The sequence below is a fragment of the Dactylosporangium sp. NPDC005572 genome, from assembly GCF_040605515.1.
Classification (GTDB): Bacteria; Actinomycetota; Actinomycetes; order Mycobacteriales; family Micromonosporaceae; genus Dactylosporangium.
Genome location: NZ_JBEXCY010000008.1, coordinates 57672 through 114484, shown reverse-complemented (window position 1 = coordinate 114484; position 56813 = coordinate 57672). Strand labels below are relative to the sequence as shown.

The window sequence follows — 56813 nt, the reverse complement described above, 5'->3', positions numbered from 1 at the left end:
TGTCGGGAGCGTTGGAGTTGCGGACCTCGACGAAACCGTCGACGAACCGCGCCTCGACGCACTGTCCGTTGTTGCCGCTTCGGGTGGGCTTGTGCCAGCGTTCGTTGAGCGCAGCCATCTGCGCACTCCTTTTGGTCAGGCCGTCTCAGTGATCGCGATCTCGATCATCTTGATCGACTCATACGGACTGAGCGCGGCGGCTCGCAGACTCTCGAAAACGTCGTGGTACCGCTGGACGTCGCCGGCCTCCTGGTAGATGTCACCGGCCATCGCCTCGGCATACACGACGCTTGGTGCATCTTGGAACTTGAGGACCGCAAACGACCCGTTCATGCCGGCGTATGCCCCTCCGCTGAAGGGCAGGACCTGGATCGTCACGTTCCTCGCCCGGCCCATGTCGGCCAGGTGCTTCAGCTGCGACCGCATGATGTCGGGTCCGCCGATGAGGCGACGGATCACGCTCTCATCGAGGACCGCGATGAACTGCAATGGATTCTCGGGGCGGCTGAGCAGGCCCTGCCGCTCCCGGCGGGCGTTCACGTGCGCCTCGACGGCGTCCTCGGACTCGCCGGGCGATGCGGCCGCAAGCAGTGCTCGGGTGTACTCCTCGGTCTGGAGCATGCCGGGGACCACGAGCGCCTCGTAGTCGCGCATCTCGACCGCGTTGGACTCCAGCCCGATGTATCGGGAGTAGCTGGCCGGGAGGTCGCCGTAGCGGGCGAACCAGCCTCGGGTCTTGCCTTCCCGCGCGAGGGCGATCAATGTCTCGATGTGAGCTTGATCGTCAACCTCGTAAATCTCGAGAAGACGCTCCAGCGTGCTGCGCCGTATCCCGACCTTGCCGCCTTCCATGCGGCTGATCGTGCTGGGTGAGCAGTCCAGTTGCAGCCCGACGTCCTCCGTGGTGAGTCGCGCCTTCTCGCGCAGCACCCGCAGTTGTTTGCCCAACTGAAAGCGCGGGAACGTGGGGCTCTGAGCGCTGGACACCGCTCACCTCCATTACTCAGGACGAGTGTGTCCGTTACCGGGTTGGCGCGCAAGCCGCGCCCGCGTAGAGCGATTGGCTTGCTCTACTCAACTTCGGCACAGCGTATTGCCCACCGAAACCTGCACGTGCATTCTGAGAGGGTCAGATCGCTCCTCAGCCGGAGGGAGATCAGTGGTGTTCGACGACGACATGGTTCTGCTCGAGGGCGCACCCCGGCTCTTCGGCATCGTCGCGGATCCCGAGGACGACGACCACCCGCAAGTCGTCGCCTGGGGGCACGAACTGCCCGATCTCGCCGTGCTCACCTGGCGGCTCGGCAACGGCAAGTCGGAGGTCATGACGTTCCGGTCGGCCGAGGCCGCGCTTGCCACCGCGCAGCAGCTCTACAGCGCGCGACTGCTGTGGACGGCCCCCGCGGTTCAGGGCGTCTGAGGTCGGGATGGCGGTCATCTACGACCACGCGGTGACCGACGCGCGACGCCGCGCCGAGCGCCACCAGCCCGAGGGAACGGGCTGCACCGCCGGCTGCGCGCAGTGGCCGTGCAAGCCCTTCATCACCGCCTGGGCGGTCGTCACCCGGAATTCGAACACCCGCGCCGGCCGGTGACCCGACCCGATCAGTACGGGCAGCGCGCAGATCAGCCAGCGGAAATCGCCTGATCGACCGAACCCGATGGGGCGCGCGAGCAACTGCTGGTCCGGACCCCAGCTCGGCGAGTCGATCACGACCGAGGTCAGCGCCACCAGCAGCGCGGCGATCGGGGAACTCCAGGCGATCCGGGAGAGACAACGGGATTAACGGGCTGGAACGACGAGAAGATCTGCCCGGATCGGGGGGATTTTTCGGGATCCGCCGCTCGGGGAACCAGGACTCCATGGTGTCGATCCACACGCCTTCTGCGATGCTGGACACACACCGGCAACGGGGCCGTAGCCTCCGCATACCCTGCGAGGCAGAGCCCCCGGGGCCGGCTCCCGGGCATGATCACGGTCATGCCCACCGCGACGCGCCGACCCCACCGGGACGCCGCGTAGCAGCCACCCCCGCTGCGCGGCAGGGTCACCCCCGCTGCCGACGCGAGAGACGACAGGGAGATACGGATGGCGAAGGGCGAAGTCAAGGCCCGGACGTCTGGGACACGGGCCGCGCCTGAACCCGCGTTCGTGCAGCTACTCACCCCTGAGGGCGACCGGGTCGAACACCCCGACTACTCGGTCGACTTCACCGACGAGGAGTACCGCTCGCTGTACCACGACCTGGTCGTGGTCCGGAAGCTCGACGCCGAGGCGACCGCGCTGCAGCGCCAGGGCGAGCTGGGCATCTGGGCGAGCCTGCTCGGCCAGGAGGCGGCCCAGGTCGGGTCGGGCCGGGCGCTGCGGGCGCAGGACATGGCGTTCCCGACCTACCGCGAGCACGGCGTCCTGTACTGCCGGGGCATCGACCCGATCATGCCGCTGGGCCTGTTCCGCGGCGTCGACCAGGGCGGTTGGGACCCCAACGAGTTCAAGTTCAACATGTACACGATCGTCATCGGGGCGCAGACGCTCCACGCGACCGGCTACGCCATGGGCATCACCAAGGACGGCAAGGTCGGCTCCGACGACGGCGAGGCGGTCATCGCGTACTTCGGCGACGGCGCCACCAGCCAGGGAGACGTCAACGAGGCGTTCATCTGGGCCTCGGTCTTCAACGCACCGATGGTCTTCTTCTGCCAGAACAACCAGTACGCGATCTCCGAGCCGCTGGAGCGGCAGACGCGCGTCCCGCTGTACCACCGGGCCAGCGGCTTCGGCTTCCCCGGCCTGCGGGTCGACGGCAACGACGTGCTGGCCTGCTACGCGGTCACCCGCAAGGCCCTCGACGACGCCCGGCACGGCCAGGGCCCGTCGCTGATCGAGGCCTACACGTACCGGATGGGCGCCCACACGACGTCGGACGACCCCACGCGGTACCGCATCGCCTCCGAGGTCGAGGCCTGGCAGGCCAAGGACCCGATCAAGCGGCTGCGCGCCTTCCTGGAGAAGCAGGGCATGGCGAAGGCCGACTACTTCGACGCGATCGACGAGGAGGCGCGGGTCGCCGCCGTCGAACTGCGCGAGCGGGTGCTCAGCATGCCCGACCCCGACCCGATGACGCTCTTCGAACACGTCTACCCCAACGGGTCGCCGGAGCTCGACCAGCAGAAGGAACAGTTCGCGAAGTACCTTGCGTCGTTCGAGGGGAGTGGGCACTGATGGCCGAGACCCTGACGATCGGCAAGGCGCTCAACACCGGCCTGCGCCGGGCGATGGAGCGCGACCCCAAGGTCCTCATCATGGGCGAGGACGTCGGCAAGCTCGGCGGCGTCTTCCGCATCACCGACGGCCTGCAGAAGGACTTCGGCGACGACCGCGTCATCGACACGCCGCTGGCCGAGTCCGGCATCATCGGTACCGCGGTCGGCCTCGCCATCCGCGGCTACCGCCCGGTGTGCGAGATCCAGTTCGACGGGTTCGTCTACCCGGCCTACGACCAGATCGTGTCGCAGGTCGCCAAGATGCACTACCGCTCGAAGGGCAAGGTCAGCCTGCCCATGGTCATCCGCATCCCGTTCGGCGGCGGCATCGGCGCGGTCGAGCACCACTCCGAGTCGCCCGAGGCCTACTTCGCGCACACAGCCGGCCTCAAGGTCGTCTCCTGCTCCAACCCCGACGACGCGTACTGGATGATCCAGCAGTCGATCGAGTCCGACGACCCGATCATCTTCCTGGAGCCCAAGCGCCGCTACTGGGAGAAGGGCCAGGTCAACGTCGACTCGGCAAGCCTGCCGCTGCACAACGCCCGGGTCACCCGCCCCGGCCGCGACGCGACGGTGATCGCCTACGGCCCGATGGTCCGCACCGCCCTCGACGCCGCCAGCGCGGCCGCCGAAGAGGGGCGCGAGATCGAGGTCATCGACCTGCGCTCGCTGTCGCCGCTGGACATGGCGCCCGTCTACGCGTCGGTGCGCCGCACCGGCCGCGCGGTCGTCGTCCACGAGGCACCGGTCAACCTCGGCCTCGGCTCGGAGCTCGCGGCCCGGATCACCGAGGAGTGCTTCTACTCCCTCGAGTCCCCGGTGCTGCGGGTCGGCGGTTTCGACACGCCGTACCCGGCCGCGCGCATCGAAGAGGAGTACCTGCCCGACCTCGATCGCGTGCTCGACGCCGTCGACCGCTCGTTCGGGTTCTAGGGGGCCGGCACGTGACCAGAGTCAAAGAGTTCAACCTGCCCGACCTGGGCGAGGGCCTCACCGAGGGCGAGATCCTCAAGTGGCTCGTGCAGGTCGGCGACACGATCGCGCTCAACCAGCCGATCGTCGAGGTGGAGACCGCGAAGGCGGCGGTCGAGATCCCGGCGAAGTGGGCCGGCCAGGTGACCAGGATCTTCCACCCGGAGGGCACGACCGTCGAGGTCGGCGCCCCGATCATCGCGATCGACACCGACCCGGGCTCCGGCGCACTGCCGGCGCCGTCCGCGGCGTCGCTCGCGGCGGTCGACGTGGCCGGCGACGCGCCGGTCGAGCCGGGCCTGATCGGCGGCCCCGCACCCGGCGGGCGCACCGCGGTGCTGGTGGGCTACGGACCGAAGACCACCGTGGCGAAGCGGCGTCCACGTTCCGCGGGGGCTCCAGTGGTACCGGATGAGCCCGCGCCGGTCGTGGAAGTCGTGGCACCGGTGGCGCCGCCACCCGCGGTGGCTGCTCCGGCCGGGGGCGCCGTCCTCGCCAAGCCGCCGGTCCGCAAGCTCGCCCGCGACCTCGGCGTCGACCTGACCGGCCTCACGGGGACCGGGCCCAACGGCTCGATCTCCCGCGACGACGTGCTCGCCGCGACGACGGCTCCGGCAGCGGTTGCCACCAAGCCCGCGGTGGGGCGCGAGGAGCGCATCCCGGTCAAGGGCGTGCGCAAGCTCACCGCCGAGAACATGGTGGCCAGCGCGTTCACCGCGCCGCACGTGACCGAGTTCCTCACGGTCGACGTGACCCGCTCGATGAAGGCGCTCGACCGGCTCAAGGCGCACCGCGACTGGAAGGACGTCCGGGTCTCGCCGCTGCTGCTCGTCGCCAAGGCCGTGCTCCTGGCGGTCAAGCGGCACCCGATGGTCAACTCGACCTGGGCGGGCGAGGAGATCGTGGTCAAGCACTACGTGAACCTCGGCATCGCGGCCGCCACCCAGCGCGGCCTGATCGTGCCCAACGTCAAGGACGCGCAGGAGCTGACCACCCGCGAGCTGGCCGACGCGCTGACCGCGCTGGTGTCCACCGCCCGCGAGGGCAGAACACCACCGGCCGACATGACCGGCGGCACGTTCACGATCACCAGCGTCGGCGTCTTCGGCGTCGACTCGGGCACCCCGATCCTGCCCCCGGGCGAGTCGGCGATCCTGGTGTTCGGCGCCGTCCGCGAGCAGCCCTGGGTGCACAAGGGCAAGATCAAGGTGCGCCAGGTGACCACGCTCGGCCTGTCCTTCGACCACCGGATCATCGACGGCGAGCTGGGCTCGAAGTTCCTGCGCGACGTCGGCGCGTTCCTGGAGGACCCGGAAGGCGCGCTGCTCGCCTGGAGCTGATCGCTTCTGAGCAGGCCAATCCGCATGCAGTGGCCCCGGGCTGAGCCCGGGGCCACTGTCATATGGCTGACGAACTGGGCGTTTACCCTGGTCTTCTGCCTACGAATCTTCGGCGCGTGGGCCGGGTCACTTCATATTCACTGGATCCGCGGTGCTCCCAAGCGATGTAATGGATGCGGAAGAGAGACGTCCTTACATTCCCACCCGAGGAGCCACCCGTGAGCACCTTCATCGAGCGCTACCGCCAGCGTCGCAAGGCCGCCCGCCGCATGGACGCCATCGAGCGCGCCATCGCCAAGAACCCGTCGCACGCCCTCCGCGACGAACTCCACACCATGCTCAGCCGCGATTGACAGCCATCGTCAGCCTCCGGCTGAACCGGCCCACACCCCGAGCCGCCCCGGTCCGTCCCTCCCCGGACCGGGGCGGCTTTTTCGTACCGCTAACGTGTGGTCACTTCGTCGCACCCGCCGACGAACCTCGGCTCCGGCTCTGCAAAGTCCGTCCCACGTCGACTACGGTCGCAAGGGTCAGACCAACAGGAGGCTCGCATGACGTCCGACCAGCCCAACCCGTCCGAAGCGGACGAAGGCGCGGCGGCGACGACGCCGGTCGGCAAGGCCCCGGCCATCCGCGCCACCGCATCGGTGCCGGTCCCGACGTCCCCACCACCGTCTGACGCGGACCCGGAGCAACCCCGCCCCGGCCCGTTCCCGCCGGCAGGCCCACTGCCACCGCGCGTACCGGGCACGGGCGTCCCCACCCAGTACGGCAGCAGCCAGGTCTCCGGCCCGCCCGGCACCTTCCCCGGCTTCATGCCGGTGGCCAACCCGACGCCGGAGTCGACCCCGCCGACGTCGGCACCTCCGGCCTCAGCCCCACCGTTCGCGCCACCGTCGTCGGCCCCGCCCGCGGCCGGCGTCTACCCGGCATCGGCCCCACCGGCCCCGTTTGTCCCCGCAGTGGCGGCGCCACCGATCCCACCGGCTCCCGCCATCCCGCCGGACAGCCCCTGGGCCGCCCCGCCGGCCGCCACGCCAGGCAGCGCCCAGGTCCCGCCGGCCTCAGGTTCGGCCCGTATCCCCACCGGCTCGGCGCAGGTCCCCCCGCCCCAGCCCGGCCCGGCCTCGGCCCCGCCGTTCACCGATCCCGCCCAGGGCGCCCCGGCCGTCCCGGCCCCCGCGAACCTCGGCCAGATCCCGCCGCAGCCCCCGAGGACGTACACGGCCCGAGCGTCTGTCCCCCCGACCTCGGCTCCACCGGCCCCCGGCGTCTACCCGTCGTCGGCTCCACCCGCGGCCGGCGTCTACCCGGCTTCCGCACCACCGTCGTCGGCCCCACCGGCGGCCGGCGCCCACCCCGCCTCGGCACCACCGTCTTCAGCGCCGCCCGCGGCCGGCGTCTACCCGTCGTCCGCCCCGCCGGCAGCCGGCGTCTACCCGGCCTCAGCACCACCGGCCTCGGCCCCGCCCGCAGCAGGCAGCTACCCGGCCTCAGCCCCGCCGGCGACCGGCGTGTACCAGGCCTCGGCCCCGCCGATCAGCGGAAAGGCCAGCGTCTCCCCGGGAGGCTTCCCGCCCGCCGCCTCCGGTCAGGCGAGCGCGCCGCCCGCCAGCGGCCAGGCCGGCGCCCCACTCGCCGGGTTCCCACCCGCCGCCGATGAGGCAGGCGCGCCGCCCGCCGGGCCGTTCCCGCCGACGGTGGCGCCGGTCGCCGGAACGTACCCGCCGGCCGCTGGACCGCCCACGGCGTTCGCGTCGCCCACGTACGCGCCACCCGCCGGCGGCGGGTACGGCCCCACCTCCGCCCCTCCGGCCGGCGGCGGGTTCGGATCCACCTCGCCGGCCACGAGCGCCCCGCCCGCCACGGGCGTGTACCAGTCGTCGCCACCGCCCTCCACCGGCGTCTACCAGGCGTCGGTGCCGACCGCGGCCGGCGCCCCGAAGTACAGCGACCTCGTCACGATGCCCGGTGAGCAGGGCCCGCCGAACGCGCCCCTCGACGGCGGCACCGGCATCCCGACCCCCGCCCCGGCCCCCAAGAGCCGCCGCGGCCTCCTGGTCGGCCTGGTCGTCGTGGTCGTGGTGTTCCTGCTCGCGGTCGCCGGCACGGCCATCGTGGTGGCGCTCAACAACGCCGGCAGCACCAGCTTCGCCGTCAACTCCTGCGTCAAGCAGGACGGCGACTCCGCCACGAAGGCCAGTTGCTCCGACGCCGACGCATTCCAGATCGTCTCGAAGGTCGACAAGCCGGAGAGCTGCTCGGACGCCAGCCAGCCGTACATCGTCCTGCAGCACAAGGGCCAGAAGGACGAGGTCCTCTGCCTCCGCCCGGCCAACCAGAAGTAAGCCCCAGCAGGGACGTCGCCGGCGAGTCCGGCAGACTTGGCGCCATGAACGATCCGGCGACGTCCCCGCTTTTCAAGGCCCGTGTCCGTGCTCCCGAACTCCGCGGACGCGGCTGGCTGAACACGGGCGGCCGGGATCTCACCCTCGCCGACCTGCGCGGGAAAATCACGATTGTCGATTTTTGGACCTTTTGCTGCATCAACTGCCTGCACGTCCTTGATGAGCTGCGGCCGTTGGAGCAGCGGTTTGCGGACGTGCTGGTCACCGTCGGGGTGCATTCGCCCAAGTTTGAGCACGAGAAGGACGCTGCCGCGCTCAAGGCCGCCGTCGAGCGGTACGGGGTCGACCATCCCGTGCTCGACGACCCCGACATGGACATGTGGCAGCAGTATGCGGCCAAGGCGTGGCCCACGCTCACGGTGATCGATCCCGAGGGGTACGTCGTCGCGACCATGGCCGGTGAAGGCCATGCCGAAGGGCTCGCCAAGCTCATCGAGGAGCTGGTCCGGGTCCACGAGGCGCGCGGCACCCTGCGTCGCGGCGACGCGCCGGTCCCGCAGCACCGGGCCGACGAGGACACCACGCTGCGGTTCCCGGGCAAGGCGCTCGCCCTCGACAGCGGGCACTTCCTCGTCGCCGACTCCACGCACCACTCGATCGTCGAGCTCGACGCCGACAACGAGTCGCTGGTCCGGCGGATCGGGACCGGGGAGCGCGGGAGCAAGGACGGCACCGAGCCGCAGTTCTCCGAGCCCGGCGGGCTGTGCCTGCTGCCGCCGCACGTCGCCGAGCTCGCCGGCTACGACGTGGTCGTCGCCGACACCGTCAACCACCTGCTCCGCGGCCTGCGGCTGGACACCGGCGAGGTCTCGACCGTCGCCGGCACCGGGCGGCAGTGGCGCGGGACGGTCGACTTCGACCAGCATGACTCGCTCGCCGTGGACCTGTCGTCGCCGTGGGACGTCGCCTGGTACGACGACCGGGTCGTGATCGCGATGGCGGGCATCCACCAGCTGTGGTGGTTCAACCCGGTCCAGCGAACGGCCGGCGTCTATGCCGGGACCACCGTCGAGGCGCTCAAGGACGGCCCGCTGCACGAGGTGTGGATGGCCCAGCCGTCCGGTTTGTCCGCGTACGGCGGCCGCCTGTGGATCGCCGACAGCGAGTCCTCCGCCGTCCGCTGGATCGAGGACGGGGAGATGCACACCGCCGTCGGCCAGGGGCTGTTCGACTTCGGCCACGTCGACGGCCCGGCCGACCAGGCGCTGCTCCAGCACCCGCTCGGCGTCCTCGCCCTGAGCGACGGCAGCGTGCTCGTCGCCGACACGTACAACGGCGCGGTCCGCCGCATCTCCGGCGACACGGTGACCACGGTCGTCGACGGCCTCCAGGAGCCGAGCGCGATCGTCAGCACGAGGGACGGCGGCATCGTCGTGGTCGAGTCGGCCGCGCACCGGCTGGTCCGGCTCGCGCCGGGCACGCTGGAGGCGGCCGGCATCGACGTGGCGGGCACCCGGCACCGCACCGAGCGCCCGTCGACCATGTTGGCGCCCGGCACGGTCGAGCTGGACCTGATCTTCGAGCCGGCGCCGGGTCAGAAGCTCGATGAGTCGTTCGGCCCGTCGACCCGGCTGGAGGTGTCGGCCTCGCCGCCGGAGCTGCTGCTGGAGGGGGCCGGTGTCACGACGGACCTGCGGCGCCGCCTGGTCGTCAATCCCGAGGTGGCCGAAGGTGTACTGCAGGTCGTCGCGCAGGCGGCCACGTGCGACGTCGACGCCGAGTTCCCGGCCTGTCACCTCACCCGCCAGGACTGGGGTGTGCCGGTCAGGGTGGTGCCGGACGGCGCCGCCCGGCTGCCGCTGATCCTGCGCGGCCTCGACAGCTAGGCGAACGGCAGGACGGACACGCCGGCGGCGAGCAGCGCATCCCGGACCGCGGTGGCCATCGCGACCGCGCCCGGGGTGTCGCCGTGGACGCACAGCGACTCGACCGGCATCGCGACCACGGTCCCGTCGACCGCCTCGACCTCGCCGTCGACGGCCATGCGGACGGCCCGGGCCGCGACCGCGTCGACGTCGGTGACCAGGGCGCCGGGCTCGGCGCGGGAGACCAGGCGCCCGTCGGGCCGGTATCCCCGGTCGACGAACCCCTCCGCGACGACGCGCAGCCCGGCGTCGCCGGCGAGCCGGTACAACACGGATCCCGGCTGGCAGAGGACCGGCAGTCCGGACGCGGACGCGGCCGCCACGACCGCGGATGCGTGGCCGGGCTCGACGGCGGCGACGTTGTAGAGGGCGCCGTGCGGCTTCACGTAGCCGACCGGCCCGAACGCGGCGAGGGCCCCGATCTGGTACCGCAGCTCGTCGGTGAGCTCGGCGACGTCGACGTCGATGCGGCGCCGGCCGAAGCCGGCCAGGTCGCGGTAGCTGACCTGGGCGCCGACCCGCACGCCACGCTCGTGGGCGAGGTTGCTGACCCGGCGCATCGTGGACGGGTCGCCGGCGTGGAAGCCGCAGGCGACGTTGGCGCTGGTGACGATGGTCAGCAGGGCGTCGTCGTCGCCGAGCCGCCAGACGCCGAACCCTTCGCCGAGGTCACTGTTCAGGTCCATGGAACCGAACCGTATCGCCCGGCCGGGCCTGGGCGAGCAGTGGTAGATCGCGGGGGTCGACGACCGCGACGACCGGGTATCCGCCGGTGGTCGGGTGGTCTGCGAGGAACACGAGCGGCTGCCCGTCCGCCGGCACCTGGACGGCGCCGAGCACGATCCCTTCGCTGGGCAGCTCACGGGCGTCGGCGCGGGCGAGCGCGGCCCCGATGAGCCGCGTCCCCACGCGGTTGCTGCGGGTGTCGATGGTGTACCGCGTGTGGGTGAGCACGTGCGGATCGGTGAAGCGGTCGGCGCGAGGGCCCCAGGTGATCCGCAGGGTGACGTCGCGGCCCAGCCGGGGCTGCGGGGCGACGTCGACGGCGGCCGGCGCTCCGGCTCGCGGGCCGATGGGCAGCCGGTCACCGTCCCGGACGACGGCGGGGCCGAGCGTGGACAGGGTGTCGGTCGACTTGCTCCCCAGTACAACTTCTGCTTGAAGGCCGCCGGACACCGCGAGATAGCCGCGGAGGCCGAGCACCGCGGACCCGATCTCGATGCGGTCCCCGGCCCGGACCGCGACGGGGGCGTTGAGCGGCGCCGGCCGGCCACCGACCCGGAACGGGGCGGCGGCGCCGGTCAGGGCGACGGTGCCGGCCGCGGTGAGCGTGGCGGCGAACGGGCCGAGCGTGATCTCCAGGCCGGCGGCGCCCGGTGCGTTGCCGACGAGCCGGTTGGCGAGCGTGAGGGCCGGCTGGTCGAGCGCGCCGGAGCGGGGCACGCCCAGGTGGGCGTATCCGGGCCGGCCGAGGTCCTGGACGGTGGTGAGCGGGCCGGCCGCGGCCACGACGAGGGTCGTCATGCGGCGACGATCCGCGCGGTGCGGCCCGGGGCGAGGAGCGCGGGCGGGTCGCGGTCGACGTCGAACAGCGGTGAGTCGGTGCGGCCGATGAGGCGCCAGCCGCCGGGTGAGGCGGTGGGGTACACCCCGAGGAACTCGGCGGCGAGGCCGACTGCGCCGGCTGGGACACGCGGCCGCGGGCTGGGCAGCCGGGGCAGGCTCCAGGGCAGGCCGGTGAGGTAGGCGAAGCCGGGCGCGAACCCGCAGAACGCGACGCGCAGCTCGGTGTCGAGGACGGTGGCGATGACGGCGTCGACGGTCGCGCCGACGTGCTCGGCGACGAACGGGAGGTCCTCGCCGTCGAACCGGACCGGCAGCTCGACCGGCGCGGCCGAGGCCGGGGGGCGGGCCGGCGGGCAGGCGTCGCGCAGGGCCGCGGCGACCGCCGTGGTGTCGGACACACCGTCCAGCAGTACGGTGCGTGCACCGGGCACGATGTCGACGGCCGGCAAGCGGCCGGCCCGTCGCTCGGCGTCGAGGTGGGCGAACCAGGCGAGCGGGTCGTCGACCTCGATGAGGAGGGCGTTGCCGCCGACCGGACGGACGTCCATGCCGTCACGATAGACGTCCGGAAGATACTTGCGAGTAACCTACGGTACCGTAACCTGGAGGGCGTGACCGTGAAGACCGAAACCCGCCTGCGCCCGGTCGACCTCGGCAAGCCGCGGATGCGCGGCTGGCTGCATGCGTACGCGGCCGGTGTGGCGATCGTGTGCGGGATCGTCCTGTGTTCGCTGGCGGCGGCCCGGCCCGGCTGGGCACCGTTCGTGAGCTGCGCCGTCTACAGCCTGACGGTCGTCGCGCTGTTCGGCACGAGCGCGCTGTACCACCGGCGGGTGTGGTCCGAGCGCGGCTACAAGATCATGCGGCGGCTCGACCATTCCATGATTTTCGTGTTCATCGCCGGCACGTACACGCCGTTCAGCGTGCTGCTCCTGCCCGAGACCACCGGGAAAATCATCCTGGCGGTCGTGTGGGGCGGAGCCGCCCTCGGCGTGGGCATGAAGCTCATCACGCCGAACGCGCCGCGGTGGCTGTCCGCACCGCTCTACGTCGCGCTGGGCTGGGTCGCGGTCGTGGTACTCCCCGACATCCTCCACGGCGGCGGCGTCACCGCCCTGGTGCTGACGCTGGTCGGCGGGGCGTTCTACACCGTCGGCGCGGTGTTCTACGCGCTCCGCCGACCCAACCCGTGGCCGACGGTGTTCGGCCACCACGAGTTCTTCCACGCCTGCACGCTGGTGGCCGCGATCTGCCACCACATCGCGATCTATTTCGCGCTGTATGCGTAGCGCTCAGTAACGCCGCTCGCGGCGCTCGATGACCTCGTCGGTCGTCGGCTGGACGACGGTCCGGCGCCGCGTGTTCCAGAAGTACAGGGTCAGCAGGAGCGCCACGACCCCGGCGATCTGGAGGATCCAGCCGATCGTGTCGAGGTTGAACGGCCCCAGATTGGTGTCGTCCAACGCGAACGTGAGAATCGCGCCGACAACGATCAGTAGAATGCTGCCGCCGATACCCATCGAGGGCCTCCTCGGACGTCTGTTCGGGCAATCTGTCTGGTCCCGGGTTACCCATGTGCGACAGCCTTCAATCGGGCACGCTTGTGCCCATGACCGAGCGCACGCTGATCCTGCTCCGCCATTCGAAGGCGGCCGACCCGGATGACTACGCCACCGACATCGAGCGCCCGCTCAGCGCCCGCGGTCGCCGCGACGCCGCCGCGGCCGGCGCCTGGCTGCGCACCGCGGCCCTGGAGCCGGACCAGGTTCTCTGCTCGACGGCGGTCCGCACCCGCGAGACGCTGCAGGGGCTGGCGGTGGACGCGGTCCCGGTGGTGTACGAGCAGCGCGTCTACCACGGCCCGGCCCCCGACACCCTGGACCTGGTCCGGCAGACGGACCCGGACGTGGCCACGCTGCTGGTCATCGGCCACAACCCGACGTTGTCGGTGCTGTCGGACCTTTTGGCCCCGGACGAGCTCCCGGACACGGGCCTGGCCACGTCGGGCATCGCGGTCCACCGGTTCGCCGGCACCTGGCGCGACCTGGAGTCGGCCCCGTTGACGGCCCAGCACACCGGCCGCGGCTGAGTTGCGGCCGGACGACATTCTCTGGTCGATCAGCGTGCGCAGTCTCGACGGATCGGTGCGATACGAACAGGACGCCCGGCGCGTGCTGTCGACGGCCAGCGTCGGGAAGCTGTTCCTGCTGCTCGAGGTTGCGCGGCGGATCGACGACGGGGAGCTCGATCCGCGGGAGATGCTGCGGCGCGAGGCCGGGGATGCGGTCGCCGACTCCGGGCTCTGGCAGCATCTCTCCGTCGACGCCCTGTGCGTCGAGGACCTCGCGGTGCTCGTCGCGGCGGTCAGCGACAACCTCGCCACCAACGTGCTGCTGCGCAGGGTCGGGCTGCCCGCGGTACAACTGCTGGACCATTCGGCGCTGCATGACCGTGTCCGCGACGAGCGGCGACCGGAGCACCCGCCCCGGCTCTCGTCCGGGAGCGCCGACGAGTTGTCGCGGTTCATGGTCGGTCTTCGGCAGGAGTTGTACCCCGGGAGCCGCCGGCTGCTGGCCTGGATGGGCCACAACACGGATCTGTCGATGGTGGCGGCGGCCTTCGGCCTGGACCCGCTCGCGCACGACGGCCTGGCGAATAAGACGGGCACCGATGTCGGCGTGCGGGCCGACGTCGGGCTGACCGGGAACACCGCCTACGCGGTGATCGCCAACTTCCCGGCCGATCGCACGCACGAGGTCCTCGACGCCATGCGGGCGATCGGCACCGACATCGTCAACAAGTCGTGATTCTCCGGCTACGTGATGTGACGACGCGGCGTTAACCCAGGCGCGGTGAAATGCCCGAAGCGGGTATCGTCACAGCGAGTGTCAGACGACGTCGGACCGGTTCGGACCCGGGGAAGGTAGACGCAGATGGTCCTGAAGATGTCCACGCTGTTCCTGCGAACGCTGCGTGAGGATCCCGCGGACGCGGAGGTGACCAGCCACCGGCTGCTGGTCCGCGCGGGATACGTCCGTCGCGTGGCCCCGGGCATCTTCACGTTCCTGCCGCTGGGCCTGCGCGTCCTGCGCAACGTGGAGCGGGTGATCCGCGAGGAGATGGACGCCATCGGCGGCCAGGAGCTCACGTTCCCCGCCCTGCTGCCCCGCGAGCCCTACGAGGCGACCGGCCGCTGGACGGAGTACGGCGACAACATCTTCCGGCTGAAGGACCGCCGACAGGGTGACTACCTGCTCGGCCCGACGCACGAGGAGATGTTCACGCTCCAGGTCAAGGACTTCTACTCGTCCTACAAGGACCTGCCGCTCACGCTCTACCAGATTCAGACGAAGTACCGCGACGAGGCGCGCCCCCGGGCCGGCATCCTGCGCGGCCGCGAGTTCGTCATGAAGGACTCGTATTCGTTCGACGTCGACGACGACGGACTGCGCGACGCCTACGCACGGCACCGCGTCGCCTACAAGAAGATCTTCGACCGGATGGGCCTCGACTACGTCATCTGCTCCGCGATGAGCGGCGCGATGGGCGGCAGCGCGTCGGAGGAGTTCCTCGCGACCTGCGACATCGGCGAGGACACCTTCGTGCGCTGCACCAACGGCGACTACGCGGCCAACGTCGAGGCGGTCACCACGCCCGCGCCCGCCGCGCTGCCGATCGAGGGCCTGCCCGCGGCCAAGGTCGCCGACACCCCCGCCACCCCGACCATCGAGACGCTGGTCGACCTGTTCAACGAGCGCGAGGACCTGCGCCGCGACGACCGCCCGTGGACCGCGGCCGACACGCTGAAGAACGTCCTGCTGATGCTCACGCTGCCCGACGGCAAGCGCGAGCCGCTGGCCGTCGGCGTGCCCGGCAACCGCGAGGTCGACCTGCGCCGGGTCGAGGCCCAGGTGGCGCCGGCCGAGGTGGCGCCCATGTCCGAGGCCGAGTTCGCGTCGCACCCGGCGCTCGTCAAGGGGTACATCGGCCCCGGCGTCCTCGGTGAGAAGGGCTCCTCCGGCATCCGCTACCTGGTCGACCCGCGCGTGGTCGACGGCACGAGCTGGATCACCGGCGCCGACGAGCCCGGCAAGCACGTCATGAACCTGGTGGCGGGCCGCGACTTCACGCCCGACGGCACGATCGAGGCGGTGCGCATCGAGGACGGCGACGTCTGCCCCGTCGACGGCGGTGCGCTGGAGCTGGCGCGCGGCATCGAGATCGGTCACATCTTCCAGCTCGGCCGCAAGTATGCGAAGGCGTTCGACCTGACCGTCCTCGACCGCAACGGCAAGTCGCAGGTCGTCACGATGGGGTCCTACGGCGTCGGCGTGACCCGCGTGATCGCGGTGGTCGCCGAGCAGACCGCCGACGAGCGCGGGCTGTGCTGGCCGCGGGAGCTGGCGCCCGCCGACGTCCACGTGGTCGCCGCCGGCAAGACCGACGAGATCCGCGACGGCGCCGAGAAGTTCGCCGCGGCGCTCGAGGCGGCCGGCCTGACGGTCATCCTCGACGACCGCAAGGAGGTCTCGCCGGGCGTCAAGTTCAACGACTCCGAACTGCTCGGTGTCCCGACGATCGTGGTCGTGGGCAAGCGCCTGGCCGACGGCGTGGTGGAGATCCGCGACCGCCGCTCGGGCGAGAAGGAGGAGATCGCCCTCGACCAGGCGGTCTCCCGAGTGCGTGATGCGGTCGGTCACTGACCGTATTGACGTAGCCCGAACGGACGTGCACAGACTCGTCCGTTCGGGCGGAACTATCGGGCCAAATCGCCCCTGCGTTTGACTGGACGCCGGGGCTGCTCGATACCGTCGGTTACGGCCATGCCGCCGACGAAGGGTGCTGGGTCTTGTCCGGCAAGCATTCCGCTCCGGGACGTCGCCTGCTCGTCCCATTGGTCGCGGGCATCGTCGCGACGGTCGCACTGGTCGGCGGGGCGGTGGCGACCGTCAATCTCCGCTCCGGGTCGACGCCGGCCGCCGCGGGGGACGCCGTCGACGTCAGCCGCAGTCCGGAGGCGCGAGCCGACCGGGACGACCGCCCCAGCCTGAGCGCCGCGGCCTCGTCGCCGCAGGTCACGCACTCGCCGGCGGCCACGGCGACGCCCTCGAAGAAGACCTCGGCCGGGCCCACCGGCACGTGCAAGGCGTCGTATTATGCAACCGGATCGAAGACAGCAAATGGTGAAAAGTTCGATCCCGACGGGCTGACGGCCGCCCACAAGACGCTGCCGTTCAACACGAAGGTGCGGGTCACCAACCTGGCCAACGGGAAATCCGTCGTCGTGCGGATCAACGATCGGGGACCGTTCGTGACCGGACGGTGCCTGGATCTGGCCCGAGGGGCATTTGTTCAGGTCGCATCGGTCAGTGCCGGTGTGATCAACGCACGGTACGAGGTACTCAAGTAACCCCAGACCCGGCCGTTTGTTTGAACGGTTCGGCGCCTGGTTGGTGGCATGCTGTTGGCCGGAACTATGAAACGTCAGCTGCTTCCCGAGGCCCGCGCCGGAGTCGGCGCGGCCTTCGTGCTGCTCTGCCTCGTGCTGGCGGCGGAGTTGGCCGACGGCGCCGAGGCGAACTACATCGGACTCGCCGCCGCGGCGCCGTTCCTGGCCGCGGCGTTCTGCTCCTGGCCCGAGGTGCTCGCGGTCGGCAGCGCGGCGTCGGTGCTGGCCTTCGTCTTCTGCGCGATCGAGCTCATGCACAGCCGCGACCGCGCGCTGGTGCTGCTGGTGAACCTCGGCGCGGTGCTCGTGGCGAGCGGCATCGCCTGCGCCGTCGGGGCGATCCGGCAGCGGCAGATCGCGCGGTACGCCGAGCTGTCGCGCCTGGCCTCCGTGGCCCAGGGCGCGGTGCTCCGGCCGCTGGGGCCACAACTGGGGCCGCTGACGATCGCCGCGCGGTACATCTCGGCGAGCGCCGCGGCCGACATCGGCGGCGACCTCTACGAGGCGGTCGAGACGCCCTACGGCGTCCGGATGATCATCGGCGACGTGCGGGGCAAGGGCCTCGACGCGGTGCGCCTGGCCAGCATCGTGCTCGGCTCCTACCGCCACGTGGCGTTCGAGCGGGCCGACCTGCGCGCGATCGTGGCCGACCTCGACCGGGCGGTGGCCCGGTCGGTCGGTGACGAGGACTTCGTGACGGCGGCGCTGATCGAGGAGCGCGGCGGCACGCTGACGATCGTCAACTGCGGCCACCCGGCGCCGCTGCTGCTGCGCCGCGGCCGGGTCATCGCGCTCGACCCGCCGTCGAACGCGCCGCCACTGGGCTTCATGCCGGTGGTCAAGCCGCGCGTCGAGCGGCTGGAGCCGGGCGACCGGCTGCTGTTCTTCACCGACGGGCTCGCGGAGGCGCGGCGCGACGGTCAGTTCTTCCCCACCGCGGAGCGGGCCCAGCGGCTGCTCGGCCACGGCACGGTCGCCGACGGGCTGAAGTCGCTGGAGAGCGCGCTGCTGGAGTGGGTGCGCGGCCGCCTCGACGACGACATCGCGCTGGTGCTCGTGGAGTACCAGGGAGTCAAGACGCCGTCGACGGTCCCGAGCTGGGAGATCGGCGGCGCCGGGGTGACGTCCGCCTAGCGCGCGACCTGGCGCCGGTGGGGCGACTGTGGCCCAGTTCACTCTTCGCTGCGAGCTCTGTTCGAGGTTACTTGCCGGTAATAAGATGGTCGTTACCGGCTGGTAACCTCGGTCGTCCATGCTCGATCAGCACCCTTGGCAACAAGACCCAGAGACGGGGGCCACTCCGCGATGACCCATTACAAAAGCAACCTGAGGGACCTCGAGTTCAACCTCTTCGAGGTGTTCGGTGTCGACAAGGTCCTGGGTCAAGGCCCATACGGCGACATCGACGTGGACACCGCCAAAGACATCCTGGCCGAGGTCGACCGCCTCGCCCGCGAGGATCTCGCTGCGAGCTACACCGACGGCGACCGTAACCCGCCGGTGTACGACCCGGCCACGCACAGCGTGAAGATGCCGGAGTCGTTCCGGAAGTCCTACGAGGCGTTCATGGCCGCCGAGTTCTGGCGCCTCGACCTGCCGGCCGAGCTGGGCGGCACCGCCGCGCCGCGCGCCCTCTGGTGGGCTCTCGCCGAGATGGTGCTCGGCTCGAACGCGCCGGTGTGGATGTACGCGTCCGGCCCCTCCTTCGCCAACACCCTGCACGTCGAAGGCACCGAAGAGCAGAAGCGCTGGGCGAAGCTCTTCGCCGACAAGCAGTGGGGCTCGACGATGGTGCTCACCGAGCCCGACGCGGGCTCGGACGTCGGCGCCGGCCGCACCAGGGCCGTCCCGCAAGCCGACGGCTCGTGGCACATCGAGGGCGTCAAGCGCTTCATCACCAGCGGCGAGCACGACCTGGCCGAGAACATCGTCCACTACGTGCTGGCCCGCCCGGTCGACACGCCCGGCGCCGGCGGCCCCGGCACCAAGGGCCTCTCGCTGTTCGTCGTGCCGAAGTTCCACTTCGACGGCGAGACCGGCGAGCTCAAGGACCGCAACGGCGTCTTCGTCACCAACGTCGAGCACAAGATGGGCCTCAAGGTCTCCACGACCTGCGAGGTGACCTTCGGCGGCCACGGCGTGCCGGCCAAGGGCTGGCTGCTCGGCGACGTGCACGAGGGCATCAGGCAGATGTTCCTCATCATCGAGTACGCGCGGATGATGGTCGGCACGAAGGCGATCGCGACGCTGTCGACGGGCTACCTCAACGCCCTCGACTACGCCAAGAGCCGCGTGCAGGGCGCCGACCTCGCGTCGACCGACAAGGCCGCGCCCCGCGTCGCGATCATCAACCACCCGGACGTGCGCCGCTCGCTGCTGCTGCAGAAGTCGTACGCCGAGGGCCTGCGTGCGCTCGTCGCCTACACCGCCTCCTGGCAGGACCGGGTGGCGCTGGCCGAGGCCGCGGGCGACGAGAAGGCCGCGGCGCTCGCCAAGCGGGTCAACGACCTGCTGCTGCCGCTGGTGAAGGGCGTCGGCTCCGAGCGGGCCTACGAGCTGCTCGGCCACGAGGCCCTGCAGACCTTCGGCGGCTCCGGCTTCCTGCAGGACTACCCGCTGGAGCAGTACGTCCGCGACGCGAAGATCGACACCCTCTACGAGGGCACGACCGCGATCCAGAGCCTCGACCTGGTCTTCCGCAAGATCGTGAAGGACCAGGGCAAGGCGCTCCTGGTCGTCGCCGGCGAGATCCAGCAGTTCCTGGAGGCCGAGGGCGGCAACGGCCAGCTCAAACTGGAGCGCGTGGCGCTCGGCAGGGCGCTGACCGAGGCACAGCAGATCCTGGGCATCTTCACCGGCTGGCTCGGCGAGGCCCAGGCCGGCGACCCGCAGGCGGTCTACAAGGTCGGCCTGAACAGCCGCCGGTTCCTGCTGGCGCTGGGCGACATCATCGTGGGCTGGCTGCTCCAGCGCCAGGCCGAGGTGGCCCTGAAGGCCCTGGCCGGCGAGGTCTCCGCGACGGACAAGCCCTTCTACGAGGGCAAGGTGGCGGCGGCGAAGTTCTTCGCCCACGAGATCCTCCCGCGGGTGGGCGCCGACCGGCGCATCGTCGAGTCGACCGCGCTGGACGCGATGCAGCTCTCGGAGGACGCCTTCTAGGCTTCACCACCACGGACAAAATAGGGGGAGGGCAACGGCGCCCTCCCCCTATTTTCCTGCGCTTCGCGGGTCATCGGCCGGGTCGACGTACTCAAGCCCAAGCGGCCCCACCGCCGTCACCTGGGTGACGTACTCACCGGATCTGGCCCAATGAAAATGAGCTGTACCACCGGGCAGCACCACGACGGCACCGGGCGGATAAGCCTCCAACTTGTCGCCGTCGAACTGTTCCCCCAGCCCGATGTAGAAGACCCCGGACATGACCGTGTAGACCCGATCCTCCGGATGCCGGTGCGGCATAAGCTTGACCCCGCCGGGCACCTTGACCCTGATCACGTAAGGCCCAGCCGCGGCCGGATGCCCAACCACGACGGCGAGCCGAGCTGACGGCGGAAACGCCGGGAACGGCTGCCAGTCGATCTCCTCCGGAAGGACCGCCCGGAAGACGGCCTGATCCGGCTGATGGGCACGCGCCATCGTCGACCCCCTGACGTCGCCCCGCCCCTGCCCTGCTCCACCGGCAGCCAAACCCCGCCGGAGCCTGACGTCCCACATCGGCCCCAGGGGAAAATGGCGAGGGCCCCCGGTTCGCGCGTTCCGCGAACAGAGGGCCCCTAGGTCCGAGCGGGTGAAGGGAATCGAATCCTCACCGTCAGCTTGGGAACTGGACAGGTTCGAACCGAGACGCCGGTTGTCCGCAGCGTGGCGCAGACCTGGTCGGCCTGGAGCGGCCAGCCGTTGCCCGGCTTAATGGCCCGCGAATGGCCCGGCGACTCCGCCGGCCGTCAGTTGGTTGCGCCACTCGTCGACACGTACTCGTAGCGCCGCGACCTCGTCGGGACTGACGCCGTACTCGGAGAAATCGTCGTCGTCGAAGCGTTGGACGTAGCGCAGCATTTGCTCGAACGTGGCGCGGTCGAATCCGGCGTCAACGGCCTCAGCGAGCTGACACAGTCGCTCCAATGTGTACGAACCACCGGTGATCGCGGCATCGATGTCCAGGAAGTCGCGAGCGGCAGCGCGGTTGTACAGGGCGTCGACCTTGCCAGCCATGACGTCGTCCGGGTGCAGCACGGGCCCGATGTCCATCTGGACCGGCGGTTGAAGGCGCCAGTTTGCGACCAACTCAACACGGTGCTGTTCGCTGGGAGTGGTCGGGTCGGTGAGGTACAGCCGGGCAAACGTTTCAGTGCGGTGGTCAATCTCCACGTCATACCCGGCTGCCCCGTAGGCCGCAATCACCTCGTCGACGGCGGCCGGGAAATCGGCACGCCGTTGCCAGTCGGCGAAAAGGTCGACGTCCTCGCTCGGGCGCTGCAAGAGCCGTGCGCGGCAACCGCATGGCCGCCGGCCAAGGCGAACCCATAGGGGCCGCCGGCTTGCAACCCGATCCGCGCCAAACGGCGATGCGTCGGAGCCTGGTCGCGCATCACTACGCAGCGGACCGGCTCTCGTTCGCGAGCTGCGGGAACCGGCGTTCCCACAGCTGCCTGACCTGCGGCGGCAGCACGAGCGACGACCACAGCCGCACGAGGGCGGGTCCGTCCAGCCACGTCTGAAGCTGTTCGACGCGAGTGGCCTCGCGGAGGACCGTCTCATACATGCTGGCCAGCCGTCGCGGGTTATCGAGGTCGTACACGGCCCGCCCAGACCAGTTCAAGCGCCGGTCGAGCCGAGCCTCACCGCTGGTCGGCCCGTGCAATTCGGCCAGGTCATCAACGACGACGTACGGCCGCTGATCGGCATAGCGCGACCCCAGCGGAGCCCGCGCATCGTCCATGTCCACCACGACCCCCAACGCCGCGACCGTCCAGCCCAAGTAAACCACCCCACGGCCGCGACCAACCCGACGGCGAGCCGCCACCCACCGTGGGGTCTGGGGCTCGGGCCCCAGGGAAAATGGCGAGGACCCCCGGTTCGCGCGTTCCGCGAACAGAGGGCCCCTAGGTCCGAGCGGGTGAAGGGAATCGAACCCTCACTGTCAGCTTGGGAAGCTGATGTTCTGCCATTGAACTACACCCGCGAGCGACGCCTACTGTACCGAATCAACGGCCGCTTCGCACGGAGCATTGTGTCTCGCTCTTGGGATGTGGTCGGGGCGAGCCTTCCAGACCGTGCGCGTCGACGTCGTTGCGGTGTCGTGGTGGACCAGCATCGCCACGTCCACCGTCAGCTCGTACAGCTTCCAGTCCAACCCCGGCGCCGCTCGCATCTCCCGGGCCAGGCCGGCGATCACGGCGTCTGACGTCACCCGGGTGGCTCGCCCCGACAGGTACGCCTCGTCGTCCGAGTCGGTGCCCGGGAAGCTGTGCAGCGAGTACCGGCCGTCGCGGTCCAGGTCGTGGCGCTTCGGCGACGGCAGGACGAAGCAGAACAGGCCGTCGGAAGTGATCACCGGTGACACCGGGTGGATGCGCGGGCCGCCGTCCGGGCGGACCGTGGCGAGGTACCCCAGGCCCGGACCATACTGGCACACCAGCGTGCGAATGGCCGTCGCCAGCAGTGGCTCGGCCGCGGCGAAGTCTGCCCACGTTGCCATACACCAAATGTACTCGAACACATGTTCGATCAACGCGGTTTCCAGAAAGAGCGACCGAAAGAGGCGACGACGAGCGCCGCAGGCCAGGTCACGTAAGGTCGTACAGTGCTGCTCTCCGACCGCGACCTAGCCAAAGAGCTCGAAGACGGCCAGCTGACGCTGGAGCCGTTCGACCGGGCACTCGTCCAGCCGTCGAGCATCGACGTGCGGCTCGATCGATGGTTCCGCGTGTTCAACAACCATCTCTACACGCACATCGATCCAGCGGTACAACAGGATGATCTCACTTCAATGGTCGAGGTCGGGGACGGTCAGCCCTTCGTGCTGCACCCGGGCGAGTTCGTGCTGGCCTCGACGCTCGAGGTGATCACGCTCGGCGACGAGCTCGCCGGCCGGCTGGAGGGAAAGTCCAGCCTGGGGCGCCTCGGCCTGCTCACCCACTCGACGGCCGGCTTCATCGACCCCGGCTTCTCCGGCCACGTGACGCTGGAGCTCTCCAACGTGGCGAACCTGCCGATCATGCTGTGGCCCGGTATGAAGATCGGCCAGCTGTGCATCTTCCGGCTCTCGTCGCCGTCGGAGCACCCGTACGGCTCGGCGGTCTACGGCTCGCGGTACCAGGGCCAGCGCGGCCCGACCCCGAGCCGCTCGTGGCAGAACTGGCGCACCTGGCCGACCCAATGAAGGCCGACCCAATGAAGCCGACCCAATAAAGAAGGGGTGGGCCCGAAGACCCACCCCTTGGCTCAAACGACCCGGCCGTACCCGTTGATCGGCCCGTCGTCGATCTTCTTCATCCGCACCCGGTCGCCGGATGTCGGCGCATGGACCATCCAGCCGTTGCCGACATAGAGGCCGACGTGGTGCCGGTCGCCGTAGAAGAAGACCAGGTCGCCGGGTTTCAGGTCGGCCCGGGCGACCCGTTTGGTGTCCGAGTACTGCCAGGCGGTGTAGTGCCGCAGCGAGTAGCCGACCTGCTTCCACGCGTAGAGCGTGAGGCCGGAGCAGTCGAAGCTGTTCGGGCCCTCGGCCGCCCAGATGTACGGGTCGCCGATCTGCTGGCAGGCGACCTGCGCCGCCTTCGCGCCGGGGCTGCCGTCGTACGACTGCGGGCAGGCCACCGGACGCAGGGTGCCGAGCCCGCCGGTGCTGCCGTACGCCTTGACGCGCAGGTCGTTCAGCGACTTGATCTCGGCGTTGATCTGCTGTTCCTTGACGGCCATCGTGGCCTCTTGCTCGACCTGCTTGGCGATCAGCTCGTCGAGCGGCTTCTTCTGCTCGTCGAGCGCCTTCTTGGCGACGAGCACGTCCTGGACCTTGGCCGCCTCGTCCTTCGCCATCATGTTGAGCATCATCAGCTGCTCGGCGAACGTGTCGGGCGACCCCGTGGTCATCAGCGCGTTGAAGCTGGAGAAGCGGCCGGTCTTGTACTGCATGACCGAGAAGCTCGACACCCGGGTCAGCGTCTCGTCGACCCGCGCCTGCAGCGGCGCGATCTGGTCCTGCAGCGCCTTCTGCTTGGCCTTGTTGGCGTTCAGCTCACCCTTGAGCTGGTTGTGCTGCTCGATGACGGGCTCGATCTCGTTCCACTTCTGGTCGATCTGCGCTTCGAGCTCAGCCGGCGTCGGTTCCGCTTGAGCGAGACCGGTGACACCGATGGCGAGCGACAGACCACCAAGGGTGACGGCGAGAACGCGGACCAGGCGTTTCGTCAACCTCAGATGGTTGTCCACCGAGGAGCTGCTCCTTCTTCCATGGCCGCCTACCGGGTTAGCTGACGGGTTCGGGCGGGAAGTTCGCCCTACCGCAATCTCGCGGATTCACCCCGATTGGACACATGGGTCCCCGGCTCGGATATCGACTCGGCGGTGCCGTCTGGCGCGACCATGGTGGGCGCGGACATCCATCCGACGAGAATTCACGTTATGGCGGCGAGACCAAAGGTTCAAGCATGTGTCCGATTTGTTCGGAAAATCACGCGCCCCGAGTGACGAACACGTCATCAATTGCGCGGCGAACTGATCGTTCCCCTTACCGCCAATACAGAGGGACTCCGAGCCCACTATCGACAGTGACGGCACCATCCACAGCCACCGTGAGCAGGGAGTCACCGAATGAACACACAACTCGGCGCCGACGTGAACTGACCGTCACCGACCGAGAACCCTATTCGAATAACATTGGCGCCCTTGGAAGTTTTCTGAAGGGTTGACGAGGAGCTCACACCGCGGCGGGAAACCGGCGCAAGGGGTGATCAGCGCGCGGCTCCGGCCGTCGAGTGATACTCGTCCTTGACCGGCTCGCCGACGACGGCCATGAGCACGTCGTCGAGCGTGACCACGCCGATCGGCACCCGCCCGTCGCTGACCAGCACGATGTGCTGCCGCTCGCGGCGCATGGCCAGGAGCAGCTCGGCCAGCGTGCGGGTCGGCGGGACGATCCCGAGCGGCCGGACCAGATCGGGCGGGATGGGCGCCCGCCGCTGCGGCCCGACGAACCCGATCACGTCCTTGACGTGGACGAACCCGAGCACCCGCCGGGACGCGCGGTCGACGACCGGGAAGCGGGAGCGGTTCGTGCGGGTGGCGAGCACCTCCAGCGACGCCGGCGACACGTCCTCGGCCACGGTCGTCACCTGGGCCCACGGCCGCAGCGCGTCGCGGGCCGTACGCCGGCTCAGCGCGAGGGCGCCGGCGATCCGGGCGTGCTCCTCGGGGGCGAGCAGCCCCTCGGTCGTCGCCTGCGCGGCCAGCCCGGCCAGCTCCTCGGCGGTGAACACGGTCTTCACCGAGCCGGTCGTCTCGATCCGCCACAGCGACAGGATCGTGCGCGACGCCCACTTCATCGCCACGAGCAGGGGCTTGGTGGCGATGCAGAAGGCGTACATCGGCGGGCCGAGCCACAGCACCGCCCGCTCCGGCGAGGCGAGCGTCAGGTTCTTCGGGACCATCTCGCCGACGACGGTGTGCGCGAACACCACCACGCCGAGGGCCAGGATGAACGCCACCGGGTGGATCAGCTGCTCGGGCACGTGGAGCGAGTGGAACGGCCCCTCCAGCCCGTGGGCCAGCGCCGGCTCGGCGAGCGCACCGAGCCCGAGGGAGCAGATCGTCACGCCGAGCTGCGCGCCGGCGATCAGCAGCGGGATCTCGTTCATGGCGCGCAGCGCGATCCGGGCCCGCCGCGAGGTGGCGGCCATCGGCTCGACCACCGTGCGGCGCGACGCGATGAGCGCGAACTCGCCCGCGACGAAGAACCCGTTGCCGAGCAGCAACAGGACCGTGATCAGCAGCTCAGTCATCGACCACCTCCGGGCGTACGACCCGCACCTGCTCGATGCGGCGCCGGTCCACCTCGACGACGGTGAACTCCCAGCCGTCCTCGTTCCACGTCTCGCCGACCGTGGGGATGTGACCGAGCCGGGCCATGAGGAAGCCGGCCAGCGTCTCGTACGGCCCCTCCGGCATCCGGAAGCCGGTCTGCTCCGCGAGCTCGTCCTCCCGCAGTACACCGTCGACAAGGAGGGTCCGCTCGTCGCCGGGCGCGGTCAGGTCGGGCATCCCGTGGGCCGTGGTCGGCTCGTCCTCGATGTCGTGCTCGTCGGCGATCTCACCGACCAGCTCCTCGACCAGGTCCTCGACGGTGACCACCCCGTCGGTCCCGCCGTACTCGTCCACGACGATGGCGAACGAGGACCCCGCCTTCCGCAGCGCCTCGAGCACCCCGTCGAGGTCGAGGCTCTCCGGCACGAACACGGGCTCCCGCGCCACCGCCCCGACCTTGGTCGTGGGCCGCCGCACGGGCGGCACACCGAGCGCGTCGGTGACGGTGACGACGCCGGTCACCTGGTCGAGCGTCTGCACGTAGATGGGGTACCGGCTGAATCCCGTCTGCACCGAGGTGGCGAGCAGATCGGCAACGGTCACGTCGGCCCGCAGCGACACCACGTCGACCCGCGGCGTCATGGCCTCGGCCGCCCGCTTGTCACCGAACCGGATCGTCCGCTGCAGCAGCACAGCGGTCTCCTTGGGCAGCGCACCCGCCTGCGCCGAGATCGCCGCCAGCAGCCCCAGCTCCTCGGGCGACCGCGCGCTGGCGAGTTCCTCCTGCGGCTCGACGCCGAACCGGCGCACCACCCAGTTGGCGGTCCCGTTGAGGGCCCCGATCAGCCACTTGAAGAGCCGCGAGAACATCCGCTGCGGCCCGGCGGTGGCCCGCGCCACCGGCATGGGCTTGGCGAGCGCCGCGTTCTTCGGCACCAGCTCACCGAACAGCATCGAGATCAACGTGGCCACGAGCAGCGCAATGATGTGCCCGGCCGTCTGCGTCATCCCACCGAAGATCGGCCGGATGACGGGCTCGAAGATGTGCGCCAGCGCGGGTTCGGCCAGGTACCCCGCGAGCAGCGCGGTGATGGTGATCCCGAGCTGCGCGCCGGACAGCTGAAACGACAGCTCCCGCAGCGCCTGCCGTACCGTACGAGCCTTCCGGTCCCCGGCAGCCGCCTGCTGGTCGATCTCGGCCCGGTCAACGGTGACGAGAGCGAACTCGGCGGCAACAAACCCGGCGTTCGCCGCGGTGAGCAGCGCGAAGGCCAGCAGGGGCAACAGTGTGGTGAGCATGGTCCCTTCAGGTGTCCGCCGAATTGTTCCACGTGAACCCTCGGCCTGCTGAAGGCGCCTCGACCTGCGGTTCGGCCAGTGCGATCGTACCGGTGCCGCCGCGACCAACCGACACTCGCCGATGAGCCGCTGATCTTTCTGACTCCGGTCCGTGCAACCTGTGGTCCGTTGCTCCCGTCAGACACCGCTCGTGGCGCCGGTGCATCCGCCCCGGCGCCACGGACGCTGCCACCCGCGTCCCGCCACGAACCCGCGGGCTACGCCCGCGCCCGGCCACCGCCGCCCGCACCCTCCGCGGCGCCCGCCACCCTCCGGCAAAGCCCGACCCGCCCATGATCAAGGGAAACATCTGGTCGCTATGACAGCCAGATGTTTCCCACGATCATGAAGTCGCAAGCGTTGATCGCCGTCGGGGCCGCTTGATCGCCGTTTCGACCGCGCCGACGCATCACACGAGAACCCGATCGGCGGGCGGTAGCAGCTAGGAGCGCACCGCCCGCAGCAACACCGACGCCACATCGACGACCTCGACGTCATCCGGCGCCGCCCCGGCCGACTTCTTGCCGGTGACCCCGTCACCGAGCATCGTCAGGCAGAACGGGCAGGACACGGCAACCGTCTTCGCCCCGGTCGACAGCGCCTCCTCGACCCGCTCGACGTTGATCCGCTTCCCGATCCGCTCCTCCATCCACATCCGCGCACCACCGGCGCCGCAGCAGAAGGAGCGCTCCGCGAACCGGTCCATCTCGACGAGGCCGTCCGACGAGGAAGCGCCCAGCACCTCCCGCGGCGGCGCGAACACGCGGTTGTGCCGGCCGAGGTAGCACGGGTCGTGGTACGTGATGGAGCCGTCCAGCGGCTGGACCGGCGTCAGCTTGCCCGTCGCCACCAGCTGGGCGAGGAGCTGCGTGTGGTGGATGACCTCGTAGTCCCCGCCGAGCTGCCCGTACTCGTTCTTGAGCGTGTTGAAGCAGTGCGGGCAGGTGGCCACGATCTTCTTCACGCCGGCGTCGTTGAGCGTCTCCACGTTCTGCTGGGCGAGCATCTGGAACACGAACTCGTTGCCGATCCGGCGGGCCGGGTCGCCCGTGCAGGTCTCGCCCTGGCCCAGGATCGCGAAGCTGACGCCCGCCTCGTTGAGCAGCGTCGCCACCGCGCGGGTGGTCTTCTTGGCCCGGTCCTCGAAGGCGCCGGCGCAACCGACCCAGAAGAGGTACTCGAAGTCGCCGCCGTCGGCCACGTTGGGCACCTCGAAGTCGAGGCCCTTGGTCCAGTCGTCGCGGGTCGACTGGGCCGCGCCCCACGGGTTGCCCTTGTTCTCCAGGTTGCGCAGCATGACGCCGGCCTCGGTCGGGAAGTTCGACTCGATGAGCACCTGGTACCGCCGCATGTCGACGATGTGGTCGACGTGCTCGATGTCGACCGGGCACTGCTCGACGCACGCGCCGCAGGTGGTGCACGACCACAGCACGTCGGGGTCGATCACGCCGAGCTCGTCGGCGCCGCCGATGAGCGGCCGCTCGGCCTCGGCGAGCGCGAGGACGTCGATCTTCGCGAGCTGCTCCTGGGTGGCCTTCTCGTCGCCGGTGAGCGTCTTGCCGCCCCCGCCCAGCAGGTACGGCGCCTTGGCGTAGGCGTGGTCACGCAGGTTGAGGATCAGCAGCTTCGGCGAGAGCGGCTTGCCGGTGTTCCAGGCCGGGCACTGCGACTGGCACCGCCCGCACTCGGTACAGGTGGTGAAGTCGAGCATGCCCTTCCAGCTGAACTGCTCGACCTGCGCGACGCCGAACTGGTCCTTCTCCGGGTCGGCCTCCTCGAAGTCGAGGGGCTTGCCCTCGCTCATCATCGGCCGCAGCGCACCGAGACCGGAGCCTGGCCGGCCGGGGGTGCGCTTGAAGTAGATGTTGAAGAATGCCAGGAAGCGGTGCCAGGCGACGCCCATCGTGATGTTGCTGGCGATGACGATCACCCAGGTCATCGACACGATGATCTTCACCATCGCGACCAGGCTGACGGCCGCCGCGCTCTCCGGCAGCAGCGATCCGAGGCCGTGGCTGACCGGCGCCGCCCAGACCGGCCATTCGAGCGTGTCGTTGGCCGCCTTGAACCCGCGGATGAAGAACCCGCACAGCAGGACCGCGAGAATCGTGTACTCGACGTAGTACGCCTGCCACATCGTCGACCCGGTGAACCGGGACCGACGCTCGGGGTTGCTCGGCAGGTTGCGCAGCCGGATGCCGATCAGGACCAGGATCCCGACGAAGCCCAGCACGCCGATCCACTCGGTGACCAGCCCGTAGACGTTCCAGGCGCCGATCAGCGGCAGACCGTGGTCGGGGACGGCGACCTCGAAGTACGCCTCGAGCACCAGCGACGACAGCGCGATGAACGCGATCATCACGAACCAGTGCGCCGCACCGACGACGGTCCAGCGCAGCATCCTGGTGTGGCCCAGGGTCTCGGCCAGCATCGTCCTGAAGCGCAGGCCCCGGTCGCCGCCGCGGGTCGGATCGGGCTGGCCGATCCGCACCACCGAGATCATGCGCCGCACGGTGCGCACAACGAGGACCACCGCGACGACGGTGATAGCCGCCGCCACGGAGGTAGCGACGATCTGCACTGGGCCCATGCGGTGCCTCCAACGCGCTGCCGGTGCCAAAGCTCTGCTTGACCATAGACCCCGTGTTACCCGCGAGTAACGTGAGGTTGGTCGCAGCAAACGCTAGGACACCGGCGGCGCAAGCTGGAGGCCTACACCGCAAGTTGTGACACATTCGCCCCTCAGGCGAACGGTCAGCTCAACGCCACTTCGAGAAAACGGCGAGCGACGCAACGAGGAAGCCGAACCCGATGGCCAGGTTCCAGTACTCCAGCTTCGCCAGCGCGGAGAAGGCCTCCACGTCGAAGAAGCCCTGCGTCAGGTAGTACGTCACCAGCCAGGCGATGCCGATCACGACGAAGCTCACCGCCATCGCCGGCACCCACACGGGGCTGGGGCGCCGCCGGGCGGCCGCCGTTTCTTGAGGGCGCAACTCCGCAGGCGCGGTGTACACCTTCTTCTTACGAACTGTCGACTTCGGCACGGCGCTCTCCTGGAGGGGTCGTCTGGCCAACACTATCCATGTGACGCCGCCACCTCCGCCAGCGTCGGCCTGAATAATGTTCTCCGACTAGCGTAGTCAAGTCGGCACGCGCGTGCGGGGAGGGGGCGTGGTGGAGTACACATCCGGCGGCTCCTCGTGGTCGCGGGCGCTGCGCCGCCTCGGTCGCGCTATGCTGCCACGCCGTGACCGGAAGCGAAGTTTTGCCTGGTCAGTGCTGACGCCGGTGGTCCTTGCGGTGGCCGGGATGCTGTTCTCACTGTCCGCCGCCACCGCCCAGGGCACCGATCTGCGCGAGGATCGGCGGCCCGAGCTGACCAACCTCATCAGCGAGCGCAAGCAGCAGATCGCCGCCGACCGGGAGCGGGCCGGCCGGCTGCGGGCCGAGATCGACCAGCAACAGCAGCAGCAGGCCGGCGCCGACAGCCAGGTGGACGAGCAGCGCCGGCGCGGCAACGACCAGCAGGCTGCCGCCGGGCTGACCGCCGTGCACGGCCCGGGTCTGGTGGTCGTCCTCGACGACGCGCCCCGCCGCCCTGACGGCAGCCGCCCGGCCGGCGCCACGCCCGACGACCTGGTGGTCCACCAGCAGGATGTGCAGGCCGTGGTCAACGCCCTGTGGGCCGGCGGCGCGGAGGCCATGACGCTCATGGGTGTCCGGGTGATCGCTACGAGCGCGGTACGCTGCGTGGGCAACACCCTGCTGCTCGATGGGCAGGTCTATTCGCCCCCCTTCGAGATCGCCGCGATCGGTGAGCAGGCTCGCCTGCAGCGCTCGCTGGACGACGCCGAGGGGGTGCGGCTGTTCCGGGAGGCCGCCGACACCTTCGGGCTCGGCTATCAGGTGCGTTTGGAGGCGGACGTGCAGGCCAGGGCATACGACGGGTCGACCGCACTGCACTCGGCCCGCGCCGGGTCGTAGGGCGATGGACCGCCGCCATCGCGCCCTCGACCAGGACGACATCGAGACGCGCCTGATGCCCCTCGTGCCACCCGACGACGCGACCGCGGTCATCCCCCGCATCGACCACCCCGCGAAGCAGCAGGTGCTCGAGGAGCCGGCCACCACCGTCCTCCCGAAAGTTACAGATCCGCCGACCCCTCACGAGACGCCGGAACCACCGCGCGAGCCGCACACCGAGAACGCTGTCAAGATCGTCCCGCTGCGACCGGTCCGTACCGAGGAGGGCTATCGCAGCGTGCACTCCGAATCCACGAGGACCACGGTCGGCTCGGTCGCGCGGGCGGTCAGCCGCGGCACCGGCGAGCTGCTGATCACGTTCGGCCTGATCGTCCTGTTGTTCGCCGCCTACGAGGTCTGGGGCAAGTCGGCCATCGTCGACGCCCACCAGGACGACCTCAACCGGCAGCTGGAGCAGCAGTGGGCCGCGGAACCGCAGACCACGCCGACGGTCGCCCCGTCGGGCCCGGTGGCCAAGCCGTCCAACGGCGCCGTCATCGCCTCCGTGCAAATCCCGCGCCTGAAGAAGAAGTGGGCCGTCGTGCAGGGCGTGACCCCGGCCGACATCCGCTACGCGCCCGGCCACTACCCCGACACGGCCATGCCCGGCCAGCTCGGCAACTTCTCCATGGCCGGCCACCGCACCCCGGCCATCTGGTGGGACCTCGACCGCCTGGGGCCCGACGACCCGGTGATCGTCAAGACGGCCGACACCTGGTACATCTACCGCGTCACCAGCAGCGAGATCGTCCTGCCGACCGCCGTCCAGGTCGTGGCGCCGGTGCCCAACAAACCGGGCCAGACACCGGACGTCGCCATGCTGACCATGACCACGTGCAACCCGAAGTACAACAACTACCAGCGCCTGGTCGTGCACGCCTCCCTCCGCCGCTCCCAGCCGGTCGCTGACGGCGACCCGGCCGAACTGAAGGGCTGACGGGCATGTACGGATGGATCTGGCGGCACATCCCCTTCAAGCGGTGGCAGCTCAAGGCGCTGGTCTCGCTGGTGCTCGCGGGAGTGGCGGGCGCACTGCTGTGGTACCAACTCTTCCCCGCGGTCGAGCCCCTGCTGCCCTTCGACGACGTCCAGGTCGAGACGACGACAGGGGACAGCCCCGCCCCCGCACCCTCCACCACCGCCCCGCAAGTGCTACCGAGCTAGGGACCCGACCAGTGCGCGTGCTCGTCATCGACAACTATGACTCGTTCGTCTTCAACCTGGTCCAGTACCTGGGCCAGCTGGGCGTCGACTGCGACGTGCGGCGCAACGACGAGATCACCGTCCGTGAGGTCGGCGCGACCGCCCCGGCCGGCATCCTCCTCTCACCGGGCCCGGGTACACCGGAGCGCGCCGGCATCTGCATGGACGTCATCAAGGAGTACGGCGGCAAGCTGCCGATCTTCGGCGTCTGCCTGGGCCACCAGGCGTTCGGCGCCGCCTTCGGCGCCACGGTGACCCGCGCCCCCGAGCTCCTGCACGGCAAGACGTCCCTGGTCAGCCACACCGGCCAGGGCGTCCTGGCGGGCCTCCCCGACCCGTTCATCGCCACGCGGTACCACTCCCTGGCGGTGATCGAGGAGACGCTCCCGCCGGAGATCGAGGTGACCGGCCGAACCGAGTCCGGCGTGGTCATGGCGATGCGCCACCGCGAGCTCCCGATCGAGGGCGTCCAGTTCCACCCGGAGTCCGTCCTGACGCAGGGCGGCCACCAGATGCTGGCCAACTGGCTCGCCACCTGCGGCCTCCCCGAGGCCCTCGACCGCGCCCCGGACCTGGTGGCCGAGGTCGAGGCCCGCAGAATCGCCGCGTTCGCGTAAAAGCAAAATTCAGGGACTCGGGTCCGCGCAACGCACGACCGTCGCTCCCGCCAGACACCGCTCGTGCCGCCGGTGCATCCGCCCCGGCGCCACGGACGCTGCCACCGCCGTCGCGCCAAGAACCCCGGCGACCTGAAGTCCGCGCGGCCGCCCGCGCCTACGGCGGCCCGCGTCCACGGCGGCCCGCGTGCGGGCTGCGCCTTGCACGCGAAACTGGCGATCAACTCGACCGATTTCATGATCGATGGCGACTTCTGGCTGTCATAGCAGCCAAAGCTCGCCATCGATCATGACTCCACGACCAACGACGGTCCGGGCGTTCGCATCACGTTGCGCAAACCGTGATCACGGACGCGCTGCCCATGATCAAGGGAAACTTCTGGTCGCCATGGCAGCCAGATGTTTCCCACGATCATGAGAACGCGCGCCGTGATCGGCGGTTCGGCAACGCGGCGCCCACGACAACCCGGCCGCCGCGGGGCTGCCAACCAAACCCGCCTGTGCACAACCCTGTGGATAACTAGTCAGTTATCCACAGGGCACACACGGTAGTAGTCGATCAGCCGTTACCCTGCGAAGCGCTGCTACTCGGCTTCGGTGAGCCGGAGTTGCCCGGGTTGGGGTTGTCGTACTTGCCGATCCGGATGACGATCCGGTCGGTCTTCAGCGCCGGTTTGTTCGCCGCCTTGTTGGTGTTGATCGCGACGCCGTCCTTCGACTGGTCGCTGACCTCGGTCTCTTCCGTGTCGATGTTGGTGAAGCCGAACGACCGCAGCAGCGCTTCGGCCTGATCCGGGGTCTTACCGGACACATCAGGCACGTTCGCCTGGTTGTTCTTCGACACGAAGATCTTGATCGTCGAGCCGGGCCTGACCTGCGTGCCCGGCTGCGGGTCGCTGCCGATGACCTCGTCCTTGGGCTCGACACCGTCGCGGGACTCGGCGACCACGGTCAGGTTCATGCCCTCGAGCTGCTTGGTCGCCTGGTCCTTGGTGAGCCGCGACAACCCCGGCACCGTGAGCAGCGTGGGCTCGCCGCAGACGTCGTAGTCGATCTGCGTGCCCTGCTTGACCTCGGTGTCCGGCTTCGGCTCCTGGTTGGTGACCACGCCGGCCACGCAGTTCTCGTTCGGGCCGGCGTGCGGGTCGCCCTCCAGGTTGGACTGGCGCAGTGCGTTGGCCGCCTCGGCCTGAGTGCTCCCGACCAGCTTCGGCACCCGCACCATCGGGTCCTGGTTGGCCAGGTACAGCCCGATCGACAGCGCGGCCACCGCGAGGAGGCCGAGCGCGGTCAGCGCAACCACGATGCCGGTCGATCCCTTGCGCTTCTGCCGCGCGGCGGCCCGGGACGGCTGGCGCGAGGCGGGCGGCGGCCGGTAGGCGGCCTGCGTCGCCATCACGGCCGCCATCTCGTCCTCGGTCAGCACCGGCGGCGCGGAGACCGGACGACCGGCGGCGGCCCGCATGAGGTCGGCCCGCATCTCGGCGGCGCTCTGGTACCGGTTGAGCGGGTTCTTGGCCAGCGCCTTGAGCACGACGGCGTCGATCTCGGGCGTGACATCGCGATTGCTGGTGCTCGGCGGGCGCGGATCCTCCCGGACGTGCTGGTACGCCACCGAGACCGGGTTGTCACCGACGAACGGCGGGTGGCCGCAGAGCAGCTCAAAAATCACACAGCCGGTCGCGTAGACGTCGCTGCGCGCGTCGACGGGCTCGCCGCGGGCCTGCTCCGGCGAGAGGTACTGCGCGGTGCCGATGACCGCCGACGTCTGGGTCATCGTCGTCGCGCCGCTGGCCAGGGCCCGCGCGATGCCGAAGTCCATCACCTTGACCTGGCCGGTCTGCGTGAGCATCACGTTGCCCGGCTTGATGTCGCGGTGGATGATCCCGTGCCGGTGGCTGAACTCCAGCGCGGCACAGATGTCCGCGGTGATCTCCAGCGCCCGCCGCGGCATGAGCCGGCCCTCGGCCGCCAGCACCTCTTTGAGGGTGCGGCCGTTGACGAACTCCATGACGATGTACGGCAGTTCCTCGCCCGCCGGACCGCGTTCCTCACCCGTGTCGTAGACAGCGACGATCGCCGGGTGGTTGAGGGAGGCGGCGTTCTGCGCCTCCCGGCGGAACCGTAACTGGAACGTCGCGTCGCGGGCGAGGTCGGTCCGGAGGGTCTTGATCGCAACGTCGCGGCCGAGTCGCAGGTCACGACCTCGGTGCACTTCGGCCATGCCGCCATAGCCGAGCAGCTCCCCGACCTGGTAACGGCCGCCGAGGAGGCGCGGCTGGGCGGTCATGTCGTGTCGTCCTTCGGTCATTGACTCTTACCTTGCCACGTCTTGCGACGAGAACCCATTCCGATCTAGCTGCTCGCGCTCGGGTCCGCCGACGGCTCGTTGTCGTCCGACTTCCCGGGCGCCGGCGCCGAGCTGGAATTGTTGTTCCGCGGCGGGCCGCCCGCGCTCTTGACCACGGTGAACGTGATCTCGGTGCCCTCGGGCTGGTCACCGCACGGGGTGACGTCGATGATCGTGCCGGGGATCGGCAGGTCCGAATCGACCGGAACCACCTTGACCTTGAGCTTCTGCCGCTCGAGCTTGCCCTTTTCGAGCGCCTGCGGCTTGCCCTTGATCCTGTCGCAGTCCACGTTGACCACCTTGCCGGTCGGCTTGGCGGACGTCGGGGCCGCGGCGCTGGTCGGCGGCGCGGTCGTCTCGCCACTGCCGACCTTGTTCGGGTCGTCGTTGCCCTTCGTGGCGAAGTACAGGCCGCCGATGCCGATCAGCACCAGCAGTACGATGCCCGCGATCCCGGCCACGACCAGGTTGTTCCGCCCGCCGGAGCGCCCACCGGCACCGCCGGGGGTCGGGGCCGGCGGCGGGGCGTCGTATCCACCGTCGTAGCCGCCACCCATGAACGTGGCCGTGTCACCCCTCGGCGGCGGTGGCGGCACACCGGCGGCGCCGCGGGCCTGATGCCCGCCCACGCCGGCCGGCTGCTGGCCGGGCAGCGGCGGAAGGCCGCCGGGCATGATCCGGGTGCCGCCCGCGCCGGGCGACACCGGGCCGCCGGAGATCGGCGGGCCGGACATCGGCGAGCCGGAGGTCGGCTGTCCGTAGGAGGGGCCGCCGGAGACCGGCGGCGCGATCGGGGCGCCCGAGACGGGCGGGCCGAGCGGCGGCACCGCCGGGCCGGTGGCCGTGCCACCGCCGAGCTGTTGCGACACCCGGCGAGCGGCCTGGGCGAGCGCGGCGGCGCTGGGCCAGCGCGCGGCCGGGTCCTTGGCCATCGCCCGCTCGACCAGCTGGACGACCGGCGGCGGGATGTCGCCCGGCATCGGCGGCGGCATCTCGCGCACGTGCCGCATGGCGATCTCGAGCGGGTTCTCGCCCTCGAACGGCCGCTGGCCGGACAGGCACTGGTAGGCGACCACGCCGAGCGCGTACACGTCGGACAGCGGTGTGGCCTGCTGGCCCGAGGCCTGCTCGGGCGAGATGTACGAGGCGGTGCCGAGCACCGAGCCGGCCGCGGTCAGCTGGGCGACGGCCGCCGAGCGCGCGATGCCGAAGTCGGTGAGCACCAGCGTGCCGTTGGGCCGCACGAGCAGGTTGCCGGGCTTCACGTCGCGGTGGACGATGCCCTTCTCGTGCGCGGCGTGCAGCGCGTCGGCGGCCTGCGCGATGAGCGCCATGGCCCGCGCGGGGGTGAGCCGGCCGACCCGGGACAGGGTGCGGGAGAGCGCGTCGCCCTCCACGTACTCCATGATCAGGAACGCGGTGCCGTTCTCGCTCCCGTAGTCGTAGATGTCGACGACGCCCGGGTGGTTGATGGTGGCCATCGTCCGCGCCTCGCCGCGGAAGCGCTCGGCGAAGCCGGGCTCCTCCAGCAGTGCGGGCAGCAGGACCTTGATCGCGACGATGCGGCCCAGCACCTCGTCGGTGCCGCGCCACACGTCACCCATACCGCCGCCGGCGATGCGCTCGTCCAGGCGGTAGCGCCCGCCCAATACGGTGCCGGCGCTCAACATGTCGCGCACCTCATGTTATTTGATGCCCTTTTCGTCCGCGTATGCCTTCATGACCTGACCGGCAATGCGAGCCGCCTCGGCGCTGCCACCCTTGCCAGCGTTCTCGAGGAAGACCGCGACCGAGATGATCGGCTTGCCGTCCTTCAGTGCGAAGCCGATGAACCAGCCGTGGTCCTGCGCATCTTCACCGTCTTCCGCGGTTCCGGTCTTACCACCCACCTGCAAGCCGGAGATGTTCGCGCTGCGGCCCGTGCCGTCGCGGGACGTGACCACGCTGAACATCATTTCCTGCAGCTTGGCGGCGACGTCGCCACTGATCGGGCGGCCCATCTCCTTGGGCTCGGTGCGGTCGGCGTTGGAGAGGTCGGCATTCTGCAGACGGTCCACCACGTACGGCCGCATCTCGCGACCGCCGTTGGCAACCGTCGCCGCAATCATCGCCCCTTGCAGCGGAGACATCTTCACCTCTCGCTGTCCGATGCTCGACTGAGCAACGGCGGGCGGATCCACGACACCGTTCTGGGCGGTCATCGAACCGGTGTGGCTGGCGACGATCCCGCAGTAGTTGCGGTCCTGGTCCTCGATGTACTTCGGCTCCGACTCGAACCCGAAGTCCGAGGCCATCCGCTTGAGCTTGTCGGCGCCGATCCGCTCCACGCCCATCCGGGCGAAGACGGTGTTGCACGAGACGGTGAGGGCCTGCTTGAGCGTGATGCTCTCGGGGCAGATGCCCTCGTGGGCGTTCTTGATCCGGAACGACGAGGTCTGCGGCGGCTGGTAGAACTCGCCACCCTGCACGGCCGAGTCGGGCGTGAGCGACGAGTCCGCGGTCAGCGCGGCGGCCGAGGTGATGACCTTGAAGGTCGAGCCCGGCGGGTAGATGTCCGACACGGCCCGGTTCAGCAGCGGCTTGCCCGGGTCGGCCTCGAGCTTCTTGTAGTTGGCCAGGGCGGCGTTGGTGTCGTGGGTGCTCAGCAGGTTGGGGTCGTAGCTCGGCAGCGACACCTCGGCGAGCACCGCGCCGGTCGAGGGGTCGAGCGCGACGACCGCGCCGCTCTTCACCTTGAGCTTGTTGTTCCCCAGCTGGGTGTACGCCGTCTCCTGGGCCGACTTCGAGATCGTCAGCAGCACGTTGCCGCCGGCCGGCTTCTCGCCGGTGAACAGCCCGGCGATCCGGTCGGCCGCCTGCTTGTCGGAGGTGCCGACGAGGAAGTCGTTGTTGAGCTTCTCCAGCGAGGTCGCCGCCAGGTTGACCGGCTTGTAGCCGAGGACGTGCGCGTACTGGGCCCCCAGCGGGTACGTCCGGAGGAACTTCAGCGAGTCGCCGGTCTCCTGGGCGTCGGCCACCGCGATGCCCTGGGCGTTGACGATCTTGCCGCGGGCCCGCTCGTACTCGCTGGCCTGGACGCGGCCGTTGCGCGAGTTCTCGCGGTAGTCGTCGGCCTTGACCACCTGGCGGTAGTTCAGGTTGACGAACAGCATCGCGAACAGCACCAGCACCACGACACCGACCCGGCGCAGTGGGGCGTTCATCGCACAACCTCCGTGGGCAGCTCTTTGATCTGGACCGGGGCGCCGCCGCCACCGCCGGTGGACACGCCGCCCAGGTTGACCGACGGGGACCCGCCGGCCGGGCGCCGCGACGCGTCGGAGATGCGCAGCAGCAGACCGATCAGCAGCCAGTTGGCCACCAGCGACGAGCCACCCGCCGAGAGGAACGGCGTGGTCTGCCCGGTCAGCGGGATCAGCTGGCTGATGCCACCCACGATGACGAACACCTGCAACCCGATGGTGAACGCGAGGCCACCGGCGAACAGCTTGCCGAAGGAGTCGCGCACGTTGATCGCGGCCCGCAGGCCCCGCTCGACGATCAGCAGGTAGACGATGAGCAGGGCGGTGAGGCCGAAGAGGCCGATCTCCTCGCCCATGCCGGAGAAGATGAAGTCGGTGCGCACCTCGGGCACCTTGGTCGGCTGACCCGCGCCCGGGCCGGCCCCGGTCAGGCCGCCGGTACCGAGGCCGAGCAGCGACTGCACCAGTTGGTAGCCCTTGTTGTCCGCGTCGGCGAACGGGTCGAGCCAGGTGGTGGCGCGCTCGGAGAAGTTGAGGAACGGCCCGCCGACGGCCTTGCCCAGGAAGTACGCCAGGAAGGCGCCGCCGAAGAACAGGCCCAGACCGATGATCAGCCAACTGACCCGCTCGGTGGCGATGTACAGCGTGACGACGAACAGGCCGAAGTACATGAGCGAGGTGCCGAGGTCCTTCTCGAAGATCAGAACCAGCAGCGACATCAGCCAGACCGCGACGACCGGACCGAGGTCACGACCGCGCGGGAAGTCGATGCCGAGGAACCGCTTGCTCGCCAGCGAGAGCACCTCGCGCTTGCGCACCAGGTAGTACGCGAAGAAGACGAGCAGGCAGATCTTGGCGAACTCACCGGGCTGGATCGAGAAGCCCGGGAACTTGATCCACAGCTTGGCGCCGTTGATCGACGAGTACCGCGCCGGCAGCACCGCCGGGATCAGCACCAGCACGATGCCGGTGAGGCCGAGCGTGTACGCATACCGCGACAGCGACCGGTGGTCACGCACGATGGCCATCAGCACCACCGCGCCGACGATGGCCGCCGCCGTCCAGCCCAGCTGCCGGAACCCGTCGCCGCCGAACACGCTCAGCTCGGCCCGCTCCGGCGCCTTGACCCGGGCCAGGTCGAGGCGCCGCAGGAACGCGACGCCCAGCCCGTTGATGAGCGCGACCGCCGGCAGGATCACCGGATCGGCATACGGCGCGAGGAACCGGATCGCCATGTGCGCGAGGCCGAAGATGACGGCCAGCACCGCGATCTGCACCCAGAAGTCGGGCGTGACCTCGCCGATGGCGTTGCCCTCGACGACGGCCGCGTAGACCAGCAGGATCACCGCGACGAACAGCAGGAGGCCGAGCTCGGTGTTGCGGCGGGTGCCCTGCCGGGCCGGCGCGGACACGGCCGACCCGTCGCCCGGGTTGGCGGGCGACGGGGCCGGGAAGGCGGGGGCGGTCACGACAGATTTCCTCTTGGCCTCGCGGTCAGCAACTGGCAGCGGGAGTCGGGCTCGACATGATCGGGGAGGCGTCCGCGCTGGTCGGCGCGACCGAGCCGTTCCCGGAGGCGCCGGCCGAAACGGCCGGGCTGGGCGACTCGGCCGGGGCGGAGCTCATCTGGTCGGACGGGCTGCCGTCGGCGCTCGGCTCGATCGAGGGGCAGGCCTGCTTGCGCGACGGGTCGCTCGGGTCGAGCAGCGCGGCGAGCTTCTGCTTGGCCTGGTCCAGGTTGTCGGCCGGGATGCCCTGCCGGACGGTGCTCTGCGCGGCCGGGGTCAGGTCGTCGACCTTGAGGTCGCTCGCCTCGTAGACCGTCGACAGCTCGAGCCAGGCGATCCGGCCCGGGACGCCCTTGAAGATGGCCACGTTGCCGTCGTCGGTGGCGCCTACGTAGTACCGGGACTGGGTCACGCTCCAGCCGTACCACAGACCACCGCCGAGCAGCCCGAGCAGCACGACGAGGAGGATTGCCGTGCGCACCGGGTGACGACGGGGTCGCTCGCTGTCGTCCCGGCCGGCGGGCGCGGCGTTCGCACGCTGCTCCTCGTCGCTGTCGGGAACCGGCGGGCGGGGCGCAGCCAGGGCAGCGCCGCGGGCCGAGGACATCGACTGGTCGGCCGACGTGGCCATGCCACGGTCCTGGGCCGCCGCACCGCCGACGATCGGCCGCGCCTCGACGATGTCCTCGTCGGTGACGTCGGCGACGATCACGGTGATGTTGTCCGGCCCACCGCCGCGCAGGGCCAGCTCGACGAGCCGGCTGGCGCACTGGTTGGGGTCGATGTACTCCCGCAGCGTCGCCTCGATGGTCTCGGCGCTGACCACGCCGGAGAGCCCGTCGCTGCACAGCAGGTAGCGGTCGCCCGGCTTGACCTGCCGCACCGAATACTCGGGGTCGGCGTCGCGGCCGTCGAGCGCCCGCGTGAGCAGGGAGCGCTGCGGATGGCTGTTGGCTTCTTCGAGGCTGATCCGGCCCTCGTCGACGAGCATCTGGACGTACGTGTCGTCCTTGGTCACCTGGGCGAACTCCCCGTCGCGCACAAGGTACGCGCGGGAGTCGCCGATGTGGACCATGCCCATCTTCGTGCCGGAGAACAGCATTGCTGTGAGGGTCGTGCCCATACCCTCCATGGCCGGGTTCTCCTCGACGGCGTCCCGGATCTGTTGGTTGGCCAGGTCGACCGCGCTTCGCAGCGTGTCGATCATGGCGTTGCCGGGCACGTCCTCGTCGAGTGGCGCCATGGTGGCGATGACAATGTTGCTGGCGACGTCACCGGCGGCCATGCCGCCCATGCCGTCGGCAACGGCGAGCAGCCGCGGTCCTGCGTAGACGGAGTCCTGGTTGCCACTCCGAATCAGACCGCGGTCACTGCGGGCCGCATAGCGCAATGTGAGGGTCATGGCCGTAACTCGAGTGAAGTGCGGCCGATGCGAATCGGCACGCCGAGGGGGACGGGGGTAGGTGCGCTGACCTTGGTCTTGTCGAGGTAGGTGCCGTTGGTGGAGCCGAGGTCCTCGAGGTACCACTGGCCGGCGCGCGGGACGAGCCGGGCGTGCTTTGCGGATGCGTAGTCGTCGGTGATCACCAGCGTCGAGTCCTCGGCCCGGCCGATGGTGATGGGCGCCTCGCCGAGTGTGATGCGAGTGCCCGCCAGCGCACCGGCGGTGACGAAGAGCTGATGCGCGGTCTTCCCGCGCTTCACCTTCGCCGGACGGCCAGGAGCCGTCACCGCACCAACCCCCCGGGGTGCGGCGACGATCCGGCTCGATCGCGAGCCTGCGAACAGGTCCCGCCGGATCACACCCACCACCGTGAACACGAAGATCCACAGCAGCACGAGCAACCCATAGCGGGCAACCGTGATGACGAATTCCATCTACGACGCGCTCATTCAGATCCGCCTAACGTCGACCACGCATGCAGAACGATCAGCCATCCACGCGGTAAGTGAGCGTGGTCGTGCCGAGCTGGATCATGTCACCCGGGTTCAACGCGACCGCGGAGACGCGCTGACCGTTGACCATCGTGCCGTTGGTGGAACCGAGATCGGTCAGCACGACCTGCGCACCGTCGAAGTCGAGTCGCGCATGGCGGCGCGAGATCCCGACATCGGGCAGTCGCATGTTGGCCTGGTCGCCCCGGCCGATCACGGTCGAGCCAATCGAAAGAGGGTAGCTGCGCCCGTCGCCCGACACCAGTCGGACGTTGCGCGCGGGACCGCCCGGCCCACCGGGGCCAGGGCCACCGTAGCCGCCCTGCTGCCCGTATCCCCCATACGGGTCCGGAACGGGCGGCGGCGCGACGTCGCCACCGGTGTAGACCTCGGCGGTGACCCGGAACATGCCCGTGTCGAGCCCGTCCCCCCGCTCGATCTCGACGATCACGTCGCCATACACGGTCCAGCCCTGCTCGCCGATGAACTCGGCCTGCGACTGGGCCAGCTCCTGCGCCAGCGCCGCGGCATACGGCGCCAGCCGGCTGTGGTCATAGGGCGAAAGGTCGATCACGTAGCGGTTCGGCACCAGCGTGCGCCCGCCGGCCAGAATCGCCTTGTGGGCTTCCGCCTCCCGTTGCATGGCGTTGAGGATCTCCACGGGGTGGACGACCCCCTTGAAGACCTTTGCGAAGGCCCCCTCGACCAGGCCCTCAAGGCGCTTCTCGAAGCGCTGCAGCACACTCACCGGTTCCTCCTCGGGTTCCGAGGTCATGATGGTATCCGGACGTCGCACGCCCGTATGCAAGCTGACCGGTCGGCCCGTGCTACTCTTCCGTGGCGCCCAGGGAAGCCTAGTGCCTACCCGGTCATTTCGCCGAGTGGGGACACGGTATGCTGTGGCGCGCCAGGCGGTTTCGGCCGCTAGGGGAAGTGGCGGAATGGCAGACGCGCACGGTTCAGGTCCGTGTGCCCGAAAGGGCGTGGGGGTTCAACTCCCCCCTTCCCCACCGCTGATCGGTGGCCCCTGCTTCGCGGCGGGGGCCGCTTGCCGTTGCAGCGGTGGGATCCTTCGCGCTCGCTTCGCTTGCTCCCCAGTGGGGGCTCCGCCACCCACACCCCCGATCCGCGGCGTCCGCGGGCCTTCGTCGTATTGCCGACCCTTCCGGGTTCGTTCGTCTGCTTCTTCTTTTTGGCTCCGGTCCTTGCAACCTGTTGTCCGTTGCTCCCGTCAGGCACCGCTTGTTGCGCCGGTGCATTCGCCCCGGCTCCACCTTGCTGCGGCCCTCGTGTCGCCACGGGCCCCGCGGCCTTCGGCCGCGTTTGGTGTCCGTCTTGTCTTCTCTTGAGTCTCTGCCTCGGCCGTTTCGGGCGTGCTTGGGCTTATCGGGTTCTGCGGGTCGGGCCTTGCGGCCCTCCCTTTCACCTTCGCGGAAGTGACAAATCCAACCAAAAATGGTTGGTGGTCCGGGGCTCGGTAGGGCGCTTGCTGGCGGCAACTCACGGTCGTCCCACCGCTGGCCGCTACGCATCTATCCGAAGCACCGCCGGCGTTCCTGCTGGCGTACGGCTCCTCTGCCACTCTGCCGGGTTCTCCCGAGCGGCCGACGGCCGTCCCGTTGGCGTACCACCTCGCTACCCAGCACCCCCCGTGGCCGTCCCGTTGGCGTACCAACTCGCCACCCCGGACCTTCTGGGGCTTACCGTCCGTAGTTGAGCGTGGCGGTCGGTGGGGGTGGGGGATCGATCTTGGGTTATGTCGTGGTGGGGTGAATTCCTTGGGCTTGGCTGGGTTTGCCTCGCTGGGGCGCGAGTGGGGGTGGTGGTTCGGGGGTCACGGTATGCTCCCAAACGGTCCCGACCAACCGTCGTCCACCCGCAGGGAGTTCTTCGTCGTGAGCGTCGCACTCGTCACCGGCTCCGCCGGGCTCATCGGCTCTGAGGCGGTGCGCCACTTCGCATCGCTCGGGCTCGACGTTGTCGGCATCGACAACGATATGCGGAAGCGGTTCTTCGGGGCCGAGGCCTCGACCGCGTGGAACGTTGTGCGGCTGACCAGCGACCTCGGTGAGTCCTACACGCACCACGACGTCGACATCCGGGACCGGGAGGCGCTCGCCGGCATCTTCCAGCGGTACGGGAAAGATATCGCCGTCGTCATCCACACCGCGGCGCAGCCCAGCCACGACTGGGCCGTGCGCGACCCGTTCACCGACTTCGACGTGAACGCCGGCGGGACGCTCAACCTGCTGCAGAACGTGCGTGAGCACTGCATCGACGCGCCGTTCATCCACTGCTCGACCAACAAGGTCTACGGCGACCGGCCCAACAGCCTGCCGCTGCAGGAGCTCGAGACGCGGTGGGAGATCGAGCCGGGCCACCCGTACGAGAACGGGATCAAGGAAGACATGTCGATCGACGCCTGCCTGCACTCGGTCTTCGGCGCCTCCAAGGTCGCCGCGGACGTCATGGTGCAGGAGTACGGGCGCTACTTCGACATGAAGACCGCCTGCTTCCGGGGCGGCACGCTGACCGGGCCCGCGCACTCGGCCACCGAGCTGCACGGCTTCCTCGGGTATGTCATGCGGTGCGCGATGGAGCGCCGCACGTACAAGATCTTCGGGTACAAGGGCAAGATGGTCCGCGACGCGATCCACTCCCACGACGTGGTCGCCGCGTTCGAGGCCTTCTTCCGGGCGCCGCGCAGCGCCGCCGTGTACAACCTGGGCGGCGGGCGGCACTCCAACACCTCGCACCTGGAGGTGTTCGCCCTCGCCGAGCGGATCACCGGCAACGAGATGCAGACCGAGTACCACGAGGCCAACCGGGTGGGCGACCACCAGTGGTGGATCGGCTCCAACGAGCGTTTCCAGCAGGACTACCCCGACTGGAAGCAGGTCTACGACGTGCCCATGATCTGCCAGGAGATCTACGAGGCCAACGTCGACAAGTGGACCCCCGAGTCCTGACCACGACGGACTAGAGAAGACGGACACAGTGATCGACCAGGGCAAACGCAACGTCCTCGGGGTCGAGGTCAGCGCCGTCGACTACGACGCCGCCGTCGAGAAGGTCATGAGCGCCGCCCGCGAGGGGCGGCCGCTCGCCGTCACGGCGCTCGCCGTCCACGGTGTGATGACCGGCGTCCAGGACAAGGCGCACAACGCGCGGCTCAACTCGTTCGATCTGGTGACGCCCGACGGCCAGCCGGTCCGGTGGGCGCTCAACGTGCTGCACAAGGCCGGGCTCGCCGACCGTGTCTACGGCCCCGAGCTGACCCTGCGCGTGCTGCGGGCCAGCGCCGAGGAGGGCGTGCCGGTCTACCTGTACGGCTCGACCCAGGAGACCCTCGACCGGCTGGTCGAGAAGCTGAACGAGCGCTTCCCCGGCCTGAAGGTCGCCGGCATGGAGGCGTCGAAGTTCCGCATGGCCGAGCCGGGTGAGCCGGAGCAGATCGCCGCCCGGATCAAGGAGTCCGGCGCGCGCGTGGTCATGGTGGGGCTGGGCTGCCCGCGCCAGGAGATCTTTGTGTACGGCATGCGGCACCTCGTCGACGCGCCCATGCTCGCCGTCGGCGCCGCGTTCGACTACCACGCCGGCGGTCTGAAGAACCCGCCGCCGTGGATGCAGAAGTACGCGCTGGAGTGGCTGTGGCGCCTCGGCCTGGAGCCCAAGCGGCTCTGGCGGCGCTACATTCTGCTCAACCCGAACTACCTGGCCCGGCTCGGCGCCCAGAAGGTCCGCCTCTGGCGGGCCGCCCCGCCGCCCCCGGCGACCGAGCCCCTGAAGACGTTCGCGGTGTAAGCGAGCGCCGTAAGAAAGCGGTGCAGCGAAACCGAAGGCCGGCCCCGGGAGGAGCCGGCCTTCACAGTCTCAGCGACCGGTGATCGCGTCCACCTTCGCGCCACGGCGCTTGAAGGTGCCCCGCTTCTCCAGCGCGCGCTCGGCCGGCAGCAGCATGAGGGCCAGCGGCGCCGCGATGTACCAGCGGTCGAGCATCACGTAGGCGACGATGTTCATGACGACGCCGAGTGTGTACAGACCGATCAGCCAGTCCACCCGCTTCTCACCGACGCCGCGCTTGTTGTAGGCGTCGAGCACGCCGAAGGCGCCGATGCTGAGGGCCAGGAGGCCGCCGCCGCTCACGAACGCAAAGACCAAATCGGACACGTCACTCACCCTTGCCTCCCCGTGACCAGCAGCAAACTCGACCTAAGCTAAACGGACATTTCAAGATCGACCATCAACTTTGCGACGCTCGGGGTAGGTCGAACGGTGCCACTGAACCAACCGTTCAGCCGATGTCACTAAGCCGTTCGGTCAACCAGGCCCGCGTCGCGTCGTCGCAGACGGCCCCGGCGATCCCGGCCTGGAACGCCTCCCGCGCGCCGAGACCAAGATCGGCAGCGATGCGATGCTCCTGAGCCAGATCGGTGTTGAACATCGCCGGGTCGTCGGTGTTCACCGTGCACGGCACCCCGGCGGCGATCAGCGCCGGCAGCGGATGTTCCGCGAGCGACGGCACCGATCGCGTCCGCACGTTGGACGTCGGGCACACGTCGAGAACCAGGCCACGGTCGACGATCTCCTGCAGTACACCTGAATCCTCGACCGCCCGGAAACCGTGACGCAGCCGGTCGGGATCCAGGCCGAGCATCTCCCGCACCGACTCGGCGCCGGCCGACTCCCCGGCGTGGGGCACCAGCGCGAGCCCACCGTCCCGGGCGATCTGGAACGCCTTCGCGTAGGGCAGCGCGGAGCTCGCCTTCTCGTTCCCACCCAGCCCGATCCCGACGATCCCCCGCTCCCGATACCGTGCGCTCCACCGCGCGACGTCCTCCGCCACGTCGACCGGCATCCCGCGATAGAGGTCCGGGGTCAGCCGCACCACGACACCGTGCCGCTCGCGGGCCTCGACGATGCCGTCGGTGTACCCCTCGTACAGGTCCTCCCACGGCACCCCGCGCTGCACCCGTTCGCCGGGGGAGAAGATCGCCTCCAGGTAGACCGCGCCGTGGCCCGCCGCCACCTCCGCGTAGTCGACCAGGATCTGCCGGAAGTCGTCTGCGGTGCGCAGGCAGTTGGTGGTCATGATCCACACCTGGACGAACTTGGCGAAGTCGGTGAACTGGTACAGCTCCTGCACGCCCTCGACCGTGTCGGCCGGCAGCGACTGCCCGTTGCGCCGGGCGATCTCCAGCAGGGTGGCTGGCGGCACGGCGCCCTCGAGGTGCACATGCAGCTCGATCTTCGGTGTCGTCATGGACCCAACGTAACGACGGGCCCCGGCCGCCGTCGCAGCGGTCCGGAGCCCGTCCGACCTCCCCAGGTCGAGTCCTCCCTGCTTTGTACAGGCTGCGGATCGACCTGTCGATAGACGGGCGGGGATGGCGTGAGCAGGCGCTACTTGAGCGGCGGGGCCCCTGGGAGCAGCTCAGTTTCGAGGATGGCCGGCCCGCTTCCGTTGGCACAGAGCGGACCGGCCGGTGCACAAGCGCGGCGAATCACCTCGCGAGGTCGAACTCCCCGTCCTTGGTGCCGTCGACGAAGGCCAGCCACTCCTCGGGAGTGAACAGCAGCACCGCCCCGGCCCGGTCCTTCGAGTCACGCAGGGCGACCGCCCCGCCGACGAATGCGACCTCGACGCAGTTGTCCGAGTACGGACCGCTGCGAGTGCTCTTGCGCCACGCAGCACCCTCAAGGCTCACGGTGAAGCCCTTGGCTTCGATTTCCACTACAGCTCCTTTGTCAGCTTCTCGATCATCGACACTGACTCGTCCGGACGGAGTGCGTTGGCGCGCAAGTAGTCAAAGATGAATCCGTAGCGCTGAAGCTCGTCGTCCTTCTCGAGGAAGAGACCGCCGGCGGCATTCGAGGCGAACACGAAATTCTGTCCGGCAGACTCGTCGTACAGCAACATCGTGAATGTCCCGTCCATCCCGGCATGGGCTCCGGCGGAGAAGGGCAGCACCTGAAGGGTCACGTTCGGCCAGGCCGCCGACTGGCTCAGATGTTCGAGCTGCCGGCGCATGACCGCCCTCCCACCGACCGGGCGGCGCAGCACAGCCTCGTCCAGCACCACCCAGAGATCGATCGGGTCATCCTGAGTGAGTAACGACTGTCTTCCCATCCGGACACGGACACGCTTCTCCACTTCTGTGGCGCTGATGTCGGGCCGGGCCGCGTGGATCATGGCCTGCGCGTACTCCTCGGTCTGCAGCAGGCCCGGGACCACGAGCGCCTCATAGGAACGGATGTGGTCGGCCGCGGCTTCCAGCCCGACGTAAGCGCCCGTCAGGACGTCGCCGTACAGCTGCCACCAGCCCTTCTGGCGGGCCTCCCGAGCGATCTTCAGCAGCTGGTCGGCGTACTCCGGATCGACGCCGTAGATGTCGAGCATGTCCCGCACGTCGCGCGGGGTGACGCCGGTCTGCCCCGTCTCGATCCGGGAGATCTTCGAGCCGGAGCACTCCAGGGTCTCCGCCACCTGATCGATGGTGACGTGCGCGGCCTCGCGGAGCCGGCGCAGTTCCATCCCGAGCTGCCGCCGCCGTAGCGTCGGGCTGCCTCGACGACTTGCCACGGTGTGACACCTCCGCGCCGGGATACGTACATACGTCGCGTATAGATCAGCGCAACATCCTCGAGCCGCGCAAGACGACTGTCGCACACATCCGGCGGGTCATACCCTCGGTGGAATTCTCGCGTTGCAAGTTGCATGAGCCGGGTTTCTGGGGCAACCTGTGCGTGTGGTTGAGGTAACTGAGTGTTCATCTGGCGGAGCACTCACCTCACGCGGACGCAGCGATAAACGATCGAACCCGATCGGCGGTCACGGCATCGGATGCCACCGGGCCGGACCGACCTTCCCCCGAACGGAAGACGGGAGTCCGACAGTGCTACCGAGGACAGGTGACGTGCTGCGCGTCACCAGGGCCGCGAGTGTCCAGTTCACGCAGCCGATGCTGTTTCGGGTGATCAGGGTGCACGACTGGCAGACGTACGACGGATGGGCGTGGCTGGACGGCTACCAGCTCAATCCCGCCGGCGACGCCGTCGAGCGCCGATCGATCTTCGTCCAACTCCAAGGTCTGCAGCCCGGATTCGTCGCGCGGGGGTCGCGCGTCCCGGCTGCCCGAGTCCCGTTGCCGGTGGGGTAGGTCCGCACCCCCCCGGTGACATCCGGGGTCAAAGGACGGGTCCCGTGGCTTGTCGAAGAGCCCGGGATCCGTCCTTTGATCGCGTTCACGAGGCCGGGGCCGCCGGCGAAGGCGACGGCGACCCGGTCGGCGCCATTGCCACGACCACGGTGACGGTGCCGCCGGTCAGGATCGTCTCCCCCGCGCCCGGCCGCGTCTCCAGCACCTCGCCCGGCGGCAGCGAGCTGTCGGGCCGCCGCTCCACGGCCACGTCCAGCCCGAGCGCCTGCAGCTTCACGGTCGCCTCGGCGAGCGAGTCGCCCCGCAGTCGCGGCACGGTGACCTCGGCCGGCGGCGCGGACGAGGTGGCGGGCGGGCTCGACGTCGGCGGAGCCGTGCTCGTCGTCTCCTGGGTCGGCGACGGTACCGCCGAGGTGGCCGCCGTCGGCACCGGCCCGGGCTCGACCGGCGCGTTCTCGCCGCTCTCCGTCGCGTGGTAGATGAGATAGAGGCCGACCGAGAGGGCGCCGAACAGCAGCAGCCCCACGATGCCGACGATCACCGGCGTGAACCACGACCGGCCCTGGTACGGATCCTCTTCCTCGACGTACTCCTGCGGGGTGGGCTGCCGGACGTTGGCGCGGGCCGTCCACCGCTCGGTGTCCGGGGTCGTCGGCTCCGGCGGCGCCGTCTCCCCTGGTGCCGGCCCTCCGGAGACCGGCTGGTAGGGCGCGGTCTCCGGCCCCGGCGGCTGATGCGGCTCGACCCAGCGCTCCTCCGTAGAGGCGCTCTCCTCCCACGGGTCGATCGGCGGCCGATACGGCTGGGTGGCGTCGTCCGGCCGGCCCTCCCGTCGGTCGTCGTCCGGGCTCTGCGGCATACCTCCAGTTCACCACCTTGTCCGGGATGTCCGCCTCTTCCCACTCATGCCCACCCCCGCAGCGCGGCTAACCCACCCTCGGTAGCGGCCCACGAACCCGCTGACGTTCCCACGACAAGGACTCGCCCGGGTGGACGGCTGGGCGTACGCTGCGCGGCATGGCGGCACGAAGCTGGGCTACCTCAATATTCACCGCGATCGGTGTCGCGGCGGGCGCGGGTGCCGCGCAGCTCGGTCTTGGCTATGGACTGGGCATCATCGCCTGGCAGCCGACCGGCGACAGCGCCACCGTCTGGATCAGCAGCCTGGGCTGGGTGGCCTGGCTCGCGGCCACGTCGACCGCGATCGGCGCCCTCTGCGCCGATCGGCTCGCGGCCGACGGAGCGCCCGTCCCGGCCAACCCGGACAGCGCCGCCGGTCAGGCGCTCACGATCGCCTGGCGGTTCGTGATCGCCCTCTCCGCTGCGGTCGGCTCGCTCATCATCGTGCCCCTGGTCGCCATCCCGGCCCGGGCACCGCGCCCCGACAACGCCGCGCCCTACTTCGCGGCGGGCGGCTACGCCGTCGCCGGCATCATCGTCGGCCTGGTCATCGCGATCGGCGCGCTCACCGCGCGGGCTATCGCGGCCAACGTCATCGCGACGTCGGCCTGGGTGTGGACGCTCGCCGTGGTGGCCGTCGCCGACGTCGTGCGGGTCGACGGCGAGACCGCGACCGCCGCCCAGCTCGGCACCTGGCAGTTCGCGGACGGCACCTGGATACGCGGGATGGTCAACCTGCCCGGAGCGCTGCTCATGCTGGCGGCGGCCCTGGTCATCGGCGGCCTGGCCGCCTGGCCGGCCGGCCGGCGCGGCGACAACCGGGTGGGCGTCGCCGTCGCCGGCGCCGCCGGGCCGCTGCTCGTCGCGGCCGCCTACTTCCTGGCCGCGCCGGCCCTGGGCAGCGAGCGCGACCAGCACCTCTCCGCGTTCTACATCGCGCCCTACGCGTTGATCGCCGGCCTGGCCGGCTCCGTGCTCGTCGCGGCGATCGGCCCGCGGGGGTCGCGGGCCGAGGCCCGGGCGACCCGCAAGGCCGCCGCCGCCAACCGTGACGCGCGCAACGCCGCCGAGATCTCCAACTGGACGTCCGCGCTGGCCGAGGCCGACGCCGCCGAGGCGCGCCGCCGCAAGGAGGCGGGCGAGGAGCTCGGCGACGACCCGTGGGCGAGCCCGAAGGACGACAAGGGCAAGAAGGAGCCGGTCACCGTCGGCGCGGGCGAGCTCGACTCGGCCACCGACCTGGAGTCCGACGCCTACGCGCCGTCCCGGGCCTATGGCAAGAGCAGCGAGAAGTCCGGCCGCACCTACACGTCGGAGTCGGCCAACCGGGCCTACGCCGAGGACACGGTCACCGAGGACGAGTCGCCGACCGTCCCGAGCCCGGCCACAACGTCCTCCGGCCACAAGCCGCCGGCGCCGCTGTGGCCCGAGCAGACCACCGACAGCGCCCCGGCGAAGCCGCCGGCGGGCCGGCCGAAGCGGGGCCGCGGCCGCCAGGGCGAGTAGCGCCGGGTCAGATCGGCCAGGTGTGCACGGGCTCGTTGGCGTGCAGGCCCTCGCTGTACCGCAGCAGCATCTGCCGCAACGCGGACGTCCGGTCGAGGTGGTGCCGGTCCTCGAGTGACCGCACCATCTCGGTCTGCCAGGCGGCGCCGTTGTGGCCGGTGCGACAGCGGCCCTCGATGACGCCGAGCAGGCGGTCGCGGATCGCCGGGAACACCCCGAAGCGGTCGAGGCCGGCCGACGCGAGCGGCAGCAGCTCGTCGAGCACCAGCTCGGGCGCGCTGACCTCGCCGAGCTCCGGCCACCAGAGCCGCGCGTCGAGGCCCTCCCGGGCGGCGGTGTGGAAGTTCTCCTCGGCCGCCGAGAAGGGCATCTGCGTCCAGATCGGGCGATCCTGCTGGACCAGCTCGCTGACCAGCCCGAAGTAGAAGGCGGCGTTCGCGACCTGGTCGACGACGGTCGGGCCGGCCGGGAGCACCCGGTTCTCGACCCGCAGGTGCGGCCGGCCGTTCATGATGTCGTAGACGGGGCGGTTCCAGCGGTAGATCGTGCCGTTGTGCAGCCGCAGCTCGCCGAGGCGCGGCACGCCGCCGGCCTCCAGCACGGCCACCGGGTCCTCGTCGTCGGTGATCGGCAGCAGCGGCGGGAAGTAGCGCACGTTCTCCTCGAACAGGTCGAAGATCGACGTGATCCAGCGCTCGCCGAACCAGACCCGGGGCCGCACGCCCTGCGCCTTGAGCTCCTCGGGCCGGGTGTCGGTGGCCTGCTCGAACAGCGCGATGCGGGTCTCCGCCCAGAGCCGGCGCCCGAAGAGGTACGGCGAGTTCGCCCCGACCGCGACCTGCACGCCGGCGATCGCCTGGGAGGCGTTCCAGTGCAGCGCGAAGTCCTCGGGCGCGACCTGGAGGTGGAACTGCACGCTCGTGCACGCCGACTCCGCCGCGATCGAGTCGGACTGCGCCTCCAGGCGCTCCTGGCCGCGGATGTCGAGCGTGATGTACTCGCCGCGGGCGTTGATGATCTGCTCGTTGAGCAGCCGGTAGCGGGAATCGTTCGACAGGTTGGCCAGCACCGCGTGCTCCTGCCGCAGCGTGGGCAGGATGCCGATCAGCACCAGCTGGGCGTCGGACTTGCGGGCCCGCTCGTCGGCGTGGACGAGGCTGGCCAGCACCTCCCGCTCGTAGACGTCGAGCCCGTCGCCCTCGATGACCCGCGGCGCGACGTTGATCTCCAGGTTGAACTGGCCCAGCTCGGTCTGGAACGACGGGTCGGCGAGGTCGGCGAGGACCTCGGCGTTGCGCATGGCGGGCTGCGCGTCGGGATCGATGAGGTTCAACTCGATCTCCAGCCCGGTCATCGGGCGGTCGGAGTCGAACCGGAAGTCGTTGAGCATGAGGGCGAAGACGTCGAGACAACGCCGGACCTTGTGGCGGTATCTGGCGCGGTCCTCACGCGAGAAAACGCCCCGTGTGACGTCCTGGCCCATGCTGTCCCCAACCCCTGGCCTTGCTTGGACCCTCCACGTTAGGAGTGGCCCGGGTGTACCGCTAGGGACAAAACGGACACCAATGCAGCCGAGGGTGAGCGGGACCTTGCAGAGGGTGGGAGATTTCGCCCACCCTCTGCATGACCGCTAAAACCGGAAATTACGCCTGACGGATCGCTTCGGCGCCGATTTCGATCTTCACCTTCTTGCCCACGAGGACGCCGCCGGTCTCCAGCGCCTGGTTCCAGGTGATGCCGAACTCCTCGCGGTCGATCTCGGTCGTGGCGCTGAAGCCGATGACCTCCTGGCCCCACGGGCTCTTCGCGTGGCCCTCGAACTCGACGTCGAGCTCGACCTGGCGGGTCACGTCGCGGATCGTCAGGTCGCCGACGAGCTTGAACTCGTTGCCGGACAGGCCGATGACGCGGGTGCTCTTGAACGTGAGCGCCGGCCACTGCTCGACGTGCAGGAAGTCGGGGCTGCGCAGGTGGCCGTCGCGGTCCGCGACGCCGGTGTCGATGCTGGCGGCGTCGATGGTGACGTCGACGTGCGACTGCAGCGGGTCCTCCGCGATCACGACGGTGCCGGTGGCCTTGCTGAAGCCGCCGCGGACCTTGCTGACCATCATGTGGCGGGCGACGAAGCCGACGCGCGTGTGCGCCGGGTCGACCTCGAACTTGCCCGGGGTCGGGATGGTGAGCCCGTTGTACTCGCGGGTGTTGGCGGGAGCGGTCATGATGAGTCCCTCCGATGTGCGGTTCCCAAGAAGGTTGTCGCCGCAAATATACGCTCAGCAGAGTCTCGTTTGTCAAGCGCTTGGTGATAGACTTTCGTCGTGAGCAACGACCTGCTGGACGACGGCCGGATCACGGCCATGGGCCTGTTCGTGGAGGCCTTCACCGGGCTCAACGCGCGGCTCAACATCCAGTTGGCCGAGCACGGGCTCGGCAACGTCGACTTCGAAGTGCTGGTCCGGCTGTCCCGCTCGCCCGGCGGCGAGCTGCGGATGACCGACCTGGCGGCGCAGACCGGCCTGTCGACGAGCGGCGTCACGCGGGTCGTCGACCGCCTGGAGCGCGACGGCCTGGCGACGCGCCGGGCCTGCCCGACCGACCGCCGCGGCTCGTTCACGGTCGTGACCCCGGCCGGCGTGGCCAAGATGCATGAGGTCCTCCCGGGCCACGTCGCGCTCATCGAGGAGTGGTTCACCGGCCGGCTGACCGCGGAGGCGCTCGACAACCTCCTGACCAGCCTGCGCACCATCCGTGACGCGGTGCGCCCGGGCGCCACGTCGGGCATTCAGCCCGCCGCCGCCTGAACCCCGCCCCGCCTGAAGCGCAACCGGCAGGACCACCGGCAGCTTCGGCGATCATCGATTCACATTTCCGGCATGTACCACTATATCGCCCACGACCCTCGGATATGGTCCTGCGCCGGGGAGGCACCGCAGTACCCCTCGGGGTCAGGCACGGGCGAGGCAAGGTGGGACGGCGCGTTCGCATCGCCCCGGGGGGCCTTCGTCCGTGCCCTTTCCTGCCTTAGGGCCTAGTGGCCGAGCAGGCGGTGCTCGCGGGGCAGCAGCTCCAACCCGCCGCGCGACCGCAGGCCGTCCAGCTCCTCCAGCGCGCGGGCCCGCACCGGCGGCTCCGCGCAGGCGGCCAGCCCGACCAGGGCCTCCAGCACGTCGCGGACGTCGTCGCGGCCGGCCAGCAGGTTCGCCGCGGACTCGAAGTACCGGGCGGCGGCGGTACGGTCGCCGCGTCCCATCGCCAGATAGGCACTGATCAGCTCGGTCATGCCGGTGTTGCCCGGCACCTCGGCCAGCTCCACGAGCACGGCCGCCGCGTCGGCCGGTTGGCCCGCCTCGGCGAGCGCCAGCCCCAGCGTGCCCAGCGCCCGGATCCGGTGCGGCGGGTCGCCGATCTCGGCGATCGTGGCCGCGACCCGCCGGCCCAGCTCGACCGCCTCCTCGAACCGCCCGTCCAGCCGCGCCACCTCGGCGAGGTTCGCCTGGGTCAGCGCCCGGATGCGCGCGTCGCCGGCCTCGGCCGCCCGCCGGCCGGCCGCGGTGAGCCGCCGGGACGCCGTCGCCAGGTCGCCCGTGCGGATGTCGTGCCACGCGAGGTTGTTCTGCGCGACCGCGATCTCCCGGACCCGTCCGGTGCGGATCGCCAGCCCGAGCATCGCCTCGCAGTGCCGCCGGGCCTCGTCGGTGCCGCCGAGCGCGTGCCAGATGCCGGCCAGCAGCGCGCGGGCGGTCAGCTCGGTGTTCGTGTCGCCGTGCGCGACCACGACCTCGAGCGCGGCCTCGGTCGGCCACAGCTCGGCCACGCCGCGGCCGTGCGCGGTGGCCAGCATCGCCGCGCCGACCTGGGCGATCGCCCGGACCAGCGGATCGCAGTCCCGGGTGCGCCGGTTGTCGAGCAGCCGCCGCAGCAGGTGGTGCGCCTCGACGTCCCGCCCGCGCAGCCGGCACCAGCGGGGAATGGCACCGGCCAGGCGGAGCGCGACCTCGGGCTCACGGACGGAGGTGTACCGCAGCGCCGTGCGAATGTCGCTGTTGAGGTAGTCGAGCCGCGACACCGCGGCGGCGCTGCCCGGCCCGACGAGGTCGGCCGAGACGCGGACCGCGACCCGGGTGATGACCTCGGCGTGCCGCAGGCGCGCGGCGCGCATCTCCCCGACGTTCGCGCTCTGCTCGGCGGCGAAGTCCATGACCACGTCGAGCAGCCGGAACCGCAGGTCGCCCGGCCCGCGGACGCTGACCAGCCCGAGCCCGACCAGCCGGTCCAGGATCGCCTCGACGTCGACCTCGGTCTCGAGCAGCGCCTCGGCCAGCTCGACCGACCACCGGCCACGGAACGTCGAGAGCCGCCGCAGCGCCGCCTGTTCCCGCTCGTCGAGCAGGTGGTAGCTGGCCGCGACCGCGTCGCGGAGCCGCTGGCCGGCGGGTTCGGTGGCGGCGAGGTCCAGGACCCGGTTCCCGTACCGCGACAGGAGCTCGGGCAGCTCCAGCACCCGCCCGCGGGCGGCGGCGAGCTCGATCGCCAGCGGCAGCCCGTCGAGCCGGCGCACCAGCTCGGCGACGGCGCCCAGCTCACCGTCGGCCACCGGCTCGCGCCGCACCTGGCGCAGCCGGTCGAGGAACAGCGCGACGGCCGGCACCCGCCGCAGCGCGGGCGGCGACAGCCCGGGCGGCGGCAGGGCGAGCGGCTCGACCCGCCAGTCGACGACGCCGGGCAGCGCCCCAGCCAGCGGCTGCCGGGTGGTCGCGAGGATCCGCACCGACGGCACGCGCGAGCGCAGCCAGTTCAGCGCATCGACGGCGGCGCGGGGCGAGCGGTCGACGCCGTCCACCACGAGCAGGGCGGGGCGGCTCGCGTACCGCTCGACCAGCTCCTCGGCCCGGGCCACCCCGAACACGGCGGCGACGGCGGCGAAGATGTCGGTCGGCTGCGAGATGTCCGTGACGGTGACCGAGACGGCGGTCGCGCCGGTCGCCGCGACCCGGTGCGCGACCGCGTGCGCCAGCCCGGTCTTGCCGACGCCGGCCAGCCCGACGAGGGCGATGAGCTCGGCCCCGTACGGCCCGCCGAGCAGCGTGAGCAGTTCCTCGACGTCGGCGTCCCGGCCGGTCAGCGGCGGGTGGGTGGGCAGCGG

At 70.2% G+C, this 56813-nt stretch carries 53 protein-coding genes, 2 tRNA genes, 2 pseudogenes and 1 riboswitch (2 of these 58 cut by a window edge); of the genes and pseudogenes, 25 read left to right on the top strand and 32 right to left on the bottom strand.

Translation table 11 applies throughout. The features are described from left to right. Window positions 1-118: the 5' portion of a DUF397 domain-containing protein gene (locus ABZS66_RS06685; RefSeq protein WP_354755811.1), read on the bottom strand. 83 nt of this gene lie to the left of the window's left edge; 118 of the gene's 201 nt are visible here — the first part of the coding sequence; its start codon is at window positions 116-118; its stop codon lies beyond the left edge, outside the window. Between the two features lie 17 nt (window positions 119-135). After that, entirely contained in the window at window positions 136-987 is an 852-nt protein-coding gene (locus ABZS66_RS06680; RefSeq protein WP_354755810.1) for a helix-turn-helix transcriptional regulator, read from the bottom strand. 175 nt (window positions 988-1162) lie between these two features. On the opposite strand from ABZS66_RS06680, the gene ABZS66_RS06675 reads away from it, so the two are divergent. Further along, window positions 1163-1420 carry a hypothetical protein gene (locus tag ABZS66_RS06675; RefSeq protein ID WP_354755808.1) on the top strand — a complete coding sequence of 86 codons (258 nt, stop codon included), beginning with the start codon at window positions 1163-1165 and terminating at the stop codon, window positions 1418-1420. Between the two features lie 18 nt (window positions 1421-1438). On the opposite strand, the gene ABZS66_RS06670 is transcribed toward ABZS66_RS06675, so the two are convergent. After that, window positions 1439-1732 carry a hypothetical protein gene (locus ABZS66_RS06670; RefSeq protein WP_354755807.1) on the bottom strand — a complete coding sequence of 98 codons (294 nt, stop codon included), beginning with the start codon at window positions 1730-1732 and terminating at the stop codon, window positions 1439-1441. 357 nt (window positions 1733-2089) lie between these two features. On the opposite strand from ABZS66_RS06670, the gene pdhA reads away from it, so the two are divergent. The 6 genes from pdhA to ABZS66_RS06640 all read left to right on the top strand — a co-directional run bounded on the left by pdhA (window position 2090) and on the right by ABZS66_RS06640 (window position 9813). Then, the gene (gene pdhA / locus ABZS66_RS06665) at window positions 2090-3223 is read left to right on the top strand and encodes a pyruvate dehydrogenase (acetyl-transferring) E1 component subunit alpha (protein WP_354755805.1); all 1134 of its coding nucleotides are present in this window, start codon (window positions 2090-2092) and stop codon (window positions 3221-3223) included. Next, complete coding sequence (locus ABZS66_RS06660; protein WP_354755875.1) at window positions 3220-4200, top strand: alpha-ketoacid dehydrogenase subunit beta; 981 nt, start codon at window positions 3220-3222, stop codon at window positions 4198-4200. The genes pdhA and ABZS66_RS06660 overlap by 4 nt, the downstream gene beginning before the upstream one ends. Window positions 4201-4211: 11 nt before the next feature. After that, a complete protein-coding gene (locus ABZS66_RS06655; protein WP_354755803.1) occupies window positions 4212-5579 on the top strand; it encodes a dihydrolipoamide acetyltransferase family protein in 1368 nt (455 codons plus the stop codon). A gap of 218 nt (window positions 5580-5797) precedes the next feature. Beyond that, window positions 5798-5932 carry a hypothetical protein gene (locus tag ABZS66_RS06650; protein ID WP_354755802.1) on the top strand — a complete coding sequence of 45 codons (135 nt, stop codon included), beginning with the start codon at window positions 5798-5800 and terminating at the stop codon, window positions 5930-5932. Between the two features lie 198 nt (window positions 5933-6130). Beyond that, the gene (locus ABZS66_RS06645) at window positions 6131-7927 is read left to right on the top strand and encodes a hypothetical protein (RefSeq protein WP_354755800.1); all 1797 of its coding nucleotides are present in this window, start codon (window positions 6131-6133) and stop codon (window positions 7925-7927) included. Between the two features lie 44 nt (window positions 7928-7971). Continuing rightward, on the top strand, window positions 7972-9813 hold the full coding sequence (locus ABZS66_RS06640; protein ID WP_354755798.1) for an NHL domain-containing thioredoxin family protein: 1842 nt from the start codon (window positions 7972-7974) through the stop codon (window positions 9811-9813). On the opposite strand, the gene ABZS66_RS06635 is transcribed toward ABZS66_RS06640, so the two are convergent. From ABZS66_RS06635 to ABZS66_RS06625, 3 genes are read right to left on the bottom strand one after another with little or no spacing between them, the layout of a single operon-like run. Further along, complete coding sequence (locus ABZS66_RS06635; RefSeq protein ID WP_354755796.1) at window positions 9810-10538, bottom strand: 5-oxoprolinase subunit PxpA; 729 nt, start codon at window positions 10536-10538, stop codon at window positions 9810-9812. The two genes, ABZS66_RS06640 and ABZS66_RS06635, sit on opposite strands and share 4 nt — an antisense overlap. Further along, window positions 10522-11376, bottom strand: a complete 855-nt coding sequence (locus tag ABZS66_RS06630) for a biotin-dependent carboxyltransferase family protein (RefSeq protein ID WP_354755795.1) — start codon at window positions 11374-11376, stop codon at window positions 10522-10524. Before ABZS66_RS06630 ends, ABZS66_RS06635 begins: the two co-directional genes overlap by 17 nt. Beyond that, complete coding sequence (locus ABZS66_RS06625; protein ID WP_354755793.1) at window positions 11373-11966, bottom strand: allophanate hydrolase subunit 1; 594 nt, start codon at window positions 11964-11966, stop codon at window positions 11373-11375. The genes ABZS66_RS06630 and ABZS66_RS06625 overlap by 4 nt, the downstream gene beginning before the upstream one ends. 117 nt (window positions 11967-12083) lie before the next feature. Between ABZS66_RS06625 and ABZS66_RS06620 the strand changes: the two genes are divergently transcribed. Next, window positions 12084-12707: a hemolysin III family protein gene (locus ABZS66_RS06620; RefSeq protein WP_354755873.1), complete on the top strand. Its 624-nt coding sequence runs from the start codon at window positions 12084-12086 to the stop codon at window positions 12705-12707. Between the two features lie 3 nt (window positions 12708-12710). Here the strand turns inward: ABZS66_RS06620 and ABZS66_RS06615 are convergent, their stop codons facing one another. Beyond that, the gene (locus ABZS66_RS06615) at window positions 12711-12938 is read right to left on the bottom strand and encodes a DUF6458 family protein (RefSeq protein WP_354755791.1); all 228 of its coding nucleotides are present in this window, start codon (window positions 12936-12938) and stop codon (window positions 12711-12713) included. 89 nt (window positions 12939-13027) lie between these two features. Between ABZS66_RS06615 and ABZS66_RS06610 the strand changes: the two genes are divergently transcribed. The 6 genes from ABZS66_RS06610 to ABZS66_RS06585 all read left to right on the top strand — a co-directional run bounded on the left by ABZS66_RS06610 (window position 13028) and on the right by ABZS66_RS06585 (window position 20026). Then, window positions 13028-13507, top strand: coding sequence for a histidine phosphatase family protein (locus ABZS66_RS06610; protein ID WP_354755789.1), 480 nt, complete (start codon window positions 13028-13030; stop codon window positions 13505-13507). A gap of 34 nt (window positions 13508-13541) precedes the next feature. Beyond that, a complete protein-coding gene (locus tag ABZS66_RS06605; protein ID WP_354755788.1) occupies window positions 13542-14225 on the top strand; it encodes a serine hydrolase in 684 nt (227 codons plus the stop codon). 126 nt (window positions 14226-14351) lie between these two features. Next, a complete protein-coding gene (locus ABZS66_RS06600) occupies window positions 14352-16121 on the top strand; it encodes a proline--tRNA ligase (RefSeq protein WP_354755786.1) in 1770 nt (589 codons plus the stop codon). 146 nt (window positions 16122-16267) lie between these two features. Then, entirely contained in the window at window positions 16268-16828 is a 561-nt protein-coding gene (locus tag ABZS66_RS06595) for a septal ring lytic transglycosylase RlpA family protein (RefSeq protein ID WP_354755784.1), read from the top strand. Window positions 16829-16894: 66 nt separating this feature from the next. Then, window positions 16895-18001, top strand: a complete 1107-nt coding sequence (locus ABZS66_RS06590) for a PP2C family protein-serine/threonine phosphatase (RefSeq protein WP_354755783.1) — start codon at window positions 16895-16897, stop codon at window positions 17999-18001. Window positions 18002-18172: 171 nt separating this feature from the next. Then, a complete protein-coding gene (locus ABZS66_RS06585) occupies window positions 18173-20026 on the top strand; it encodes an acyl-CoA dehydrogenase (RefSeq protein ID WP_354755782.1) in 1854 nt (617 codons plus the stop codon). A 48-nt stretch (window positions 20027-20074) separates the two neighbouring features. On the opposite strand, the gene ABZS66_RS06580 is transcribed toward ABZS66_RS06585, so the two are convergent. The 5 genes and pseudogenes from ABZS66_RS06580 to ABZS66_RS06560 all read right to left on the bottom strand — a co-directional run bounded on the left by ABZS66_RS06580 (window position 20075) and on the right by ABZS66_RS06560 (window position 22565). Next, window positions 20075-20503, bottom strand: coding sequence for a cupin domain-containing protein (locus ABZS66_RS06580; protein WP_354755780.1), 429 nt, complete (start codon window positions 20501-20503; stop codon window positions 20075-20077). A 270-nt stretch (window positions 20504-20773) separates the two neighbouring features. Then, window positions 20774-21456, bottom strand: a pseudogene (locus tag ABZS66_RS06575) (nucleotidyl transferase AbiEii/AbiGii toxin family protein). Window positions 21457-21458: 2 nt separating this feature from the next. Then, entirely contained in the window at window positions 21459-21845 is a 387-nt protein-coding gene (locus ABZS66_RS06570; RefSeq protein ID WP_354755779.1) for a hypothetical protein, read from the bottom strand. Between the two features lie 133 nt (window positions 21846-21978). After that, window positions 21979-22049: transfer RNA gene (locus ABZS66_RS06565), tRNA-Gly, on the bottom strand. 9 nt (window positions 22050-22058) lie between these two features. Further along, window positions 22059-22565, bottom strand: coding sequence for a pyridoxamine 5'-phosphate oxidase (locus ABZS66_RS06560; protein ID WP_354755777.1), 507 nt, complete (start codon window positions 22563-22565; stop codon window positions 22059-22061). 105 nt (window positions 22566-22670) lie between these two features. Here ABZS66_RS06560 and dcd point away from each other — a divergent pair, with 105 nt between their 5' ends. Further along, window positions 22671-23249 carry a dCTP deaminase gene (gene dcd, locus ABZS66_RS06555; protein ID WP_354755775.1) on the top strand — a complete coding sequence of 193 codons (579 nt, stop codon included), beginning with the start codon at window positions 22671-22673 and terminating at the stop codon, window positions 23247-23249. Window positions 23250-23311: 62 nt separating this feature from the next. Here dcd and ABZS66_RS06550 read toward each other — a convergent pair whose 3' ends face one another. From ABZS66_RS06550 to ABZS66_RS06530, 5 genes are all read right to left on the bottom strand, one after another. Continuing rightward, window positions 23312-24280 (bottom strand): NlpC/P60 family protein, encoded by a 969-nt coding sequence (locus tag ABZS66_RS06550; protein ID WP_354755773.1) that lies wholly within the window; start codon window positions 24278-24280, stop codon window positions 23312-23314. Between the two features lie 29 nt (window positions 24281-24309). Then, window positions 24310-24443: riboswitch (cyclic di-AMP (ydaO/yuaA leader) on the bottom strand. A gap of 376 nt (window positions 24444-24819) precedes the next feature. After that, on the bottom strand, window positions 24820-25866 hold the full coding sequence (locus tag ABZS66_RS06545; RefSeq protein ID WP_354755771.1) for a hemolysin family protein: 1047 nt from the start codon (window positions 25864-25866) through the stop codon (window positions 24820-24822). After that, window positions 25859-27187, bottom strand: a complete 1329-nt coding sequence (locus ABZS66_RS06540) for a hemolysin family protein (RefSeq protein ID WP_354755770.1) — start codon at window positions 27185-27187, stop codon at window positions 25859-25861. The genes ABZS66_RS06545 and ABZS66_RS06540 overlap by 8 nt, the downstream gene beginning before the upstream one ends. Window positions 27188-27668: 481 nt before the next feature. Next, the gene (locus ABZS66_RS06535) at window positions 27669-29816 is read right to left on the bottom strand and encodes a (Fe-S)-binding protein (protein ID WP_354755768.1); all 2148 of its coding nucleotides are present in this window, start codon (window positions 29814-29816) and stop codon (window positions 27669-27671) included. 169 nt (window positions 29817-29985) lie between these two features. Beyond that, a complete protein-coding gene (locus ABZS66_RS06530; protein ID WP_354755767.1) occupies window positions 29986-30270 on the bottom strand; it encodes a cell division protein CrgA in 285 nt (94 codons plus the stop codon). Between the two features lie 130 nt (window positions 30271-30400). Between ABZS66_RS06530 and ABZS66_RS06525 the strand changes: the two genes are divergently transcribed. Genes ABZS66_RS06525 through ABZS66_RS06510 form a run of 4 tightly spaced genes read left to right on the top strand, consistent with a single transcriptional unit; the run spans window position 30401 to window position 33069 of the window. Then, entirely contained in the window at window positions 30401-31210 is an 810-nt protein-coding gene (locus tag ABZS66_RS06525; RefSeq protein WP_354755872.1) for a DUF881 domain-containing protein, read from the top strand. Window positions 31211-31214: 4 nt separating this feature from the next. After that, window positions 31215-32186: a class E sortase gene (locus tag ABZS66_RS06520; protein WP_354755765.1), complete on the top strand. Its 972-nt coding sequence runs from the start codon at window positions 31215-31217 to the stop codon at window positions 32184-32186. A 5-nt stretch (window positions 32187-32191) separates the two neighbouring features. Next, window positions 32192-32413, top strand: coding sequence for a hypothetical protein (locus ABZS66_RS06515; RefSeq protein WP_354755764.1), 222 nt, complete (start codon window positions 32192-32194; stop codon window positions 32411-32413). An 11-nt stretch (window positions 32414-32424) separates the two neighbouring features. After that, entirely contained in the window at window positions 32425-33069 is a 645-nt protein-coding gene (locus ABZS66_RS06510; RefSeq protein WP_354755762.1) for an aminodeoxychorismate/anthranilate synthase component II, read from the top strand. A 559-nt stretch (window positions 33070-33628) separates the two neighbouring features. Here ABZS66_RS06510 and pknB read toward each other — a convergent pair. The 7 genes and pseudogenes from pknB to ABZS66_RS06475 form a co-directional block, all read right to left on the bottom strand. Further along, window positions 33629-35359 carry a Stk1 family PASTA domain-containing Ser/Thr kinase gene (gene pknB, locus ABZS66_RS06505; RefSeq protein WP_354755870.1) on the bottom strand — a complete coding sequence of 577 codons (1731 nt, stop codon included), beginning with the start codon at window positions 35357-35359 and terminating at the stop codon, window positions 33629-33631. A 914-nt stretch (window positions 35360-36273) separates the two neighbouring features. After that, window positions 36274-37089, bottom strand: a pseudogene (locus tag ABZS66_RS06500) (serine/threonine-protein kinase); the annotation flags it as partial. A 15-nt stretch (window positions 37090-37104) separates the two neighbouring features. Beyond that, complete coding sequence (locus ABZS66_RS06495; protein ID WP_354755760.1) at window positions 37105-38622, bottom strand: penicillin-binding transpeptidase domain-containing protein; 1518 nt, start codon at window positions 38620-38622, stop codon at window positions 37105-37107. Continuing rightward, window positions 38619-40073, bottom strand: a complete 1455-nt coding sequence (locus ABZS66_RS06490) for an FtsW/RodA/SpoVE family cell cycle protein (protein WP_354755868.1) — start codon at window positions 40071-40073, stop codon at window positions 38619-38621. Before ABZS66_RS06490 ends, ABZS66_RS06495 begins: the two co-directional genes overlap by 4 nt. A gap of 82 nt (window positions 40074-40155) precedes the next feature. After that, on the bottom strand, window positions 40156-41571 hold the full coding sequence (locus tag ABZS66_RS06485; protein WP_354755758.1) for a BofC C-terminal domain-containing protein: 1416 nt from the start codon (window positions 41569-41571) through the stop codon (window positions 40156-40158). After that, complete coding sequence (locus ABZS66_RS06480; RefSeq protein WP_190253386.1) at window positions 41568-42047, bottom strand: FHA domain-containing protein; 480 nt, start codon at window positions 42045-42047, stop codon at window positions 41568-41570. The genes ABZS66_RS06485 and ABZS66_RS06480 overlap by 4 nt, the downstream gene beginning before the upstream one ends. A gap of 52 nt (window positions 42048-42099) precedes the next feature. Continuing rightward, a complete protein-coding gene (locus ABZS66_RS06475) occupies window positions 42100-42879 on the bottom strand; it encodes a DUF3662 and FHA domain-containing protein (protein ID WP_190253385.1) in 780 nt (259 codons plus the stop codon). Between the two features lie 152 nt (window positions 42880-43031). Here ABZS66_RS06475 and ABZS66_RS06470 point away from each other — a divergent pair. The 3 genes from ABZS66_RS06470 to ABZS66_RS06460 all read left to right on the top strand — a co-directional run bounded on the left by ABZS66_RS06470 (window position 43032) and on the right by ABZS66_RS06460 (window position 45908). Next, a tRNA-Leu gene (locus tag ABZS66_RS06470) sits at window positions 43032-43114 on the top strand. Window positions 43115-43999: 885 nt separating this feature from the next. Beyond that, window positions 44000-45073 carry an NAD-dependent epimerase/dehydratase family protein gene (locus tag ABZS66_RS06465; protein ID WP_354755756.1) on the top strand — a complete coding sequence of 358 codons (1074 nt, stop codon included), beginning with the start codon at window positions 44000-44002 and terminating at the stop codon, window positions 45071-45073. 31 nt (window positions 45074-45104) lie between these two features. Further along, window positions 45105-45908 carry a WecB/TagA/CpsF family glycosyltransferase gene (locus tag ABZS66_RS06460; protein ID WP_354755867.1) on the top strand — a complete coding sequence of 268 codons (804 nt, stop codon included), beginning with the start codon at window positions 45105-45107 and terminating at the stop codon, window positions 45906-45908. A gap of 69 nt (window positions 45909-45977) precedes the next feature. Here ABZS66_RS06460 and ABZS66_RS06455 read toward each other — a convergent pair whose 3' ends face one another. The 4 genes from ABZS66_RS06455 to ABZS66_RS06440 all read right to left on the bottom strand — a co-directional run bounded on the left by ABZS66_RS06455 (window position 45978) and on the right by ABZS66_RS06440 (window position 48687). After that, complete coding sequence (locus ABZS66_RS06455; protein ID WP_354755754.1) at window positions 45978-46274, bottom strand: hypothetical protein; 297 nt, start codon at window positions 46272-46274, stop codon at window positions 45978-45980. A 124-nt stretch (window positions 46275-46398) separates the two neighbouring features. After that, window positions 46399-47367 carry an adenosine deaminase gene (add, locus tag ABZS66_RS06450; protein WP_354755752.1) on the bottom strand — a complete coding sequence of 323 codons (969 nt, stop codon included), beginning with the start codon at window positions 47365-47367 and terminating at the stop codon, window positions 46399-46401. A 241-nt stretch (window positions 47368-47608) separates the two neighbouring features. Beyond that, entirely contained in the window at window positions 47609-47839 is a 231-nt protein-coding gene (locus tag ABZS66_RS06445; protein WP_354755751.1) for a DUF397 domain-containing protein, read from the bottom strand. Next, window positions 47839-48687, bottom strand: a complete 849-nt coding sequence (locus ABZS66_RS06440; RefSeq protein WP_354755749.1) for a helix-turn-helix transcriptional regulator — start codon at window positions 48685-48687, stop codon at window positions 47839-47841. The genes ABZS66_RS06445 and ABZS66_RS06440 overlap by 1 nt, the downstream gene beginning before the upstream one ends. Window positions 48688-49000: 313 nt before the next feature. Between ABZS66_RS06440 and ABZS66_RS06435 the strand changes: the two genes are divergently transcribed. Next, window positions 49001-49264 carry a hypothetical protein gene (locus ABZS66_RS06435; RefSeq protein WP_354755747.1) on the top strand — a complete coding sequence of 88 codons (264 nt, stop codon included), beginning with the start codon at window positions 49001-49003 and terminating at the stop codon, window positions 49262-49264. An 85-nt stretch (window positions 49265-49349) separates the two neighbouring features. Here the strand turns inward: ABZS66_RS06435 and ABZS66_RS06430 are convergent, their stop codons facing one another. Next, complete coding sequence (locus ABZS66_RS06430) at window positions 49350-50123, bottom strand: PASTA domain-containing protein (protein ID WP_354755745.1); 774 nt, start codon at window positions 50121-50123, stop codon at window positions 49350-49352. 158 nt (window positions 50124-50281) lie between these two features. Between ABZS66_RS06430 and ABZS66_RS06425 the strand changes: the two genes are divergently transcribed. After that, the gene (locus ABZS66_RS06425) at window positions 50282-51670 is read left to right on the top strand and encodes a hypothetical protein (protein ID WP_354755743.1); all 1389 of its coding nucleotides are present in this window, start codon (window positions 50282-50284) and stop codon (window positions 51668-51670) included. Window positions 51671-51677: 7 nt separating this feature from the next. Here ABZS66_RS06425 and ABZS66_RS06420 read toward each other — a convergent pair whose 3' ends face one another. Together ABZS66_RS06420 and ABZS66_RS06415 are read right to left on the bottom strand one after the other, a co-directional pair. Next, window positions 51678-53153, bottom strand: coding sequence for a glutamate--cysteine ligase (locus tag ABZS66_RS06420; protein WP_354755741.1), 1476 nt, complete (start codon window positions 53151-53153; stop codon window positions 51678-51680). A gap of 160 nt (window positions 53154-53313) precedes the next feature. Continuing rightward, window positions 53314-53889, bottom strand: coding sequence for a YceI family protein (locus ABZS66_RS06415; protein ID WP_354755739.1), 576 nt, complete (start codon window positions 53887-53889; stop codon window positions 53314-53316). A 99-nt stretch (window positions 53890-53988) separates the two neighbouring features. Here ABZS66_RS06415 and ABZS66_RS06410 point away from each other — a divergent pair, with 99 nt between their 5' ends. Then, window positions 53989-54471 carry a MarR family winged helix-turn-helix transcriptional regulator gene (locus ABZS66_RS06410; protein WP_354755738.1) on the top strand — a complete coding sequence of 161 codons (483 nt, stop codon included), beginning with the start codon at window positions 53989-53991 and terminating at the stop codon, window positions 54469-54471. A gap of 227 nt (window positions 54472-54698) precedes the next feature. On the opposite strand, the gene ABZS66_RS06405 is transcribed toward ABZS66_RS06410, so the two are convergent. Continuing rightward, window positions 54699-56813, bottom strand: the 3' portion of a protein-coding gene (locus tag ABZS66_RS06405) for a tetratricopeptide repeat protein (RefSeq protein ID WP_354755736.1). It continues 321 nt past the right edge of the window; only the last 2115 of its 2436 coding nucleotides appear in the window; its start codon lies off the right edge, out of view; the stop codon is at window positions 54699-54701.

Coding starts and splice junctions, on each gene's coding strand:
- ABZS66_RS06590 (WP_354755783.1), top strand. CDS start 16,895: ATGAAACGTCAGCTGCTTCCCGAGGCCCGCGCCGGAGTCGGCGCGGCC.
- ABZS66_RS06425 (WP_354755743.1), top strand. CDS start 50,282: ATGGCGGCACGAAGCTGGGCTACCTCAATATTCACCGCGATCGGTGTC.
- ABZS66_RS06625 (WP_354755793.1), bottom strand. CDS start 11,966: ATGGACGTCCGTCCGGTCGGCGGCAACGCCCTCCTCATCGAGGTCGAC.
- ABZS66_RS06545 (WP_354755771.1), bottom strand. CDS start 25,866: ATGACTGAGCTGCTGATCACGGTCCTGTTGCTGCTCGGCAACGGGTTC.
- ABZS66_RS06415 (WP_354755739.1), bottom strand. CDS start 53,889: ATGACCGCTCCCGCCAACACCCGCGAGTACAACGGGCTCACCATCCCG.
- ABZS66_RS06520 (WP_354755765.1), top strand. CDS start 31,215: ATGGACCGCCGCCATCGCGCCCTCGACCAGGACGACATCGAGACGCGC.
- pdhA (WP_354755805.1), top strand. CDS start 2,090: ATGGCGAAGGGCGAAGTCAAGGCCCGGACGTCTGGGACACGGGCCGCG.
- ABZS66_RS06560 (WP_354755777.1), bottom strand. CDS start 22,565: ATGGCAACGTGGGCAGACTTCGCCGCGGCCGAGCCACTGCTGGCGACG.
- ABZS66_RS06635 (WP_354755796.1), bottom strand. CDS start 10,538: ATGGACCTGAACAGTGACCTCGGCGAAGGGTTCGGCGTCTGGCGGCTC.
- ABZS66_RS06645 (WP_354755800.1), top strand. CDS start 6,131: ATGACGTCCGACCAGCCCAACCCGTCCGAAGCGGACGAAGGCGCGGCG.
- ABZS66_RS06485 (WP_354755758.1), bottom strand. CDS start 41,571: ATGACCCTCACATTGCGCTATGCGGCCCGCAGTGACCGCGGTCTGATT.
- ABZS66_RS06600 (WP_354755786.1), top strand. CDS start 14,352: ATGGTCCTGAAGATGTCCACGCTGTTCCTGCGAACGCTGCGTGAGGAT.
- ABZS66_RS06580 (WP_354755780.1), bottom strand. CDS start 20,503: ATGGCGCGTGCCCATCAGCCGGATCAGGCCGTCTTCCGGGCGGTCCTT.
- ABZS66_RS06480 (WP_190253386.1), bottom strand. CDS start 42,047: ATGGAATTCGTCATCACGGTTGCCCGCTATGGGTTGCTCGTGCTGCTG.
- ABZS66_RS06640 (WP_354755798.1), top strand. CDS start 7,972: ATGAACGATCCGGCGACGTCCCCGCTTTTCAAGGCCCGTGTCCGTGCT.
- ABZS66_RS06615 (WP_354755791.1), bottom strand. CDS start 12,938: ATGGGTATCGGCGGCAGCATTCTACTGATCGTTGTCGGCGCGATTCTC.
- ABZS66_RS06620 (WP_354755873.1), top strand. CDS start 12,084: ATGCGCGGCTGGCTGCATGCGTACGCGGCCGGTGTGGCGATCGTGTGC.
- ABZS66_RS06535 (WP_354755768.1), bottom strand. CDS start 29,816: ATGGGCCCAGTGCAGATCGTCGCTACCTCCGTGGCGGCGGCTATCACC.
- ABZS66_RS06515 (WP_354755764.1), top strand. CDS start 32,192: ATGTACGGATGGATCTGGCGGCACATCCCCTTCAAGCGGTGGCAGCTC.
- ABZS66_RS06610 (WP_354755789.1), top strand. CDS start 13,028: ATGACCGAGCGCACGCTGATCCTGCTCCGCCATTCGAAGGCGGCCGAC.
- ABZS66_RS06430 (WP_354755745.1), bottom strand. CDS start 50,123: ATGCCGCAGAGCCCGGACGACGACCGACGGGAGGGCCGGCCGGACGAC.
- add (WP_354755752.1), bottom strand. CDS start 47,367: ATGACGACACCGAAGATCGAGCTGCATGTGCACCTCGAGGGCGCCGTG.
- pknB (WP_354755870.1), bottom strand. CDS start 35,359: ATGACCGCCCAGCCGCGCCTCCTCGGCGGCCGTTACCAGGTCGGGGAG.
- ABZS66_RS06495 (WP_354755760.1), bottom strand. CDS start 38,622: ATGAACGCCCCACTGCGCCGGGTCGGTGTCGTGGTGCTGGTGCTGTTC.
- ABZS66_RS06475 (WP_190253385.1), bottom strand. CDS start 42,879: ATGACCTCGGAACCCGAGGAGGAACCGGTGAGTGTGCTGCAGCGCTTC.
- ABZS66_RS06540 (WP_354755770.1), bottom strand. CDS start 27,187: ATGCTCACCACACTGTTGCCCCTGCTGGCCTTCGCGCTGCTCACCGCG.
- ABZS66_RS06630 (WP_354755795.1), bottom strand. CDS start 11,376: ATGACGACCCTCGTCGTGGCCGCGGCCGGCCCGCTCACCACCGTCCAG.
- ABZS66_RS06585 (WP_354755782.1), top strand. CDS start 18,173: ATGACCCATTACAAAAGCAACCTGAGGGACCTCGAGTTCAACCTCTTC.
- ABZS66_RS06420 (WP_354755741.1), bottom strand. CDS start 53,153: ATGGGCCAGGACGTCACACGGGGCGTTTTCTCGCGTGAGGACCGCGCC.